Origin of the sequence: Nostoc sp. (assembly GCF_036918015.1) — a bacterium.
GTDB lineage: Bacteria > Cyanobacteriota > Cyanobacteriia > Cyanobacteriales > Nostocaceae > Nostoc.
The window spans coordinates 1-44,050 of record NZ_JBALEO010000090.1 but is presented as its reverse complement, the minus strand read 5'-3'; the positions used below and the strand labels follow the sequence as shown (position 1 = coordinate 44,050).

At 43.3% G+C, this 44,050-nt stretch carries 38 protein-coding genes and 1 pseudogene; 22 read left to right on the top strand and 17 right to left on the bottom strand.

The features are described 5' to 3' along the window. The 4 genes from V7K61_RS27710 to V7K61_RS27695 all read right to left on the bottom strand — a co-directional run. Positions 1-2,315, bottom strand: a 2,315-nt coding sequence (locus V7K61_RS27710) for a tetratricopeptide repeat protein (RefSeq protein WP_335058444.1), incomplete at its 3' end; no start/stop codon positions are given. A gap of 655 nt (positions 2,316-2,970) precedes the next feature. After that, positions 2,971-3,444, bottom strand: a complete 474-nt coding sequence (locus tag V7K61_RS27705) for a hypothetical protein (protein ID WP_335058442.1) — start codon at positions 3,442-3,444, stop codon at positions 2,971-2,973. A 396-nt stretch (positions 3,445-3,840) separates the two neighbouring features. Continuing rightward, positions 3,841-4,011: a type II toxin-antitoxin system RelE/ParE family toxin gene (locus tag V7K61_RS27700; protein WP_335058440.1), complete on the bottom strand. Its 171-nt coding sequence runs from the start codon at positions 4,009-4,011 to the stop codon at positions 3,841-3,843. Between the two features lie 2 nt (positions 4,012-4,013). After that, entirely contained in the window at positions 4,014-4,274 is a 261-nt protein-coding gene (locus V7K61_RS27695; protein ID WP_335058438.1) for a ribbon-helix-helix domain-containing protein, read from the bottom strand. A 113-nt stretch (positions 4,275-4,387) separates the two neighbouring features. Between V7K61_RS27695 and tumA the strand changes: the two genes are divergently transcribed. Further along, positions 4,388-4,618 carry an antitoxin TumA gene (gene tumA, locus V7K61_RS27690; protein WP_289796820.1) on the top strand — a complete coding sequence of 77 codons (231 nt, stop codon included), beginning with the start codon at positions 4,388-4,390 and terminating at the stop codon, positions 4,616-4,618. Then, a complete protein-coding gene (tumE, locus tag V7K61_RS27685; protein WP_335058435.1) occupies positions 4,608-4,991 on the top strand; it encodes a toxin TumE in 384 nt (127 codons plus the stop codon). The genes tumA and tumE overlap by 11 nt, the downstream gene beginning before the upstream one ends. A gap of 74 nt (positions 4,992-5,065) precedes the next feature. Here tumE and V7K61_RS27680 read toward each other — a convergent pair whose 3' ends face one another. Then, entirely contained in the window at positions 5,066-6,373 is a 1,308-nt protein-coding gene (locus V7K61_RS27680; RefSeq protein WP_335058432.1) for a Rid family detoxifying hydrolase, read from the bottom strand. Between the two features lie 110 nt (positions 6,374-6,483). Beyond that, positions 6,484-6,915, bottom strand: coding sequence for an NUDIX hydrolase (locus V7K61_RS27675; protein WP_335058430.1), 432 nt, complete (start codon positions 6,913-6,915; stop codon positions 6,484-6,486). Positions 6,916-7,128: 213 nt separating this feature from the next. Between V7K61_RS27675 and malQ the strand changes: the two genes are divergently transcribed. Further along, positions 7,129-8,637, top strand: a complete 1,509-nt coding sequence (malQ, locus tag V7K61_RS27670) for a 4-alpha-glucanotransferase (RefSeq protein WP_335058428.1) — start codon at positions 7,129-7,131, stop codon at positions 8,635-8,637. Positions 8,638-8,864: 227 nt separating this feature from the next. Here the strand turns inward: malQ and V7K61_RS27665 are convergent, their stop codons facing one another. After that, positions 8,865-9,677: a helix-turn-helix domain-containing protein gene (locus tag V7K61_RS27665; RefSeq protein WP_335058426.1), complete on the bottom strand. Its 813-nt coding sequence runs from the start codon at positions 9,675-9,677 to the stop codon at positions 8,865-8,867. Positions 9,678-9,706: 29 nt separating this feature from the next. Next, positions 9,707-10,465, bottom strand: coding sequence for a pseudouridine synthase (locus V7K61_RS27660; RefSeq protein ID WP_335058423.1), 759 nt, complete (start codon positions 10,463-10,465; stop codon positions 9,707-9,709). 134 nt (positions 10,466-10,599) lie between these two features. Between V7K61_RS27660 and V7K61_RS27655 the strand changes: the two genes are divergently transcribed. Next, entirely contained in the window at positions 10,600-11,313 is a 714-nt protein-coding gene (locus V7K61_RS27655) for an LmeA family phospholipid-binding protein (RefSeq protein WP_335058421.1), read from the top strand. 538 nt (positions 11,314-11,851) lie between these two features. Here V7K61_RS27655 and V7K61_RS27650 read toward each other — a convergent pair. After that, positions 11,852-12,733, bottom strand: coding sequence for a phosphatidate cytidylyltransferase (locus V7K61_RS27650; protein ID WP_335058419.1), 882 nt, complete (start codon positions 12,731-12,733; stop codon positions 11,852-11,854). A 173-nt stretch (positions 12,734-12,906) separates the two neighbouring features. After that, positions 12,907-13,509, bottom strand: coding sequence for a precorrin-6Y C5,15-methyltransferase subunit CbiT (gene cbiT / locus V7K61_RS27645; RefSeq protein ID WP_289796809.1), 603 nt, complete (start codon positions 13,507-13,509; stop codon positions 12,907-12,909). Between the two features lie 93 nt (positions 13,510-13,602). Between cbiT and V7K61_RS27640 the strand changes: the two genes are divergently transcribed. Together V7K61_RS27640 and tatA are read left to right on the top strand one after the other, a co-directional pair. Next, positions 13,603-15,003, top strand: a complete 1,401-nt coding sequence (locus V7K61_RS27640) for a serine/threonine protein kinase (protein ID WP_335058417.1) — start codon at positions 13,603-13,605, stop codon at positions 15,001-15,003. Between the two features lie 267 nt (positions 15,004-15,270). Beyond that, positions 15,271-15,444 carry a twin-arginine translocase TatA/TatE family subunit gene (gene tatA, locus V7K61_RS27635; RefSeq protein WP_335058448.1) on the top strand — a complete coding sequence of 58 codons (174 nt, stop codon included), beginning with the start codon at positions 15,271-15,273 and terminating at the stop codon, positions 15,442-15,444. A gap of 52 nt (positions 15,445-15,496) precedes the next feature. Here tatA and cphA read toward each other — a convergent pair whose 3' ends face one another. After that, the gene (cphA, locus tag V7K61_RS27630; protein ID WP_335058446.1) at positions 15,497-18,202 is read right to left on the bottom strand and encodes a cyanophycin synthetase; all 2,706 of its coding nucleotides are present in this window, start codon (positions 18,200-18,202) and stop codon (positions 15,497-15,499) included. A gap of 174 nt (positions 18,203-18,376) precedes the next feature. Next, on the bottom strand, positions 18,377-19,240 hold the full coding sequence (locus V7K61_RS27625; protein ID WP_094348499.1) for a cyanophycinase: 864 nt from the start codon (positions 19,238-19,240) through the stop codon (positions 18,377-18,379). A 538-nt stretch (positions 19,241-19,778) separates the two neighbouring features. Here V7K61_RS27625 and trmD point away from each other — a divergent pair. From trmD to V7K61_RS27585, 8 genes are all read left to right on the top strand, one after another. Beyond that, positions 19,779-20,513: a tRNA (guanosine(37)-N1)-methyltransferase TrmD gene (gene trmD, locus V7K61_RS27620; protein ID WP_335058415.1), complete on the top strand. Its 735-nt coding sequence runs from the start codon at positions 19,779-19,781 to the stop codon at positions 20,511-20,513. Between the two features lie 34 nt (positions 20,514-20,547). Next, entirely contained in the window at positions 20,548-21,033 is a 486-nt protein-coding gene (gene ispF / locus V7K61_RS27615) for a 2-C-methyl-D-erythritol 2,4-cyclodiphosphate synthase (protein ID WP_335058413.1), read from the top strand. A gap of 63 nt (positions 21,034-21,096) precedes the next feature. Beyond that, positions 21,097-22,881 (top strand): ABC transporter substrate-binding protein, encoded by a 1,785-nt coding sequence (locus V7K61_RS27610; protein WP_335058408.1) that lies wholly within the window; start codon positions 21,097-21,099, stop codon positions 22,879-22,881. Positions 22,882-23,053: 172 nt separating this feature from the next. Next, positions 23,054-23,842 carry a nickel pincer cofactor biosynthesis protein LarB gene (larB, locus tag V7K61_RS27605; protein ID WP_335058406.1) on the top strand — a complete coding sequence of 263 codons (789 nt, stop codon included), beginning with the start codon at positions 23,054-23,056 and terminating at the stop codon, positions 23,840-23,842. Positions 23,843-23,948: 106 nt separating this feature from the next. Then, complete coding sequence (locus tag V7K61_RS27600; protein WP_094348493.1) at positions 23,949-24,155, top strand: hypothetical protein; 207 nt, start codon at positions 23,949-23,951, stop codon at positions 24,153-24,155. A gap of 103 nt (positions 24,156-24,258) precedes the next feature. Continuing rightward, positions 24,259-25,644: an argininosuccinate lyase gene (argH, locus tag V7K61_RS27595; RefSeq protein WP_335058404.1), complete on the top strand. Its 1,386-nt coding sequence runs from the start codon at positions 24,259-24,261 to the stop codon at positions 25,642-25,644. A gap of 1,201 nt (positions 25,645-26,845) precedes the next feature. After that, positions 26,846-27,340, top strand: coding sequence for an NUDIX hydrolase (locus tag V7K61_RS27590; RefSeq protein ID WP_094348491.1), 495 nt, complete (start codon positions 26,846-26,848; stop codon positions 27,338-27,340). 185 nt (positions 27,341-27,525) lie between these two features. Further along, entirely contained in the window at positions 27,526-28,368 is an 843-nt protein-coding gene (locus V7K61_RS27585; protein ID WP_335058402.1) for an alpha/beta fold hydrolase, read from the top strand. Here the strand turns inward: V7K61_RS27585 and V7K61_RS27580 are convergent. From V7K61_RS27580 to V7K61_RS27570, 3 genes and pseudogenes are all read right to left on the bottom strand, one after another. Further along, positions 28,360-28,761 (bottom strand): annotated as a pseudogene (locus V7K61_RS27580) (type II toxin-antitoxin system VapC family toxin); the annotation flags it as partial. The gene V7K61_RS27585 and the pseudogene V7K61_RS27580 sit on opposite strands and share 9 nt — an antisense overlap. Positions 28,762-28,952: 191 nt before the next feature. Further along, positions 28,953-29,405: a hypothetical protein gene (locus V7K61_RS27575; RefSeq protein ID WP_335058400.1), complete on the bottom strand. Its 453-nt coding sequence runs from the start codon at positions 29,403-29,405 to the stop codon at positions 28,953-28,955. Between the two features lie 27 nt (positions 29,406-29,432). Next, positions 29,433-30,293 (bottom strand): pantothenate kinase, encoded by an 861-nt coding sequence (locus V7K61_RS27570; RefSeq protein WP_335058398.1) that lies wholly within the window; start codon positions 30,291-30,293, stop codon positions 29,433-29,435. 109 nt (positions 30,294-30,402) lie between these two features. Here V7K61_RS27570 and V7K61_RS27565 point away from each other — a divergent pair, with 109 nt between their 5' ends. The 5 genes from V7K61_RS27565 (at position 30,403) to V7K61_RS27545 (ending at position 35,217) form a co-directional block, all read left to right on the top strand. Next, positions 30,403-32,127, top strand: a complete 1,725-nt coding sequence (locus tag V7K61_RS27565) for a diflavin flavoprotein (protein ID WP_335058396.1) — start codon at positions 30,403-30,405, stop codon at positions 32,125-32,127. Positions 32,128-32,291: 164 nt separating this feature from the next. Next, complete coding sequence (locus V7K61_RS27560) at positions 32,292-34,004, top strand: diflavin flavoprotein (protein WP_335058394.1); 1,713 nt, start codon at positions 32,292-32,294, stop codon at positions 34,002-34,004. A 40-nt stretch (positions 34,005-34,044) separates the two neighbouring features. Continuing rightward, positions 34,045-34,770 (top strand): hypothetical protein, encoded by a 726-nt coding sequence (locus V7K61_RS27555; RefSeq protein WP_335058392.1) that lies wholly within the window; start codon positions 34,045-34,047, stop codon positions 34,768-34,770. A gap of 26 nt (positions 34,771-34,796) precedes the next feature. Continuing rightward, a complete protein-coding gene (locus V7K61_RS27550) occupies positions 34,797-34,994 on the top strand; it encodes a BrnT family toxin (RefSeq protein ID WP_335058390.1) in 198 nt (65 codons plus the stop codon). Further along, the gene (locus V7K61_RS27545; protein WP_335058388.1) at positions 34,975-35,217 is read left to right on the top strand and encodes a hypothetical protein; all 243 of its coding nucleotides are present in this window, start codon (positions 34,975-34,977) and stop codon (positions 35,215-35,217) included. The genes V7K61_RS27550 and V7K61_RS27545 overlap by 20 nt, the downstream gene beginning before the upstream one ends. A 111-nt stretch (positions 35,218-35,328) precedes the next feature. On the opposite strand, the gene ribBA is transcribed toward V7K61_RS27545, so the two are convergent. After that, the gene (gene ribBA, locus V7K61_RS27540; RefSeq protein WP_335058386.1) at positions 35,329-37,002 is read right to left on the bottom strand and encodes a bifunctional 3,4-dihydroxy-2-butanone-4-phosphate synthase/GTP cyclohydrolase II; all 1,674 of its coding nucleotides are present in this window, start codon (positions 37,000-37,002) and stop codon (positions 35,329-35,331) included. A 309-nt stretch (positions 37,003-37,311) separates the two neighbouring features. Here ribBA and argC point away from each other — a divergent pair, with 309 nt between their 5' ends. After that, positions 37,312-38,370, top strand: coding sequence for an N-acetyl-gamma-glutamyl-phosphate reductase (argC, locus tag V7K61_RS27535; protein WP_335058384.1), 1,059 nt, complete (start codon positions 37,312-37,314; stop codon positions 38,368-38,370). Positions 38,371-38,433: 63 nt separating this feature from the next. Here argC and eno read toward each other — a convergent pair whose 3' ends face one another. Further along, positions 38,434-39,723 (bottom strand): phosphopyruvate hydratase, encoded by a 1,290-nt coding sequence (eno, locus tag V7K61_RS27530; RefSeq protein WP_335058382.1) that lies wholly within the window; start codon positions 39,721-39,723, stop codon positions 38,434-38,436. A gap of 269 nt (positions 39,724-39,992) precedes the next feature. On the opposite strand from eno, the gene gloA reads away from it, so the two are divergent. Further along, positions 39,993-40,427, top strand: a complete 435-nt coding sequence (gene gloA / locus V7K61_RS27525) for a lactoylglutathione lyase (RefSeq protein ID WP_335058380.1) — start codon at positions 39,993-39,995, stop codon at positions 40,425-40,427. A 747-nt stretch (positions 40,428-41,174) separates the two neighbouring features. Continuing rightward, a complete protein-coding gene (clpB, locus tag V7K61_RS27520) occupies positions 41,175-43,817 on the top strand; it encodes an ATP-dependent chaperone ClpB (protein WP_335058378.1) in 2,643 nt (880 codons plus the stop codon). Positions 43,818-44,050 lie beyond the last annotated feature (233 nt).

Genomic DNA, 44,050 nt, shown 5'->3' with positions numbered 1-44,050 from the left:
TCAAAATCTTCTAGGGCTTCTGGGTAACGCTCCATTGATTGGTAAGTTTGACCGCGATTTGCGATCGCCCAGTCATATTTGGGGTTAAGTTCAATAGCGCGGTCAAAGTCTTCTAGGGCTTCTGGGTAACGCTTCATTGATTGGTAAGTTTGACCGCGACTTGCGATCGCCGAGTCATATTTGGGGTTAAGTTCAATGACACGGTTAAAATCTTCTAGTGCTTCTGAGTAACGCTTCATTGATTGGTAAGTTTGACCGCGAAGTGCTGTTAACGCCGAGTAATATTTGGGGTTAAGTTCAATGGCGCGGTCAAAATCTTTTAGGGCTTCTGGGTAAAGCTTCATTGAGAAGTAAGTTATACCGCGGCTTGCGATCGCCCAGTCAAGCTTGGGGTTAAGTTCAATAGCGCGATCAAAGTCTTCTAGGGCTTCTGGGTAACGCTCCATTGATTGGTAAGTTTGACCGCGACTTGTGATCGCCCAGTCATCTTTGGGGTCAAGTTCAATGGCACGGTCAAAGTCTTCTAGGGCTTCTGGGTAACGCTCCATTGAGCGGTAAGTTTCACCGCGACGTGCGATCGCCCAGTCATATTTGGGGTCAAGTTTAATAGCACAGTCAAAGTCTTGTAGTGCTTCTGGGTAACGCTCCATTAAGCGGTAAGTTTGACCGCGCCAACCTAAAGCAATTGGTTGCCATTTAAGCTCAATCCCAGAATTCTGTAAGACTGCGGTAAACATTTCCAACGTAATTTGATAAACGTCCTCTTCATAAGCTTTTAACCCATTTACTAGTTGCTCACCCCAACGCTGAACTTCAGAGGAATCGACATCTTTACCAGCCTGAAGCATGGTTTCTGCATATTGTTGGGCAAATTTGCGTTGATTTTTGAGAGCAGCAAGAAATTCATTGAGAGCTACAGATAAATTCCTTTGCGGTGACTGACATAAGTTGTGATACAACACGTTTAATGTGTGACTTTGCCAGCTAGGATCGCGCTGTTTATTCTCTTCCTCCAATTGCAGATCGTTCCGCAGGTTGCCATAATATTCTGCCAACTTACCATGTATGTCAGCCCAACCTTGCGGTGATGAAAGGCGCTTGTGGCGTAACATTTGGGTTTTGACAACATCATGATAGGCCCAGCCATCGGTACGCTCGTTAACAAAAGATGTTTCTTTCAGCCAAGTAAACAGTTCATCAGCTTCTTCTTCTCCTCTCAACTTAGCTATAACATCTCGATTCAAGCACCGAGGAATGGCAGCATCAAGCGCCACTTGTCGCCGTTTGGGATCGTCAATCCATTTTAAAAAGCGTTCTACAGCACTGCTGCTAGGCTCAATTACCTGGTTGGGGTCATTGGGATGAGTATCTGCTAGCATTCCTACTAGCAGGGGTAAGTTTCCAGAAAGGTGTAAAATCACTTCAACAACGCGACTGTCCGTAATGCCTTTCCGAGTTAGATATTGTTGGGCTTCTTCTTCTGTAAACTGTTCCAGAGGGAAACGAACTATTAACCCCTCATAAGGTGCCCAATGATTTTTATCTAATTCATCCCGACCGGCAATCGTTATCAATATATTGAGAGATACTTCACCGTGGCGACCCTCTAGAATTTCCCGTAGCCAGTTATCTAGAAATTCTCCGGTGCGTTCATAGGTATCAAAAAACAAAACAACAGCAATTTTCTCAGCAATTTTAAAAATATCTTGCAAAAATAGCGGAGTCAGCACTTCTTCAGGTTCTTGAACTAAACGCACCTCATCTTTATTTGTAATTTTTTTAGCAACATAAGATGCCCATTCTCCGGCTTGGGTAGCAAAAGCATCCTCATCTACAAAGTCAAATACAGCACCGCCAACGGGAACTCGACGCGCTAAACGCACACCAGTTTTTACCATAGTTTTCCCGACAAAAGCGGAAAAGCCTTGAGGAGCTTCTGGATCGGTTTCTAATTCTTGGCGCTTTTGACGGTAAACTTTGTAGCGTTCTGTAAACTGCGTTAGTTTATGACCTTGCCGTTCTAACTCATCAGCTAGACGACCCATAACTTCTGGTATAGTTTTTTCAGCTTCGTCGATGTAAGCCGAGATAATTTTTGCTTCATCAGCAATTTTACGAAACTGCCGTAACAGAGTACTTTTACCAACTCCGCCTTGACCCCAAACGTTATACAGAAAACGACGGCGATCGTCTGTTGGGGGTAATGTTAGATTTTGACGAAATTGGTTTACTTGGTCTTCACGACCCACAAAACCTGATTGTTGGCGCTGCTTAAGAATATCTTGTAGACTCTTGGGCTTGTTTTGCGGGTTCATTACAAGATTCAATTTAGAGATGCGAATGCTTACAGAATAACTACTAAATATACAAGGTGTATTTCGGAATTTACTAAACTTTTTCTGGGTAATTTTTATGCGTTGACCTTCTGAGGCTCGACGTTGACCTTCTGAGGCTCGACGTTGACCTTCTGAGGCTCGACGTTGACCTTCTGAGGCTCAACTTTGACCTTCTGAGGCTCGACGTTGACCTTCTGAGGCTCAACTTTGACCTTCTGAGGCTCGACTTTGACCTTCTGAGGCTCAACTTTGACCTTCTGAGGCTCGACGTTGACCTTCTGAGGCTCGACGTTGACCTTCTGAGGCTCGACGTTGACCCCACCCTAACCCTCCCCTTGTAAAGGGGAGGGAACTAGATTCCTGTTTCCCCCCTTTCCAAGGGGGGATTAAGGGGGGTAATTCGACTTGTGTATACACCCTAGCGTTGTAGGGGAGAGGTTTGGAGAGAGGTCAAAGTGTATTTTAGATAAACAAGATGCGCTATAAAAATCGTAACTATACAAACAAAACCTCCCTCCGCAAGTTTAAAAAATCTTTGGATATAAAACGCGAAAAGGGCATAACATTGTTATGCCCCGACAAATGACGTGTATTTTACCAAGTTGACAACTGGTATAATTGCCTATTACAAGCTTTAGCTAACTGGAACTTCAGATTGCTTTTTCTTAGAACGGCGGTTAAACCTGCGTCCCATCTCATCAATTACTGCATCTAAACCTGCGACATCACCGCTAGCTTTGGCATAGCTATAAACTGCCAATGCTGATGCATACGCTTCACTAGCAGCAGCTATACAGGTATCATCCACCAATTCTTGCAGTTGGGTTAGAGACAACAACACCGGATACAAGTCCTCATATATTTCCAAGTCCCGGCGCATTTCTTCTAAATCAAAGTAACGAGGCAAAAAGTTAGGGTTTTGTGTTGCCACTTGTAAGGCTTTACTGACAAAAGCCCGACTTTTATCTCCCATCTTCAGCATTGTTCGCCGATCTTCAGGGGTCAAATCAACCAAAAACGGTAACTTTTCTCTAATTGTAGCGATCGCCTGCATGACCGCTTCTTTGTCTGCTGGGGCTAAACTGGCACTGATACGATTTTCTGCCATTTTTAATACTCCTTTAGGGTACTTAATTTCAGTATTCCCAAAGTTGTAAAGGCGATCGCGTGTGTTAAGAGGTAATTAACAAAATTTTGTCTGCATTTTATAGCAAGCCAAAGAACATCTTTATATCTTTTTGTTCCAGTTAACAAAATTTATGGCTTTACTCTTCATCTGACTCTGCAAATAAAGATTCTAAATCTTGACGAGCGCTAACAACGCGCAAAATTTTAACCCCATCATCAATCACTTGGTACAGAATGACATATCCATCTAACGGTAAGCCACGTAATGAAGGTTTAATATGAGCATATAGCGGTTCTCGGTTAAGTGAGGTACAAGAACCCCACCCCCAACCCCCTCCCCGCAAGCGAGGAGGGGGCTAAGATGTACCTTGTATGATTAGGAAACGCTATAACTGCGTCCCATATTTGGAAACGCCGCTAAATTTTGACATTTATTGTTAAACTCTCTAAATAGTTTTTCTCCTGCTTCCAGGTTTCGGATTAAAAAGTAATCAGAAATTTCATTTAAGTCGCGACTAGCAGATAGTGAAATGACATAGCGGCTCATTATTAAGCCTCACGTGCCTTTTGGAATTTTTCTAGTATCTGCATCACTACAGTTTCGCCATCCAAAACTTCCCCTCGTTCAACTTCAGCAATTGCGACATCAACTTTTTGCCGGGTTTCTTCCACCCATTGGACATACTCAGAATTTAATTTTTCTAGCAGATGAAATGCTACATCAATTACTTCATCTGTATTTGTAAATTTGCCGCTAGCAATTTGGGCTTGGATAAATTGTTCATGTTCAGGTTTCAATTCAATGTTCATGATTTATCTCTTTGAAAGTTGACACGAATGGGCAGTGCCGTGCCCCTACGGTTGTACCTCACATAAATGATAACTGCTATAGTATAAACTAATGAAACTGAATCAAGAAATCAATGCGTAAACAAATTATCGAATATACATCTCCATTAGATGCACTGATTGCCCTTACTAAACAGTTAAATACTTATGAAATAAAGTACCAAATGAATTCAGAAGAATTTTTTGCCAAATATAACCAAGGCGAAACTTCTGACGAGGAAGTGTTTGTCGAATGGGCAGCAAACTACCAACATTATCTAGCTCTACACCAAGATATAAAGAGCAAACTCAGAGATGTCGCGTAAAGTTATTCAAGCCTATTTAGATGAAATTGAGCAACTTTTACTCAACTGCTCTAACACATACGTTGAGGAATATAGTGCAATAATTTTAACGACAGAGAGAGCTAATCTCCGCATTAGGATACGTTTCGCTCTTAAATATTTACTGGCAGTCAGTGAAGCCTTTGTTATTGTAGATAATCAAATTACATATATCGATTACCGCTATCACTTTCAAGATGAGCAAAATAGTCTGATTTTTCGTTATGACAGTACACCACACTTTCCTAACTTGCCTAGCTTCCCGCACCACAAACATCTTTTAAACGACGTAATTGCTTGCGAAAAACCACATATAGCCCATGTACTACAAGAAGTGATGGAGTTTTTAGAGTAAGAATATGAAATTTGCATTGCAAAACAGAACCATTAAATGGAACCGTTAAGATTTTGCTTATTGTTCTATTTCTCCTAACCGCTAATTACAGCGATCGCATCAATTTCTACCAACACATCTTTAGGTAAGCGCGATACCTGCACACAAGCCCGCGCTGGGGCTGTATCTTCCGGGAAATATTTAGCATATACGGCATTCACCGCCGCGAAATCGTTCATATCAGCTAGAAATACAGTGGTTTTTACCACATCCTGGAAAGTCGCCCCGGCTGCGGTGAGGATGGCTTCAAGGTTAGCTAATACCTGCTCAGTTTGTTTTTTGACATCATCAGTGTAGACGACATCACCAAGACGGGGATCAATGGCAATTTGTCCAGCGATGAATACAAATTGACCTGAAGCTGCGATCGCTTGATTATAAGCGCCCACTGGTGCGGGTGCGTTATCAGTATTAATTACTTTACGAGTCATAGATATTACTTTCTCTAACGATGTTTCCTGTTTACCGATTTCCGCTTCAGCTGCGATCGGTTTGTAGACTTCTCCATCTGGCATTATCGCACCAGTTAGGTCTGCATCTTTAAAGCTCATGCCGTAAGTTATTGCACCAGTCAAATCTGCTCTTTTCAAGTTTGCTCCATCCAAATTTGCCTTGGTTAAATTCGCCCGTCGCAAGTTGGCTCTTTCTAAATTTGCTCCTTCGAGTAATGCTTTCGTAAGGTTTGTACTTTGAAAAGATGCAGATGTAAAATCTACATCAGCCAAATTCATACCTGATAGATCAACTCCGTTAAGATTCGCTCTATGAAGTCTGGCTCCTTGAAGGTTGGCACTTTTCAATGTTGCCTCAGTTAAGTTTGCTAGAGTTAAGTCAGATCCAGTTAAGTACGCCTCACGCAAATCCGCTTTAGTTAGATTAACTTTACTGAGATTACTTTCAGCTAAAGAAGCCGCAGTCAGATCCACACTACTAAGATTTGCTCCACTTAAATTTGCTGTATCTAGGTTTGCATTGATTAATTTTGCAATACTTAGGTCTACAGCTGTTAGGTTTGCCTGTTCTAAGTTTGCATGATTGAAATTTGCACTATTCAGAGTTGATCGACTTAAGTCAGCGCGATTAAAGTCTGTCCAAGCAAAAATTGCTGAAGAAGCACTTACCGAATTTAACTTTGCATCTGCTAGAGATGCGTTAGTGAGATTTGTACTATTAAGCTTTGCTTTGGTTAGATTTGCCCCACTTAAATCAACTCCAGTCAAATTTGCACTAGTTAGGTCTATCTCACTGAGGTCTGCACCTTTGAGATTTTCTTGACTTAAATTTACTGAATGAAATTTCCGTTCTCCTGCGGCGTATCTTTCCAAAAGTTCTTCAGCATCCATAATGCACCTTTAAATACCACTGACACAGTATAATCACAAAAACTTTGTGTCACAGGTATTCCTCTCTTTTCTTCCTTCGTGCCCTTTGTGTCCTTTGCGGTTCGTCCCTCTTACCCCAACCTCGGACGTATCCCATAATGCCGATATCGCCAATAATCGCGCAAAATGCGATCGTGGTCAAAACATAAATTACCAGGCACACACCAATACTCAAAAATGCCTACACTCTTAGCATCATCACCAGCCTTTGGTTCACCCGTAGCTGTCGCCAAAAACACAATACTAATCGTATGCTGACGTGGATCGCGATTTGGGTCAGAATATACCAGTAATTGTTCAACCAACTCCACCTGTAAACCAGTCTCTTCCTCAGCTTCTCGCCGCGCCGCCACTTCCACCGCTTCGCCATAATCTACAAAACCACCAGGAATAGCCCAACCTAAAGGTAGATTATGTCTTTCAATTAACACTATTGGCCGATGAGGTCGATCTACTAGTTCAATGATGATATCAACTGTTGGTGTAGGATTTCGGTAAGTCATAGTTATTTAGTCATTGGTCATTAGTCATTGGTCATTGGTCATTAGTCATTGGTCATTGGTTATTCACAAAGGACAAATGACAAATGACAAATGACTTTACCCTGCAAATACTGTTCCGTGATAAATTCGATGCGTTGGCTTTGCCACTGCCCCTTGGGCGATCGCATCCTGTCTCTATCAGATAATTGCTCCCTCTCATAATTCAGGTTATTTATGCCTTTTCCTAGATCCAGTGGCATTTTGCTGCATCCTACCTCCTTTCCCAGTCGATTTGGCATTGGGGATTTAGGCTTAGAAGCCTATCGCTTCATTGATTTTCTTAAAGAGAGCCATCAACAATATTGGCAAGTGTTACCACTGGGCCCCACTGGATACGGGAATTCTCCGTATATGTGCTACTCGGCAATGGCAGGAAATCCTCTGTTAATTAGCCCAGAAAAACTCTTAGAAGAAGGTTTACTATCTGAAGAAGACTTTGCTAATTTACCAGGATTTCCGGTAGAAAAGGTAGATTTCGACCGGGTTGTGCCGATTAAGATTGGGCTACTCAAAAAAGCCTGTGACAACTTTAGAACCAATGCTACGCCTATCCAGCAAAAAGAGTTTGCAGGTTTTTGCGACAGTAAAGCCTATTGGCTGGATAATTACGCCTTATTTATGGCGCTGAAAGATGACAACGACAATGCAAACTGGCACGCATGGAAACCAGAATTTGTCAAGCGCGATCCCCAAGCATTGGAGCAAGTACAGCATCGGCTCAACGGAGAGATTTATTATTACAAGTTCGTCCAATTTGAGTTTTTCCGGCAATGGTCTGACCTCAAAAGCTACGCTAATATGCGCGGCATTGACATTATTGGCGATATCCCCATCTACGTAGCTCATGATAGTGCCGACGTGTGGGCGCATCCCGACATCTTTTGCTTAGATCCAGAAACGGGACAAGCAGCACAAATGGCAGGAGTTCCACCCGATTACTTCAGCGCCACCGGTCAATTGTGGGGAAACCCGGTTTATAACTGGGAGGAATTGCAAAAACAAGATTTTAAATGGTGGGTACAACGCTTTGAGGCAATGCTGGATTATGTAGATATAATTCGCATTGACCACTTCCGAGGCTTTGAGGCTTATTGGTCTGTGCCTCAAGGTGAAGAAACTGCCATGAATGGTAAATGGGTGGAAGCGCCTGGAGATGCTTTTTTTGCAGCGATTAGGGAGAAGTTGGGCAAGCTACCTGTCTTAGCAGAAGATTTGGGAGTAATTACACCAGAGGTAGAAGCGCTCCGAGACAAGTATGAATTTCCTGGGATGAAGGTTTTGCAGTTTGCCTTTGGTTCCGATCCCGCTAATCCATTCTTACCATTCAATTACCCGCGAAATGCTGTAGTTTATACCGGCACTCACGATAATGACACAACTGTAGGCTGGTTCAATTCAGCTAATGACAACGAAAAGCATAACTTATGGCTTTATTTAGGTTGTATTAGTCCTGAAGGCATCCAATGGGATTTAATTCGCCTAGCTTTGAGTTCTATAGCCAACCAAGCGATTATTCCCTTGCAAGATGTTTTGGGATTAGGAAATGAAGCGCGGATGAATTTTCCTAGTGTTGCTGAGGGGAACTGGGAGTGGCGCTATCAAGCAGGAGCGGTAACAGACGAATTGCGCGATCGCTTGAAAGTTCTTACCAGACTCAATGGACGCGCCCCGGAAGCACAATAAGGTAGTTCTTGAGCAGGGAAGCAGGGGGAGATGGGTAAAAGAAGGCAGACAAGGAAGACAAGGGAGAGGGAAGAGTAAATCCTTCCTTTTCCTCCTTTTCTCCTTGTCCCCCTTATCCTTCTCATCTCCCACAGTCTTTTTGTTCTCTATGAGACGCTGCGCCTAGCTTGCTTCTCTGTAAGAGTACAATTTTGAATTTTGAATTTTGAATTGATTTCTCCTTCATCTCAAAACTTAGGCTTGGCAGCAATCCTAACTTCTTCCTCTTTCCCTGGTTCTCCCATTTCCTTAGCTTTCTCTTGATTGACGCTCACCAACACACCGCCAGCATTATCAGTTTTCACTGTCAGTTGCTCTTGGGCTTTCCAAACTCGGTGAGTTCCCTCTGGCAGGATACCCTCAAACTCGGTTTTGCCATCGGCTACTATACGAATCCAAGATGAGGCTTTTAAAGTCACACCAACCTGGACAACCTGTCCCTTTTGGACACCGCTCAAGGTATCGCTGACAGGTTGTGCCTGTGTTGACTCTTTTAGTTGAGCTAGTTCTGGTTTAACAACAGACTTTTGTTTTGGATATTGCTGGTTTGGGCTATTACCTGCTTGTAGTAATGCGTTATTTAATAACTGAGATAACCCATTTACGGAGCATACTATTAGGAATATGTAAAGAAAGTAAAGATGAATCGGACGTAGTTGAGCCAGGGGTGAAGTATTCCCCCTACTTAGAGGGCTAACTTGTGCAGAACTAATCGGAAAAGTGCCAGAAAATTCTACTCCATTCAAGCCTAGTGCATCGGCAAATTGCCTGATCAACCCCTGAATATAGACTGGTTCTGGTAGATCGTTTAAATTACCTTCTTCGATCGCCTGCAATAATCTTCGGGGAATCCGAGTCAATGCAACCACTTGGTCTAGAGATAAACCCTGTTCCTGACGCAATGCCCAAAGTTGAGCGCCTAACTCTGCCAACTTTTCGGCTCGTTGTTCCTCTAATGAAAGTGATGGCTGGTGCTTATTCTTCTTTCTTAGCCATTTCATGCCTACTGACACTCCTTAACTCCACTGAATCAATAATTAGGTTGCGTTATCTGATCTTGCAAAAAGTGAATCTCACGATCTTTGAGGGAACGATATTTACCCTCTGACAAAAAGGGTTGGTTTGGAGTTTGTAATTGAATTGGGCCGATAGCAGTCCGATGCAGTTTGATTACTGGGTATCCCAACTGTTGAGCTATACGGCGAATTTGGCGATTTCTTCCCTCCTGCAATACTATTTCTAAAACGCTTTCCTCGGTACGACGTTCGATTAGGCGTACCTTAGCGGCCCTGGTTTTTCTACCCTCCAACATCACACCTTGACGCCACATCTGTAGTACTGTTTCTGGAGGATGTCCTTTGACCAAAACATGATATGTCTTGGAAATACTGTGACGTGGATGGGTTAGTCCAAATGTCAGTTCTCCGTCATTAGTCAGGATTAATGCTCCTGTAGAGTCTGCATCTAGACGGCCAACTGGGTGAATACCTGAACCCTCCCGTAATTCTTTCGGTAGTAGATCCAGGACTGTTGTTCTGCGATGAGGGTCGTAGCAAGTAGAAACCACTCCCGCTGGTTTGTGCAGCAATAGATATATTAAAGCCGGACGCTGCTTTTCGGATACAGGCTTACCATCAATTGCGATCGCATCTTTTTCGGGATCGACTTTTTGACCTAAATGTGCCAATACCCCATTAATCCGCACCCGTGAGTGCCTAATCATTTCTTCGGCTTCACGACGTGAGGCGATACCCCATTGAGCAAGAATTTTTTGTAACCGTACCTCCATGTGGAAATTGCTTATTTACTGTTATCAATTAAATGATATTTGCATTTTGTAGCGAGTAGGCATAAATGTTACATTTAAAGCTTATTTAATTTCGGTTCGGTTGTAGAGCAAATACTCCTAAATAGATTGGTTAAATGCCAGAGCAAAATCCCCAAACAACAAGTGGAAATAAAATCCGCATAATTACGCAGGTACTCACAACAGCAGTCAAGCTCTGGTTGAGATCGCAGGTCAGCCAAATATCGGAATTAGAAGTGGAGATTAAAGCTAGCGATCGCCAACTTTTCTCTGGACGCATTCCTTCGGTATCTGTTTTTGCTACTCATGCAGTTTATCAAGGTCTCCTAATTACACAAATTCAATTAATAGCAGAAAATATTCGGGTAAATATCGGTTCCGTACTCAAGGGTAAATCTCTGCGACTGTTAGAAACAGTACCAGTGGTTGGCGATTTGATCGTGGACGAGAAGGATCTGAATGCTTCTCTCTCATCAGACTTATTATCGACTGCTTTGAGCGATCTATTGGTTAAGGTTTTACCAAAAGATTATCCCCAGTCACAACCAATCAAGTGGCAAGAAATTCTCCTTGGGAACAACCAAATTATACTGCGAGGTTTGAAAGTAACCAATAGCGAAACAACGCCTTTAGAGATTTGTCTAGGCTTACAATTACTCAGTGGGCATGAGTTGCAACTGGTACATATCCCAATCAAACCAGACCAAGGAGATATATTAAAAGACAATTATGAGTACAATCTGGATCTTGGCTCAGATGTTGATATCGAAGCATTAACGCTGATCCCAGGCCAGCTAGTGTGTCGTGGTCGGATTAACGTTAACCCTTGATGATTATGAAATTAAAAAATGCTAATACATTATTTTAAAATACTCCAAGTAAAAAAATGCCCAATTGTCATTGCGAGTGAAGCGTTCGCGGAGCGTCTCGAAGAGAAGCAATCGCAATGACTGGGATTGCTTCGCTTCGTACCCAACTCTTGGAGAGGCTGCGCCAACGGGAACGCCAAGGGCGAACGCAATGACGGGTTTTGGATCATTTATTTTTTGGAACACTCTTAAATGATATTGCGGCTCTCAGGGGATGAGAGAGCAGGCGGACAATCCCCGGCTTCGTTGCGATCGCGCCTGGGAATAGAATTCCAAGTTATTGCTTCCAAGTTATTGCATTGAAGGAAGAATAAACAGAATTCTGCACTTCGTTGCTATCCCGCCTGGGAATAGAATTCCAAGGCTAATAGCTTAAGTCCTCTTCAGAGGACTTAACAAGAATTTTAGTCCACTTAAATGGACTTAAGCTATTAGCCCGGAACTTAAGTTCCGGGCGGGATATGCGTCAGTGCAATACTCTAACTGTTACTGAAAACCGCTATAGTAGCGGCAACAGCAATGTCACAAAATAATATACCAACGGAGCAGTGAAAATATAACTATCAGTACGGTCTAAAATACCACCGTGTCCAGGGATTAACTGCCCAGAATCTTTAACTCCAGCATCTCGCTTGAGCATAGACTCGGTAAGATCCCCCAAAAGGCTAGCAATGCCAATCAGCAAACCCAATGCCAAACCAGTGAAGGGGGATTCAGGCAAGTGAAGATAATAGGCTCCTGCTATGGCTACGGCAACACTTGAAGTAATGCCAAAGACAGCACCTTCGACAGTTTTTTTCGGGCTAATGTCAGACAAACGGGTTTTCCCAAAGAATTTGCCAATGGTGTAAGCACCGATATCGGCTGCCCAAATACATAAAAAAGTCAGTAGTGTGGCTGTAAAACCTTGTGCTAAAGAAGCGGAATTTGCTTTTTCCCAGAAATCTGTCCAGGTTGTGGGCCAGTAACCTCCAAAAGGGAGATTGCTAAAAGCGGCACTATCAATTGCTCGTAACCGCACCCAGTAGCTTGGTAAATAACCGACGTAAAATAGCCCCATAATAGAAGCAGAAACATCAGCGATCGTGGCAAATTTGGGTTGAAACAGCAAGTAAAAACAAATAAGTGTGCCAGCTATTGGCATCACAGCGTCAGCTAAACTGCCATCAATGGTACAAATCACCAGCAAGACTTGGCTGACACCCATAGTGGTTTTAGCGGCGGGAGCGATGCCTCTGGCTCGCACCAAATTAAAATATTCCTGTTGACCCAAAAAGATGATGACCGCAAAGATGATGGTAAAGTACCAACCCCCCAAAAGGGTTGCGGAAAGAGCAAGAGCGATCGCAACAATTCCACTTATAATCCGAGACCAAGGCATAGAAGTATTTTGGATTTTGGATTTTGGATTTTGGATTAGAGATTAGGTATTCGAGATTAGGGATTGGTAATTGTGGCTTGGTTTCTGATGACATATCACCTAAATCCCCAATCTAAAATCTAAAATCGTTCGACTGAGCGTAGCCGAAGTCTAAAATCTAAAATCTTTTTGATTTAGTCTAGTTTCTCACCACTGAGGATAAAAATGGGATCGACGGCGGTAAAGGTTTGAGAAAAGCCGCGTGTCTCTAGGCGGTTAACCGCAGATTGTACGACTTCGATATTTCTAGCCCTTAATAGGGAAAAGCTTTGGGAAATAGCATACAGACTTTCTAGATTAGCAGCTGTGGCTACAACCCGACCGGATGGCGGCAAATAATGCCAAGCTGCTTGCAGTATTTCTTGAATGGGGCGACCTCCCTCAATACAAACACGGTGAGGGGTAATCTTGAGGTCATGTAAACACTCTGGGGCGCTGCCTTCAACAACTTCGACATTTTTCACATCAAAGCGATCGCAGTTACGCTTGATCAAATTAGCGACTTCTTCATCCCTTTCGATAGCGATAATCTGTCCACCTGGACACAATAGCCCCACCTCTACCGGAATTGTACCCGTCCCTGCACCAATATCCCACAACACGGAATCTGATTTCAGCCGCAGTTGAGAAATCAATAGCAGTCGGACTTCTCGCTGGCTCAGGGGAATTCCTGGCAAATGCTCAAATAAGTCATCGGGAATACCTGGGGTAATATAAGGCCAAAGTTGGGAGGGCATAGAATTACGCAATTATACTAAAGATATCGATTTGCCAAATTGAAAAGCTATAAGCTATAAAACTTTTCAACCGTAGCATTACAAGAAAACATAATGATTGGTGAAATATTAAGCGATCGCTACGAAGTTCAGCAGCTATTAGGAAAAAAAGCAGGGCGGCGGACGCTATTGGCTCGTGATTTGCAAACTCAGGAATTAGTTGTCATTAAATTACTCTCTTTTAGTAGTGACTTTGAGTGGGATTCGCTCAAGTTGTTTGAGCGAGAAGCCGAAACTTTAAAAAACCTAGCACATCCCTCAATTCCTAGCTATTTAAACTATTTTGAGGTATACTCACCAACCATCCAAGGATTTGCTCTAGTACAAACTTATATCCCTGCACAAACTTTAGAGCAATACTTACAAACTGGGCGGACTTTTACCGAAGCTGAAGTCAAACAGATAGCCAAAGCACTTTTAGAGATTCTCGTTTACTTACATGAACTACATCCGCCTGTAATTCACCGTGATATTAAGCCTAGCAATATTTTATTGGGCGATCGCTCTGGTAATAGTATCGGTCAAGTTTATTTGGTGGATTTTGGCTCAGTGCAAACAGTCCTGGCTACCGAAACCGGGACAAGAACTGTGGTAGGAACTTATGGTTATATGCCACCAGAGCAATTTGGCGGACGCACTGTTGCAGCATCAGACCTTTATAGTTTAGGTGCAACCTTAATTTATTTAATGACGGGTACTCACCCAGCCGATTTACCCCAAAAGGATTTTCGGATTCAGTTTGAACAAGCGGCTAATCTCAGCCCCAGCTTTAGCAATTGGTTAAAGTGGATGACTGAACCTAATCTAGAACGGCGTTTGAGTTCTGCGATCGCTTCGGTAGCAGCTTTAGAAAAACCACAACCGACATTGCCTGCTTTGGTTGTTGGCAAACCAGATGGGAGTAAGATTCAACTAACTAAAAATGGGGATTCTCTAGAAATTATCGTTCCACCATCTGGTTTTGATCCATCAATAGTATTTACAGGTTTATTTGCGATCGTCTGGAATTCATTTATCCTATTTTGGACACTTGGCGCTCTCTCGGCCCCTTTTCCTGTCAACATCCCCTTTGCCTTGTTTTCACTTCCTTTTTGGGGTGCTGGCTTTATGATGGTGTATAAATTTATCTTTCATTTTTTTGGACGCATCTGCTTACGCCTGAATCCCGAACAAATAGCCATAACGCGGGAGTTGTTTGCTTGGAAATTTTATCGTCCCCGTGCAGCGCCAAGACAAAGTATTAATAAGTTAGTTTACATTCCCAAGCATTTTACAAAAGATTCTGAAGGCACGAGAATTGCCGTTCCCGCACAATTAGATATTTGGGTAGGAGTAAAAAAATATCAACTTGGTGGTAATGATGGTGCGATTAAGTCGGAAGCGGAACTGGAATGGCTAGCTCATGAATTAAGCGATTGGTTAGGTTTGCCAATTACCAATCCAATGAGAAGTTAGTTGCGTTGATCGTTATTCAGTTGTTTGTTGGAGCGATCGCACTCCCGCATAACTAGCAACTTGGGTTATTAGCGATTATCCCAAGCTGCTTTGCCAAAAGTTTTTGAGGACAAAAACACTTATTTATATTGCAATACGGTTCAGTTAAGCATTGATTTGATTTATACCCTGTTTCTACAAAAGGTTGAGCGCTGATCAGTGGCGAACTCATCAAATTTGAGCCATCCATGTCTATATTTAATTACAGATGCCTTAGAGGAAATTTATATGTTTGGACTGGGATGGCCAGAAATAGCTGTAATTAGCATAGTTGCTATTCTAATTTTCGGCCCAAAAAAAATTCCCGAACTGGGAACTGCACTAGGTAAAAGCCTACGAGGTTTTAAGGAGGAGATAAAAACCCCCAGCGAGGAAACCAATCAGGAAGAAGAAAAACAGTAATTAAAGGAGTCAGAAGACAGGAGTCAGCGCACTGCTTCCTCCTGATTCCTGACTACAGCAAGGTATTCACAACAGAAGAAGGCGCGATCCCATTTTGGGAATCGATGACAGTTGTGCCGGGATTTTGTTGGTGTGTCTCTTCCTTGGCTAAACCACGCAGCTTAATTAACTTAATTGCGCGAGTAACGCTTTCTGGTAGAATCACAACCAGACTGTTATCAGGAGCCATGTCTAAGCCTTTATTGATCGCTTGGGTTTCATCCAGAATTGATTCATAGCGGCTATCAGGCTTAACTTCCGTGATGCCTTGAATAATCAACTGGGCGGCTGATCCCCGTGCCCGTCCCCGTGTATCATCGTCTTCTTTGATGATGATGTAATCAAAAATTTGCGCTGCTAATTTACCCAAAGTAACAAAATCTTCGTCGCGGCGATCGCCTGGCCCACCAATTACGCCAATCCGTTGTCCCGTAGTCCAGTTCCGCACAAAGGAACCTACAGCTTCGTAACTGGCTGCGTTGTGGGCATAGTCCACCAAAGCGTGGTAGTTTCCTAAATTAAATAAATTCATCCGTCCCGGTGTTTGACTAACTGAAGCCCGGAAAGTCCTCAAACCAGCACGAATCTGCTCAATTGTGACGTTTTGCACAAACGCTGCCAAACTTGCTGCTAAAGCGTTGGCAATCATAAACGGCGCACGTCCGCCCATTGTTAAAGGTATATTTTCGGCTCTTTCTATGCGGTGTGTCCAATCACCTTTAACAATTGACAAATAGCCATTTTCATATACTGCCGCTACTCCACCCTTTTGGATGTGCTTCCGCACTAATTCCGAATCGGGGTTCATGGTGAAGTAAGCAATATTAGCTTTAGTTTTTTCTGACATGGCGGCGACGCGGCGATCGTCGGCGTTAAGTACCGCGTAGCCATCGGGGAATACAGCTTCCGCTACTACGCTTTTAAGGTTAGCTAACTGCTCAATGGTATCTATATCGCCGATTCCTAAGTGGTCAGAGGCTACATTCAATACCACCCCTACATTTGCGGCTTCAAAGCCCAATCCAGAGCGGAGAATGCCACCGCGAGCCGTTTCCAGTACTGCTACTTCTACTGTGGGATCTTGGAGGATGACGTGGGCACTTTGGGGGCCTGTATTATCGCCAGATTCTACTAAGTAATCACCGATGTATGTTCCATCGGTAGTAGTATAACCTACTACTTTTCCAGTCTGTTTATAAATATGTGCTAGTAGTCGAGTAGTGGTGGTTTTTCCATTAGTACCCGTGATGCTGAGGATGGGAATTTGGCTAGATTGCTCGTTGGGAAACAGCATATCCATCACTGCGCCAGCGACATTACGGGGAATACCCACGCTTGGAGCAACGTGCATTCGGAAGCCGGGGGCGGCGTTAACTTCGACAATCACGCCATCAACTTCCCGCAGAGGACGGCTAATATCCGTGGTGACAATATCGAGTCCAGCGATATCCAAACCGATAATCTTGACAACTCGTTGTGCCAACCAAAGATTTTCTGGGTGAATTTCATCGGTACGGTCAACGGCACTACCACCTGTACTCAAGTTGGCTGTTGCTCTGAGATAAGAAATAGTACCCTTGGGTGGCACGCTATTTAGGGTGTAACCTTGCCTTTCTAGCAACTGGTAGCTAGTGCGGTCTAGTTCAATTTTAGTCAGGACGTTATCATGTCCTTCACCGCGATTTGGGTCAAGGTTTGTTTCCTCAATCAGTTCGGCAATGGTGGATCTACCGTTGCCAATGACATGAGCCGGCACACGTTCGGCTACTGCTACTACTTTTCCATTTACCACTAGTACCCTGTGGTCACGCCCAACGTAATATCTTTCGACAATAATTGACCGAGAAACTTGTCTAGCAGCTTCATATCCAGCTTCAGCTTCTTCCCAAGTTCTAATATCAATGGTGATCCCACGTCCATGATTGCCATCTAGTGGCTTGATAACGATGGGATAGCCGCCAACGAATTCAATGGCTTGTTCTAAATCGTCTAAGAAGTTAATTACTGTACCTCTGGGTACTGGCGCACCAGCAGCCGCGAGGATGCGTTTAGTGGCTTCTTTATCGCAAGCTAGTTCTACACCCAGAATGCTGGTGTTGTCCGTCATTGTGGCTTGCATCCGCTTCTGGTTGACGCCATAGCCTAGCTGAATCAAAAAGCGGGCTTCCAGCGACATCCAGGGAATGCCCCTTTTTTCTGCTTCTTTGACGATCGCTTCGGTGGAAGGGCCTAAAGAAGCATCACGCGTGAAGTCTTTCAGGTCTTGGATATCTTGCTCTAGTTCTGCCTTGGGATAACGGCCTCGATCAACGATACTCTGGCACAGCCGTACTGCGGCTCGTCCAGCGTAGCGTCCCGCTTCCTCATTCAGGTACTCGATTACTACTTGGTAAATTCCGGGTGTGGCAGTTTCGCGGGTGCGACCAAAGCCGACGTGCATACCAGCTAATTCTTGGAGTTCTAAGGCTACGTGTTCCACTATGTGGCCAATCATAGTGCCTTCTTTGACTCGCATTAGAAAACCACCACGACAGCCAGGCGAACAATAGTGGCCCTCCAGACTTGGCAGCGCCTCAACTAATCCTTCATAAAAGCCAGGGATTTCATTCGAGGGCGTCTCGCCAAGGGTTTCTAAATCGAGGCGCATGACGATCAGCTTGTGGCGTCGAATGCTCCAATAGTTTGGGCCGCGTAATGTCTGGATCTTGAGGATTCTCATGGGAATAGGTAGATGGAGATTCGGAACCAAAATTCTAGTTTCTTACTGGAATTGACCGCTAAACTGTTCGTTATAAACAGTTTTTTCTTTTTACATGGTATTCTTATCATTTTTCTACGGTAAGAAATAATAAATGTGCGGTCAACTCAGTGTAACCTCAGATACTCTATCCCGTCAGCTGGAGATTCGGTGTACAGCAGGCAATACAGTCCGCTGGTACAAGTGGAAGCGATCGCCGTAGCTGAGGATATGGAGACGTAAATTATGTACGGTTAAGGGTTCATTAGCGCCGACATGAGGTTCGTTGGTGTGGGTTAGCTCAGTGGGATCGACAATAGTGACACTGCCTTTGCCCATGACTTGTAACCAACCATCACGTTCAAACACAGCACAAGTATCTTCGTCAATGCCAATACCTAAGCGATCGGGATGAGCTGCGATCGCACTAATCAGTCGCCCCATCCGATTACGGTTGTGAAAGTGTTGGTCAACGATTACTTCAGGAATAAATCCCAAACCCGTTGCCATATCCACTAGGGAACGATTTGGCGTCTCTCCACTACCGCCGCCTGCAATCATGTGATGCCCCATCACCGCCGCTCCTGCACTGGTGCCTGCTAACGTAAGTTGCCCCGCCCTCACCCGCTGGCGAATAATTTCCATTGCTGGCGTATCTGCCAATACACCACAAAGACGCAGCTGATCTCCTCCTGTCAAAAATACCCCGCTACAGGCTTCTAAGGATGCTTTGATCTGGGAGGCTTCACACTGTTCTCGTTCGCGGATGTCTAAAATCTCTACCTTCTGGGCACCCATTTCTTCAAAAATGCGAATATACCGACCACCAATGATGGCAGGTTCGCGAGAGGCAGATGGAATAATTGTAATATAAGCCTTACTAGCACCGGCACGTCCAAAAAAAGTTCGTAGGATTTCGCGCCCATGAACTTTATCTTCTGCACCTCCGATAACCAGAACGGCGGTTTTAGTTGCTTGGGGTGTCCTCATTTCTAGCGATTTAGCTTGTAATTGCGGCATTTTGGTTCTCCTGTCAACAACTTCAGGTGAATTTAACAAGGTTCAGTTGCCTGATGATTTTTGCGCTTTGCTTCTTCGAGAGGACACTTTTTGGAAGTTTGGAACTGGGGAAAGCCACTCTCCAAATTCTCGCTTAACGCTCGCGTTGCCTCAGTCTAAACGTGTTTGTTCCCATTCCTCAAAGCCAGCGCCTTGTTTTTCACCTGTCCACTTGTAGCAGGGCAAAATAGTCTTTAAGTGGCTATATTCCCCCTTTAGGGTTGGGGAAGAGCAGTTAAGACTACGCTTTTTTCTGAGGCTGGATCGATGCATCCTGGAAGTTGTTAACTTGATATGATTATTAATTTAAATGTAGTTGTGACAACATTTAAACATAAATTAAGTAATTAGAAAAACTTTTGATCCCATCTAAAATCCAGGAGGTCTGGTAGTTTTAGATACTATTGATAAAGTTTAACTGGAGTTTAACCCGACCTTGGCTTGCTGGTGTTTGCTAGACATTCAAATTTAAGATTAGTGTCCTCGAATACGAATAACTGTGCGCTTTGATATAGTTACGCTTTTTCCTGACTGTTTTAACTCTGTTCTCAATTCTGGGCTGCTAGGTAAAGCCTTAGCCAAACAGATTGCCGAAGTGCATCTGATTAATCCACGGGACTTTACCACTGACAAGCACCGAAAGGTCGATGATGAACCCTACGGCGGTGGTGTTGGAATGCTAATGAAGCCAGAACCTATTTTTAACGCTGTGGAGTCGCTGCCGATTCTACCCCGAAGAGAAGTAATTTTGATGAGTCCCCAGGGTCAAACAATTAATCAACCTCTTTTGAAAGAATTGGTGACAAATTATGACCAGTTAGTAGTTATTTGTGGGCATTACGAAGGAGTTGATGAGAGGGTGCTACATTTGGTAACTCGTGAAGTATCTTTGGGCGATTTTATTCTGACTGGTGGGGAAATTCCAGCAATGGCTTTGATTAATGGCGTTGTGCGGCTGCTCCCAGGAACCGTGGCCAAAACTGAGTCCCTCATAGCAGAAAGTTTTGAGGAAGGGTTATTGGACTATCCCCAATATACTCGCCCTGCGAATTTTCGCGGCTTGAAAGTGCCTGATGTCTTGCTCAGTGGGAATCATGCCGCGATCGCTAGGTGGCGTTACGAACAACAAATTCAAAGAACCCGCGATCGCCGCCCCGATCTTTTGGAGAAATTGCAGCAGGGGGAGCAGGGGAAGCAGGGGAAGCAGGGGAGCAGGGGAGCAGGGAGAGAATAATAATTTCTAACTCTTGACTAATAACTAATGACAAATGACTAAAATTCGTATTGGTAACGGCTACGATATTCATCAACTGGTGAGCGATCGCGCTTTGATTTTAGGTGGAATTAAAATTACCCATGAACTTGGTTTATTGGGGCACAGTGACGCTGATGTGTTAACACACGCGATTATGGATGCCATGCTTGGGGCATTATCTTTGGGGGATATTGGTCATTATTTTCCGCCTAGCGATCCTCAATGGGCAGGAGCAGATAGTTTAATACTATTAACTCAAGTAAATCAACTGATTCGGGATCGAGGCTGGCAGGTGGGAAATATTGACTCGGTGATAGTAGCAGAACGTCCCAAATTAAAACCGCATATTCACAATATGCGTGACAAACTAGCAGCGGTTTTAGAATTAGAACCAAATCAAATTGGCATCAAAGCTACCACTAACGAAAAATTAGGCCCCGTTGGACGTGAAGAAGGTATATGTGCTTATGCTGTTGTCTTACTAGTTGCTTCAGAGTAACTTTTGTTTTAACCTCTGATCGAGATATTGAAGACTGATTAGGATGGAAATAAATTTGGAATTATGAAATTTTTTAGACAAATTTTTCTGGCAATTAAATATTTTTGGTTGCCAATAATTTTGACTTCAGCAACAGCACTTACACTTACCGCCTGCAACCCTGCTAACTTTAAAAGTGCAGCGGCTCAAGTGCCGCAATTGGTAAGTGCTATTCTCAGCGATCCCAAAACCTTTAACTACCCTCTGAGTCAAGAATTCCCTAATGTTTTTCCTCTAATTTACGAGGGGTTAATCACCCAAAATCCAATAACTGCAAAAGTTGAGCCTGCATTAGCGGAATCCTGGCAAATTTCCGATGATAAATTAAAGATTGTTTTTACCCTACGCCAAGGCTTGAAATGGTCTGATGGTCAGCCACTAACAGTAGATGATGTGGTGTTTACCTACAATGATATTTACTTAAACGAAGCAATTCCTACAGACGTAAGAGACAGCTTGAGGATTGGTGAAAGTCGGAAACTGCCCACTGTGCGCAAAGTCGATGAACGCCGGGTTGAGTTTAGCGTACCGGAACCCTTTAGACCTTTCTTACTAAGTACAGGTTCGCCAATTTTGCCCGCACACATATTGCAACAATCGGTAAAAACGAAAGACCAAAATGGGAGTCCGACCTTTCTGAGAAAATGGGGCGTTGATACTCCTCCGAACGAAATTATTGTTAACGGCCCTTACAAAATAGAGCGCTACGACACTAGCCAGCGTGTGGTCTTCCGGCGCAACCCCTACTACTGGCGCAAGGATGCCCAAGGCAATTCTCAGCCTTATATTGAACGAGTAATTTGGCAAATTGTGGAATCAACAGATACCTCCTTGTTGCAATTTCGTTCTGGGGGATTAGATACTGTGGGAGTGTCACCAGATTATTTTTCTTTGCTAAAGGTGCAAGAAAAGCAGGGTAATTTCACCATTTATAATGGTGGACCAGCATCGAGTACATCGTTTGTTTGGTTCAATCTCAACAAAGGTAAAAGGGACGGAAAACCACTAGTAGATCCAGTTAAATCTCGGTGGTTCAATAATGTGCAATTTCGGCAAGCTATAGCTTATGCAATTGACCGCCAAACGATGATTAATAACACTTTTCGCGGCTTGGGAGTGTCACAAGATTCACCGATTTCTGTGCAAAGCCCCTATTATCTTTCCCCTAAAGAAGGGTTAAAAGTTTACGATTACAATCAGCAAAAAGCGAAGGAATTACTGCTAAAAGCAGGATTTAAGTACAACAACAATCAGTTAGTAGACGATCGCGGAAATCGTGTCCGTTTCTCTTTGCTTACCAATGCTGGAAATAAAATCCGTGAGGCAATGGGATCGCAGATTAAACAAGACTTGAGCAAAATCGGCATTCAAGTTGATTTTACGCCGTTGGCATGGAATACTTTTACTGACAAAGTTTCTAATTCCTTGGATTGGGAAGCTTCTTTGATGGGTCTGACGGGCGGATTAGAACCGAATGACGGTGCTAATGTCTGGGCACCTGAAGGCGGATTACACATGTTTAATCAGAAACCCCAAGCAGGACAAAAGCCGATTCAGGGTTGGGAAGTTGCTCCTTGGGAAGCGGAAATAGGAAATCTTTACATTCAAGCTGCACGAGAATTAGACGAAGCTAAAGTTAAAGCGATTTATACCGAAACACAGCGGATTACTCAGGAAAATTTACCTTTTATTTACTTAGTTAATCCTTATTCAATGTCAGCTGTACGTAATCGTTTTGAAGGAATTAAATTCTCTGCCCTTGGCGGCGCATTTTGGAATATTGAACAAATTAAAGTAACAGAAGATTAGGCATTGGACATTGGGCAAAACAGTTCGGTTAGCGGATAGCTAAGGTTTAGCCCGTTCCGAGTTCTAAGTAAAGAAGTGAAATTCGTTACTCAGCACTCCTGAAGGGCATAGAAAATTAGTTATTAGACGACTGATAAATCACAAAGGGCAAAAGACAAAGGGCTAATTACCGATGACCAATGAAAAAACCTTGCGATCGCTCCTCGAAGCGGTTGCCAATGGTAAAGTTACCCCAGACACGGCTTTAGACTCACTCAAAAACTTAACTTATGAATCTGTAGGTGAATTTGCCAAAATTGACCACCATCGCCAGCTAAGAACTGGTTTCCCAGAGGTGATTTGGGGGCCTGGTAAAACTCCCGATCAAATTGCTCAAATTATGGAGGTGATGCGCCTCCGTAACCCGGTGGTGATGGCAACCCGCATTGAACCAGCAGTTTATGAAGTACTGCAATCAAAAGTTAGCGATTTGCGATATTACGAATCGGCGCGAATTTGTGCGATCGCTCCCCCTACCATCGAACCACAATTCCAGGGTGAAATTGGCATTCTTTCTGCTGGTACCGCTGATTTACCCGTTGCTGAAGAAGCATCTGTCACTGCTGAACTTTCTGGTTTTCGAGTACAGCGTCTCTGGGATGTTGGCGTTGCTGGGATTCACCGTTTATTAAGTAACCGCCACCTGATTGAGTCAGCATCGGTGTTGATTGTCGTAGCGGGGATGGAAGGCGCTTTACCCAGCGTTGTTGCAGGTTTAGCAAGTTGTCCCGTGATTGCCGTACCCACTAGCATCGGTTATGGCGCAAGTTTTGGTGGTTTAGCACCTTTATTGACAATGCTTAACTCTTGTGCTGCGGGAGTAGGTGTAGTAAATATCGATAATGGTTTTGGTGCAGCAGTTTTGGCGGGACAGATTTTGCGGACTGCCGAGAAATTGCGGTTGGCATCAGCTACATCTTGAGTTAAGACATTGAAGTTACATCCAATATTTCAGTAAATATCAGTAATTAATGTAAATAATAAACTGATGCTGAAATTTGCCACCCCTAACTTCTTAATCAGCAAAGATGAGCAATTACAGCGATTTGACATCTCAGTTACTTTGGCATTTGCCTGTAAATTTGACAGCATTAGCACAAACAATCACCGATCCAAACGTTATGGGTCAGATGCAAAAAGCTTGGAGCCACTTTATACAAACAGGTCAAGTGTGGGCATTGTTGATTGGTTTAGTCATTGGCTATATGATTCGGAATCTAACTAGCTACGGCTAAATTTAAAAGTTAGGAGTTGAAAGTGAGGAGTGAGAAGTTAAGAGTCAAAACTCATAACTCCTCACTCTTAACTCTTAACTCTCACCCACTCTTTTCATAATTTATGACCGAAAAACAAACTTGGAGCCAGCGGTTTGAATCAGCGTTGCATCCAGCGATCGCTCGTTTTAATGCCAGTATAAGTTTTGATATTGAATTAATCGAATACGATCTCACTGGTTCTCAAGCTCATGCCAAAATGCTTGCTCACACGGGCATTATCTCCCCAGAAGAAGGAGAACAACTGGTTGTTGGTTTAGAACAAATCCGCCAAGAGTACCGCCAGGGAAAATTTCAGCCCGGTGTCGATGCTGAAGATGTACATTTTGCAGTTGAAGGCCGACTGACAGAAATTGTTGGCGACGTGGGTAAAAAGCTGCATACAGCGCGATCGCGTAATGACCAAGTTGGCACCGATACCAGACTCTACCTCCGCGACCAAATCCAACAAATCAAAAGCGAATTGCGAGAATTTCAAGGTGTTTTACTAGATATAGCCGAAAAGCACGTTGAAACTCTGATTCCTGGTTATACCCACCTCCAACGCGCCCAACCCGTGAGTTTAGCTCATCACCTCTTGGCATACTTTCAAATGGCGCAACGTGACTGGGAACGCTTAGGAGATGTTTCTCGCCGCGTGAATATCTCACCTTTGGGGTGTGGTGCTTTAGCGGGAACTACTTTCCCTATCGATCGCCACTACACAGCCAAACTCTTGAATTTTGACGATATTTATGCTAATAGCCTCGATGGAGTGAGCGATCGCGATTTTGCGATCGAATTTTTGTGTGCTGCTAGCTTGATTATGGTTCACCTCAGCCGCCTTGCAGAAGAAGTCATTCTTTGGTCATCTGAAGAATTTCGCTTTGTCACCCTCAAAGATAGCTGTGCCACAGGTTCCAGTATCATGCCCCAAAAGAAAAATCCCGATGTCCCAGAATTGGTGCGGGGGAAAACAGGACGTGTATTTGGTCATCTCCAGGCGATGTTAGTGATTATGAAGGGGCTACCTCTGGCATATAACAAAGACTTACAAGAAGATAAAGAAGGTCTATTTGATAGCGTTAATACAGTCAAAGCGTCTCTAGAAGCGATGACGATTTTGCTCAGGGAAGGCTTAGAATTTCGTACCCAACGGTTAGCATCAGCTGTGGCAGAAGATTTTTCTAATGCTACCGATGTAGCAGATTATCTGGCAGCACGGGGCGTTCCTTTTCGGGAAGCTTACAACCTTGTGGGTAAGGTGGTAAAAACTAGTATTGCCGCAGGTAAACTCCTAAAAGATTTGAAATTGGAAGAGTGGCAACAACTACATCCGGCATTTGCAGCAGATATTTATGAGGCGATTTCTCCCCGTCAAGTTGTTGCTGCGCGTAACAGTTACGGAGGCACTGGCTTTGCACAGGTAAACAAAGCACTCATAGCTGCCCGCACCCAAATTTCTCAATAGAGGGAGTGGGGATTAACAATTCAAAATTCAAAATTCAAAATTCAAGACATTTTGCCTACGGCACGCTGTTTGCGTTCAGACGGGGATTTAAACCCCGACTGAAACTGGCGCTACCTGTATTGTTGGGGTCTTAAACCCTTTGATTTACGATAAGAATTTTAGATTTTGGATTTTAGATTGAAATTGAATCCAAAATCCTCAATCCAAAATTGAATTGTCCAATCCCCAAAAATAAATAAGGGCGTACAAATAAATGTGCGCCCCAAAAGGTAAATAACCCAAACAATAAGGATTTAGGCAAGCAGCTTAGTCAGTGTCAGCTGCTGTTGCTGCGCCTTCTTCTTCTTCACTCTTTGGTGGTCTTTGTTGGAACCTTCTCTGCATTCTTCCTGTCGTAGTCCGTTTACGAAACTTTCTGGCATACGCCTGGTTACGTAGCGCCTTTTCTTTTTTCGGGTTACGGCGCTTGGCCATGTTCACCTCTATTAATAAACAACAAAAAAGTAGTAACTAGGCATCACGTAGGCAATATTAGCTACCAATGTTATTGATATACTTTTAGCCTAGTGCAGCAATAAATACGCTTTAAACAGTGTACTAGTCTATCGCATTATACATAATTTTGTCAATAAAAATCCTGAATTTTCCCTGTTAGCAAGACGAAGAATATTTTTTCTGAGATTCCAATCTATTAATATAGATTGGAAATTAGGATTGGAAATTAGCTTATTAGTTGTTGTTCTTGAAACAAACCAATATTATCAAGAAATAATTCAGAAGGCATAGGTGGGTTTAAGCATAAAGTCTAATATTTGATTTAGTGGTCTTGAATTAATTGTCGGTTTTCAACCCTACTTAATTGCCTCTGATAAATTCAGAATTCAGAATTTTGGATTTTGACTTATTATTCATATTATTTTTTTAATGTGTTCTAAAAATCTATTAGTAACAGCTAGTTTCAGCAGCACTAATGCTAGCTATAAACTGAAAATTTACTTGGTTAAAGAAATACAAGGTATATATAAATACAGTGCTTCTCATGAAACTTGATGTTAGAATTGATAATATTCTACGTAAATCGTGAGAATAAAATCTCAACCCACAAACATTTTTGTATAAAACAAAACTCAGCAAAAATTTTATTAGTTGAGCTTATGTAAGTGGTAGGGAACTATAGAATACAACACATAAATTTTGAAGATTGAACGTTATTGCTTTTTTTCCGGCAGCTGTCGAGTCCACACGTAGCTTATGGCGTATTGGACAAACAGTACTGGGTATAATATTTCGTCATCCCATTACTGGCACTAGTATCATCCCAATTTTACCCGATGGTCGGATTGTACTGATCCGGCGGCGCGACAATGGTCTTTGGTCATTGCCTGGAGGGATTGTGGATTGGGGAGAAGATATTCCCAATACAGTTCGCCGGGAATTGATGGAGGAAACCGGGCTAGAATTAGTGAAAATTAACCGTTTGGTAGGAGTTTACTCTGCACCAGACCGCGATCCCAGAATCCATTCGATTTGTATTGTGGTTGAAGCCGAAGTGTATGGGACAATGGAGATTCAAGACACTTTAGAAGTCATGGAAATCCAAGCTTTCTCTCCCAGTTTACTACCTTCAGAAAAGATGTCTCACGACCATACTCGGCAGTTGCAAGACTACTTGAATGGCTTGACAACACTGGCATAATAATATTTTGTCATTTGTCATTGGTCATTTGCCACCAAAGTTATGATTTAAGGAATCTTCTCTACGAGAGGCTCCCCCAAAGAAACGCTAAACGAATCGCACCACATCTTTGTGTTTGTAATTTGACTAATGACTAATGACTAATGACTATTTATTATGGTGCTAAAAGTTAACTACTAAATAAAATGGATACACTATTCCGTAACTCCCGGAGAAAGCTCTCTCAAGGGCTACTTTTCTGGCGTGAAGTCGGTGAAAAAACTCCTATAATTTTTTTACATGGTGCTTGGAATGAGAGCAGTCAATGGTTATCTGTGATGGAATCCCTTGCACAAGATTTTCATTGTTTTGCACCTGATTTATTAGGATTTGGTGAATCAGAAAATCCCAATATCCACCATTCGATAGATTTACAAGTTGAATGTCTAGCTGAATTTTTGCAAGCTGTGAAGCTAGAAAAAGTATATTTAGTGGGGCATTCTCTTGGGGGTTGGATTGCTGCTAGCTATGCTTTAAAGTATCCAGAGAAAGTTGATGGTGTGGTACTGCTAGCACCAGAGGGCGTGGAGATAGCAGGACAAGAAGAGTATTGCCGAAAGATGCGGCGATTATTGAATTATCCACCACTAATAGTTAAATTGTTGCGATCGCTAACTCCCTTGACTAAAATCCTGGGTTGGCATGAAAAAATTGCGCAAGACTTGCAGTTGCGTCAATCGCTATTGCCGTATCCCATAGGTTGCCAGTTACTTTTCAAACGGCGACAAGTAGAAATTGAGGCGGAATTACTGCACAAGCAGCTTTATATGATAGATGTCCCAGTTTTTATTTTACAAGGTGGCCAAGATACCCCAGATGCTTTAGCCAGAAGCCGTGTTTATGCTCAACTAATACCAAAAGTCGAGTTGAAAATGATTGCCCATGCCGGAAACGATTTACCAGAATCTTGTGCTGAGGTTGTGGCGACCGAAATTCAGGAGTTTATTCAAGGTATTTTAAAAATCCATAATTTCAACGAGTTAAACTAGCTCATTCAGGGTTTGTTGCCAATCCACTACACATATTCCTTCGCTCTCAAACCGTGATATGTGTTTCAAGTTTGTTGTCACAACTATGACTCGATCAAAACTCTTCAATTGGAGAATTGCTTAAGCAGCAAGAATTACATCACCATCCAAACTTTCATTGCTTGCTGTAGGTTTCCCCTGATTTCTTACCCATGCCCATAATTCGGCTGCTTTTCGCATCGTTTCGGGAGTCAGAGGTATGAGACAAATTTGACTAAGTTTGTTGAGGCGATCTATACTTTTTTGTTTTCCTTGTCTTAATAGTTCACGCCGAAGCTCATAATCGGCTATTTCTGGCACACGTATAACAGTTTCGGTTTTCCCTAACGATTGCAACCACTGTTGTACTAGTGGTCTGTCCCATTAAACATAATGGGTGAACTCATTCTTAACTTTTCTTCCTTTGCGCTCTTTGCGTCCTTTGCGGTTCGTTCTTTTATCCCTCAAAATTAATGGGACAGACCCCACTAGTGGATTTACTTTTGGATGTGTTACTTGACTCAAAGGATGAGTGTCTAGCAATATGGCTCTACCCATCTAAGTTTTTATAGTGATAACTGATTTTGGTTCAAAGCTATCTCAATCTGTGGGTATGTTTGCTCATCGTATCCTGATTCATCAGCCATCCATTCGTCAACCAGTTCTATTACCTTTTCTAAAGAGTCATCCCTTTTTGCTTCTGATTTAGAAAATTGGACAACTTGATATTCATCTAAATTAATGTGTTCTAAGTTTTCTGAGATAATAGCGGATCTGATCTGACCTCTCATACTCGATCCCGGAATCATAGGGGGGGATAAAGTCGCAATATCAATGTCTCTCGTTTCACTAGAAACAGATATTGCTCTTTGATAGCTTCCAATACTCAAAATATTGGACAGTGGAGAAGATTTTTCCTCAATCAAGGCATCGATTATTGCCCTGACTTTGAAAAGATCCACTAAAGAAAGGGCAGCGAGTTGTTGCATAATTACATAAAGCGATGATGCTTTGCGCATAACTTCACTATGGGTAAACTTCTCTCTTCATTTTATTCTATCTGCCCTATCACCTATTACTATTTCGCGAATTCCCAAAAATATTAAATTTGGTTCTACAATTAAGTGTTCTGCAATTTCAGGATATAAGGCTTGCAAATAGTTAATTAATAAAGTGCGATCGCCTCCTTTAATCGCAATCTTACCATTAGGATATAATTGCAACCACGCTTCAATAAAATCTTTGATTCCAGCTATTAAAGTGTAAATTACCCCGCTTTGAATTGCTTCTGTAGTATTGAGAGCAAAACGTGGTGGTAGAGATGGAAAGTTTTGCATTTCCACTAATGGTAATTGTCCTGTTTGTTGACCGAGAGTTGCAAATTGCAAACCTAATCCTGGCACAATTGCACCTCCAACTAGAGACTCATTAGCATCCGCAGCTGTAAAAGTCAGCGCTGTCCCAGCATCAATTACCATCATAGGAAAACCCCAAGTTTTCCCTGCACCCCACAAAGCTAAAGCGCGGTCAATTCCTAGTGTGGGATACACTCCTTTTAGTGATACTTGGTCTAAGGTAATAACGTGAGTATTTGGGTAAGTTTGCCAAATAGCAGTTTGGCTGGGAACTACCGAGGCGAGGAGAAGAGGGCACGGGGGCAGAGAGACAAAAGTGCAAAGGGGTGAAGTATTTGTGAGAAAATTACTTTGTTGATGGGGTGGAGAAATTGCCAGCAATAAATCATCTAGGGTTTGACATTCAGCTAGATGTTGTATGACAGACTCAGAAAAATAGTCTGTATCCCAAGTTGAGTAAAGTGTTTCGCCAATAAACAATGCCCAATGCAGCCGAGAATTACCAATTTCCAAGGCTAGCCAAATTTCCTCTCTGTGCCTCTGCGATTTCACACTTTTAACTTTTTTAAGTCAACTATAGGTTTTTTAATAAAAATTAACATTCAAGCCGTGTCACAATAAAAGAAGAGGAACAAATACTCATTGTGTCAAGGAGGGAGTTATGGTAGCGCTCACCGAGAAAACTGAAAAACGGCTCACCATACAGACTGTAGAGATTGCTCAAGAGACGACGGCTATTCGCTCTTTGGATTGGGATCGCGATCGCTTCGATATTGAGTTTGGTCTGCAAAACGGTACTACTTATAACTCGTTTCTCATCCGTGGGGAGCAGACTGCCTTAGTTGATACCTCCCACGAAAAGTTTCGTCAACTATATTTTGATACGCTTACTGGACTAATCAATCCAACAGAGATTGATTATTTAATTATCAGCCACACTGAGCCAGACCATAGCGGTTTAGTTAAAGATTTGCTGCAAATGGCTCCAGAAATAACCGTTGTCGGTTCTAAAGTGGCAATTCAGTTTCTTGAGGATTTGGTACATCAGCCATTTAAACGGCGGATTGTGAAAAATGGTGATCGCTTAGATTTGGGCAATGGGCATGAATTTGAATTCGTGATTGCTCCAAATTTACATTGGCCGGATACCATTTTCAGCTTTGACCACAAAACAAAAGTTCTCTACACCTGCGATGCTTTTGGGTTGCACTATTGCTCAGATAGCACCTTTGATGAAAACTTAGCAGCGATCGAAGAAGACTTTCATTACTACTACGATTGCTTGATGGGGCCGAATGCCCGCTCGGTTCTATCTGCCCTGAAGCGGATGGCAGAACTGAAAACCATCGACATGATTGCCACAGGACACGGGCCGTTATTATCTCACAATGTTGAAGAACTAGTTGGACGTTATCGCACTTGGAGCCAAAGCCAAACCAAGGCAGAAACAACAATTGGGATATTTTACGTTTCTGAATACGGATATAGCGATCACCTCGCCCAAGCAATTACCAACGGTATCGGTAAAACCGGTGTCGCAGTGGAAATTGTCGATTTGGGATCTGAAGTCGATTTACAAGAACTGCGGGAACTAGTAAGCCGCTGTGCTGGACTAATCGTTGGATTACCTCCAGCTTCTGGGGCTGCTAGTATCCAAGCGGCACTCAGCACAGTGTTAGGATCTGCCAAAGAAAAGCAAGCCATCGGTGTATTTGAAACCGGTGGTGGCGATGATGAACCGATAGATCCTTTGGTGAGTAAATTCCGCAATTTGGGTTTGACAACAGTTTTTCCAGCGATTCGGATTAAACAAACGCCTACAGAAAATACCTACAAACTGTGTGAAGAAGCGGGTACAGATTTAGCTCAATGGGTAACACGCGATCGCACCATCAAAGCTATGAAATCTCTTGGCGCTGACTTAGATAAAGCATTAGGTAGAATTAGCGGCGGATTATATATTATTACTGCCAAAAAAGGCGATGTATCCAGTGCCATGTTAGCCTCCTGGGTTGCTCAAGCCAGCTTTAAACCCTTGGGATTTTCCATTGCAGTCGCCAAAGATCGGGCAATTGAATCACTCATGCAGGTAGGCGATCGCTTTGTTCTCAACGTTTTAGAAGAAGGTAATTTCCAACCATTAATGAAACACTTTTTGAAACGGTTCGCCCCTGGTGCCGATCGCTTTGAAGGTGTGAGAACTCAGCCAGCCGAAAATGGTGCGCCCATCCTCAACGATGCCCTTGCCTATATGGAGTGCGAAGTCATGAGTAGAATGGATTGCGGCGACCATTGGGCAGTATATAGCACAGTCTACGCTGGACGGGTTTCTAAGCCAGAAAGTTTGACTGCTGTGCATCACCGTAAAGTCGGCAACCACTACTAAAAAGTTAGGAGTTAGGAGTTAGGAGTTAGAAGTTAAAAATTAGGAGTTGTAGGGACGAGTTTAAGAAAACATATCGTCTGCACAACGCAAATTACAAGATTTAGATTAACAACTTTCTTCAACTCATAACTCATAACTCATAACTCATAACTCTTGTTTTAGCCATGTCAAAAAATAAAGCCCGTGACGTTCAAGTTTTCCCCATTGCTACAAATACGAGAATACTGCGATCGCGCAGTTGGTCAAGGCTGAGATTCGAAATTGAATATGCTCTTGCTAAGGGTACAACTGCTAATTCTTATTTAATCGAAAGCGAGAAAACTGCCATAATCGATCCTCCAGGGGAAACGTTTACGCAAATTTATTTAGAAGCTTTACAGCAACGTTTCCATTTTGAAGATTTAGATTATGTAATTTTGGGACACGTAAATCCTAACCGGGCTGCAACTTTAAAAGCCTTGTTAGAAATTGCCCCGCAAATCACCTTTGTGTGTTCTAATCCAGGGGCAATAAATTTGCGTGCAGCGCTGGAAAATCCAGATTTGCAAATTCTTGTCATGCGGGGCGAAGAAACTCTAGATTTGGGTAATGGGCATAATTTACAATTTATTCCCACTCCCAATCCCCGCTATGCAGATCAACTTTGTACCTACGATCCACAAACAGAAATTCTGTACACAGATAAGTTATTTGGGGCGCACGTTTGTGGAGATCAGGTATTTGATGAAGGTTGGGAAGTATATAACGAAGATCGGCGCTATTATTTTGATTGCCTCATGGCTCCCCACGCGCGTCAAGTTGAGACAGCGCTGGATAAACTTGCAGATTTTCCTGTGCGAATGTATGCCAATGGACACGGCCCTTTGGTACGCTATGGCTTAATCGATCTAACCAAAGCTTATCGGGAATGGAGTCAACAGCAAACTTCTGCTGACTTGACAGTAGCGTTAATTTATGCATCAGCTTATGGAAATACAGCCACATTAGCCCAAGCGATCGCTCGTGGCATTACAAAAGCTGGCGTCGCCGTAGAATCGATTAATTGCGAGTTTACTGAACCAGAAGAAATCCGGGCGGCTGTAGAAAAAGCTGGTGGTTTCATCATCGGTTCTCCTACTCTCGGCGGTCATGCACCAACACCTGTACAAACAGCTTTAGGAATTGTGTTATCCACCGCTACTAACAATAAACTCGCTGGTGCTTTTGGTTCTTTTGGCTGGAGTGGGGAAGCGGTTGATTTAATTGAGGGTAAATTAAAAGATGCTGGTTATCGGTTTGGTTTTGATACCATCCGCGTCAAATTCAAACCCGACGATGCCACTTTACAATTGTGTGAAGAAGCTGGAACCGACTTTGCTCAAGCACTGAAGAAAGCAAGAAAAGTGCGATCGCCAAGCCAACCTGCAACAACTGTAGAACAAGCAGTTGGTCGGATTGTCGGTTCTCTTTGCGTGCTTACAGCCAAGGAAGGCGATCGCTCCAGTGCCATGTTAGCTTCTTGGGTATCTCAAGCCAGCTTTAATCCACCTGGTTTAACCATCGCCGTTGCCAAAGACCGCGCAGTAGAAACACTGACCCATACAGGAAACAAATTTGTCCTCAACATCCTTAAAGAAGGGAATCACTTGGGGTTGATGAAGCACTTCCTCAAACCTTTTGGCCCAGGACAAGACCGATTTGCTGATGTCGCATCCCAAGAAACTGAAAGTGGTTCTCCCATACTTACCGATGCCCTAGCATATCTTGAATGCTCCGTACAAAACCGGATGGAATCTGGCGACCACTGGCTGGTTTATGCAACTATCGAGAGCGGCAAATTGTTAGATAACGATGGCGTTACTGCTGTGCATCATCGCAAGTCGGCAACTCATTATTAATTTTAGGGCATTCTTCCATCGAATTAGAAGGATTTAAATAATGAAATGGGTGTTGCGAATATTGGGATGGCTCTTTTTCTTAGCAGCATTTGGGAGTCTTATTCTTTACTTTCAACATAAGCTCACTAATGTAATTCCGGCAGCAACTTTCTCTGCTCTTTTCGGTGTATTCCTAAATGAGTCATCGAAGGTGGCAGACAAGCAAACACAGCGTTCTAAATTTTTTCTTGAGCAGTCACTTGCAGGCTTTGAACATACCATTAATCTTGTGAGTGACAGAAACAACAATCGACGTAAGTGGATTTCGGCAGCCCGAATACTTCAGCAATCCCTAGAGCTTTCTAAGAGGATCACGGAGAACGAACACAAAAGTATTTTGCAAATGGAAATGGATCGATATCGTCATCAATTATGGGAGATTTTAAACCCATATAATGAACGAATTACCCCTGCGTTCTTTTATGGAGCTAGCGATTCCAGTTTAGATATTAACGAAGCAGCAAAACAATCCAGTCTCCCCACTGTTGGAGAGCCACAGGATAGATTATCTTCAGTACATAACTTGTCAGATAAATCGCTGTTTCTAATCTGGAGTTTTATGGAGTTTCCAGAAAATTATGCAGATCCACTTCATAAAACTTTTTCACAGGAGCAGATTAAGAAATTGGAGTTACAGCACCAACCTTTGTACGAATACTTAGAACACAAGCATACGTATCACTCAGTAGCTGGTAAACTTCACAAATTATCAGAGAAAGATGAATAGAGTGAGTGAGCTAACAAGTCGATGGAGTGGAAGAGCGAGAGATATCTCTGATAATTCATAAAGCGCACTCTATATATGAGCAGCGAGAAATCATTATTGGTCACTCTCAGCAAAATCTCTTGCTGTTGATTTCCTTCACTGAGCGTTCCAATACTATCCATATAATCAGCGCCCGTCTAGCTACTCGAAAGGAACGTGAAGATTATGAACGAAACACCTTTTGAAAAATCGCAAAATTCTGACGACGAGCTTCAAGCTGAGTATCGCTTCGATTATCAAAAAGCAAAACCCAATCGCTTTGCCGTCCGTAGTGGAACGCAACAATTAACAGTTGTAGTCTTAGATAAAGATGTGGCTCAGGTTTTTACCACACCAGAGTCAGTCAATAAAGTGTTAAGGGCGTTGATTGAGTCAATGCCACAAGCAGCAAAAGGCGAGACAGCATAATAACCCGTTGCATCGGGCGATAGATCGGAAGTGGCGCATCTGTTTGATGTAGTTATTCACGAAAAACATGACATGAGCGCCTAATGCACCGCTAAATAATATAGTCTGTGGCTATTTGCTAAAGCTGTAAATTTGCTGCGTCTCCAAGCGATCGCTAATTGATGAAGGCAGTGTACCATCAGTGAATATCTGCCGATCTAGTTGGACTTGTAAATTACTCAAAGGATCGCAACCAGAGGAAATTAGAAATTCTAATTTCTGGATGTATGGCAAAGTTGCGAGGTTGTCCAGAATTTGGAAGATTGCCTGAATATAAGGATGGCCACTCTGCTGATACCAATCACAGCTCGCAACTTTTGCCTGATCGAAACCCAAGTGTACTGTTAAAGATGGCTCGTCAAATATAGCGATCGCTAAGGGACGCGCTTCTTCTTGCAACAATAAATCGTTACTTCTCCCTAAATGTCGCAGTTTCTCTAAGCGTTCATAGCGTTCCGTCACAGCTTCCGGGTCATCTTGCCAGTGGATTGCTACTGTCACCAGATAAGTCTGTAACAGCATATGACCCAGCTTTTTCGCCTTTGTCGCTAGATAATAGGAATTGTACTCGGTTGCCTCAATCAACAATGGCACGCGATCGACTACTTCCAATCCATAACCCTTGACTCCAGCAATTTTGCGGGGATTATTGGTAATCAGGCGAATCTTTTTGATACCCAAATCCATGAGCATTTGTGCCCCCATCCCGTAGTCTCGTAAATCGGCGGGAAATCCCAAACGCTCATTTGCTTCTACTGTATCTAGTCCCATATCTTGCAACGAGTAGGCTTTCAGCTTGTTAATCAAGCCGATTCCCCGCCCTTCTTGGCGTAGGTATACAACTACACCTTGACCAGCAGCCTCAATCATTTTCAGTGCAGCTTGTAACTGCATCCGACAGTCGCAGCGCAAAGAACCTAAAGCATCACCAGTTAAGCATTCTGAGTGCATCCGCACCATCACAGGCTCATCTTTGAAGTTAGCTGGATCGCCCTTGACAATTGCAACGTGTTCTGTATTATCCAGAGTATGGCGATAGGCGTAAATTTCAAACTGGCCGAATTGACTAGGCAGCTTGGTAATCACCTCACGATACACTAAGCGATCGTGCTTTAGGCGATAGCTGATTAAATCCGCAATACTAATAATTTTTAAATTGTGACGTTTCGCGTATTCAACTAACTGCTGCAACCGCGCCATTGAACCATCGGGGTTTTGAATTTCACAAATTACCCCAGCTGGGTATAGCCCTGCTAATCTAGCTAAGTCCACAGCAGCTTCCGTATGCCCTGCACGTTTGAGTACGCCTCCAGCCTTAGCCCGAATGGGAAAAATATGACCAGGACGACGTAAATCGGTAGGTTTTGTGGCTGGGTTGAGAGTAACCTGGATAGTTCGGGCGCGGTCTTCTGCTGAAATGCCTGTAGTGACACCTAATTCTGGCCCAGCATCAATACTGACAGTGAAGGCAGTTTGGTTAGTATCTGTAATATTGCTTACCATCAAGGGTAAGTCTAGCTCGTCTAGGCGATCGCCTGTCATTGCCAAACAAATTAGTCCTCTTGCTTCCACCGCCATGAAATTAACCATGTCGGGTGTGGCAAATTGGGCAGCACAAATTAAGTCGCCTTCATTTTCTCTATTTTCATCATCTACCACTACAATGACGCGACCAGCTTTTAGGTCTGCTAAAGCGGCATCAATCGAATCAAATTTAAAAGCTTGGGTAGGATTAGTCTGTGACACAGAAAGATTTCCAGCTATAAACGTAAATTTTTTTAACAATTTCTTCTTTTAGATTGTAGCTCCTTTATAAGGCAGAGAAGTAGACTAGCAATGATTTGATAACAGGGCAAAAATTTTTGCCATAAAAAGTGGAGCGACAGTAAAAGATGAAGGGGATGAGGAAGAATAATAATCGTTTCTTTGCTCGCGCATCTTCCCAGAACAAAGTAGAGGAGTTTAAGACGACCTTTTGTGCGCTGTGCGTCTGGTCGCTGATATTGTTGATAGCTGAGAACGAATTAACTATTCATGGGATAAGGATTTCAGATCATGGGCAAATTTAGACGCGTACCCGTTGGGATTGTTGGCGCGTCGGGCTATGGCGGAGTACAGTTAGTGCGATTACTGATGGATCATCCAGAGGTTGAACTGGTTTATTTAGGCGGTGAAAGCAGTATCGGAAAATCCTTCGGGGATCTCTACCCGCACCTGGCTCATGCAACTAACCTGCTAATAGAGGCGGTAGAACCAGAAATAATTGCTCACCGCTGTGAAGTAGTTTTCCTGTCTTTACCAAATGGTCTGGCTTGCCAAATCGCGCCCAAACTGTTGGAAAAAGGATGTAAAGTACTAGATTTGAGTGCAGACTATCGGTTTAGTGATTTGACAACTTATACAAATTGGTATGGTACAGAGAGAAGCGATCGCACAATTGCAGCTACAGCAGTTTATGGATTACCAGAACTTTACCGCGATCGCATTGCCGAAGCTCAACTCATTGGCTGTCCTGGTTCCTATCCTACTGCCAGTCTCCTTGCACTTTCGCCACTTTTAAAGCAAGGCTTAATCATACCAGAAACAGCTATTATCGATGCCAAGTCTGGTACATCTAGCAGTGGACGACAGCCTCAAACCAACTTATTACTAGCTGAAGCAGACAATTCCATAGCCGCTTTCAACGTTGGTCGTCACCGTCATACCCCAGAAATTGAGCAAATTTGCAGTGACTTAGCTGGTCACGAACTCATGATCCAATTTACGCCACACCTGATCCCAATGGTACGCGGTATTTTGGCAACGGTATATGCCAAAATGAGCGATCCCGGTCTAGTGCGAGATGACTTAATCACAATTTTCTCAGCCTTCTACCGCAACTCTCCTTGGGTAAGAGTCTGCGGTAGCGGCGTTTACCCCCAAACCAAGTGGGCTAATGGCAGCAATCTTTGTTATATCGGTGTAGAAGTTGACCCACGGACAGGTCGCGTAATTGTCATGTCAGCAATTGACAATCTAATTAAAGGACAGGCGGGCCAAGCTATTCAGTGTCTAAACCTGATGATGGGCTGGGATGAAACCTTGGGGTTGCCCAAATTGGGGTTTTATCCGTAAATCAGTTAGGAGTTAAAAGTGATGAATTATGAATTAAAAACTCCTAACTCCTAACTCCTAACTCTACTTAGGCCCTAAACCCACAGCCCCAGCATAAACGGCGCGATCGCCTAGTTGATCTTCAATTCGCAGCAAGCGATTATATTTTGCTACGCGTTCGCTGCGACACAGAGAACCTGTTTTGATTTGACCGGCACGGGTTGCTACAGCTAAATCAGCGATCGTTGTGTCTTCGGTTTCACCAGAACGATGGCTAATTACTGAACGGATACTGTTGCGAGTTGCCAAATCAATCGTTTCCAAGGTTTCGGTAAGCGAACCGATTTGATTGAGTTTAATCAAAATGGCATTGGCGGCTTTTTCTTGGATGCCTCTTTGCAAGCGGGTAGCATTAGTCACAAATAAGTCATCTCCTACCAACTGCACCCGCGAACCTAACTTCTGGGTCAGCAATTGCCAACTTTGCCAATCTTCTTCGTGCAAGCCATCCTCAATTGACACAATCGGATATTGGTCAACTAGTTGTCCTAAATAATCAATAAATTCAGCCGGAGCGTGAGGTTTACCATCGTAAACATACTGACCATTCTTGTAAAATTCGCTAGCCGCCACATCTAACGCCAAAGCTACTTGTTCTCCTGGTTTGTAACCAGCTTTCTTAATGGCAGCAACCAGCAATTCTAAAGCTACTTGATTAGATTCTAGGTTAGGAGCAAAGCCGCCTTCATCGCCCACGCCAGTAAGCAAACCCTTTTCATCTAATACTTGACTGAGGGTAGCAAACACTTCTGCACCCCAGCGCAATGCTTCCCGGAAGGAAGTTGCGCCAATTGGGACAATCATAAACTCTTGAAAGTCCACGTTGTTTGATGCGTGTGCGCCACCGTTAATCACATTCATCAACGGCACTGGGAGCAAATTCGCTAAAGGTCCACCCAAATAGCGATATAGAGGAATATCTAGAGATTCAGCACCTGCTTTGGCTGCTGCTAAGGAAACCCCCAAAATCGCATTCGCGCCCAAATTGGATTTGTTAGCAGAACCATCTATCGCAATCATTGTGCGGTCTAGCAGTTCTTGGTTGAGGGCATCCAAGCCTAGTAATTTTGGTGCAAGTGCTTCTTTGACGTTTTGTACTGCCTTGAGTACGCCTTTGCCCCCATAACGGCTTTTATCACCATCACGCAGTTCGTGAGCTTCAAAAGTGCCTGTGGAAGCACCACTGGGAACCTGCGCCAGTCCGACAACACCATTGGCTAAATGCACTTCGGCTTCAATTGTCGGTCTACCGCGTGAATCAAGAATTTCACGGGCTGCGATCGCCTCAATGGCAGTATCTAGAAATTTACTCATCTGTACTTTATCCTTTATTCGAGTGTGTTACGCATCCAGTCCAGTTGCCTAACCCAATCGCTAGCATAGGCGGTTAAGAGACTTTCTCGGCTGAGATTAAAGAAGATTTCCATTATAGGGATCGGGAGCAATGCCCAGAATGGGTAATTGTTTATCCTGCCCTTTCGGCTTTTAATTCTTTCTGTGACAGCATTTTTACCTTAAGACTTTGAGCTAGGTAAAATGTTTGCAGAGAATAACACTAAATCAATTACAGAGAAAAGGTCAATATGCGATTACTACACACAATGCTGCGGGTGGGCAACCTGGAAGAATCCTTAAAGTTCTACTGTGAAATTCTCGGAATGAAACTGCTGCGCCAAAAAGATTATCCAGGCGGAGAATTTACCCTGGCTTTTGTTGGCTATGGCGACGAAAGCGATAACTCGGTAATCGAACTAACCTACAACTGGGGTGTGGAAAAGTACGAATTAGGTAATGCTTACGGTCATATTGCTCTTGGTGTTGATGATATTTACGCTACGTGTAAAGAAATTCGCAATCAGGGCGGTAAAGTCGTGCGCGAACCAGGGGCGATGAAACATGGTTCGACGGTAATTGCTTTTGTGGAAGATCCAGATGGGTATAAAATTGAACTGATTCAACTGGGAACTCAAGGTTCAGGAGTCAAACAGGAATCACAAGAGCAACTTGTGAGTCAGTAATTTTTATCAGGGATTTCCAAAAAATTAATTATCCACTAGGTGGAATGTCATTGATTTAAGCTGGATTCAGATCCTCGACTTCTTGAAGAAGTAGGGAATCTGGACAGCAACTTTTGCTTAAGAGGCATAGGAAAATCCACACCCATGTTTTGAAAAGTTGAGCTAGAGAGAGATTGATTCTTTCCGTGTGGTCTCGTGTCAGTAAACCCAGACGCGCGAGACTTTTCCCTTTTTAGGCGGGTTAGGGTATCTCCTCTACGTAAATCCTATTAGTATTAGCGCTCTTCCAAGAAATAAATTATCCAATCTTGTGGGGTGGGCAGCGTTCGACTGAGCGCTCACGCCGAAGTCTTGCCCGCCTTTGACTATGGTCTCTCGTGTCGCCCACCCCACAATAAATAGTTGTATATTTTTTTATTTGGGAGTCCCTTACCCCAATACTGCCCTTGATGAGCAACATTAATAGTGAAGTCGGATAGCCCGTCGTAAACATTTCTCCAATAACACTATCGGGGAAAGTCTGCTCATAACAGTGTTTTCGTTTTAAATTAGGAAATAGGCAATGGATGAAACTATCATCAATTGCCAATCCCAAATTGCCACCGGAGATACACGCGGATATACGCTGAGAATGTTTGGATAATTATCTGGGTATTAAGGAGTAGGGTTATAACTACTCCCCACTCCCTACTCCCTTTAATAATCCCCAATCCTTAAACTAAAAATCCAAATTCCAAAATTATAAAGATGCAACCTACAGATCCAAATAAATTTACTGATAAAGCCTGGGAAGCAATTGTTAAATCTCAGGATATAGTCCGTGCTTATCAACAACAGCAACTAGATGTTGAACATTTAATTATTGCCCTGTTAGAAGAACCCACTAGTCTAGCAATACGTATCCTGGCTCGATCTGAGGTCGATCCAATCCGCTTGCAACAGCAACTAGAAGCCTTTACCCAACGCCAGCCCAAAATTGGTAAAAGCGATCAGCTTTACCTAAGCCGCAATTTAGATATTTTACTAGACCGAGCCGAGGAAGCTAGAGTTAGGATGAAAGACTCCTACATTTCCGTGGAACACATACTTTTGGCCTTTGCTGAAGACGATCGCATTGGACGAAAGATACTCAAAGGCTTTAATGCGGATGCACCTAAACTCGAAGCTACTATCAAAACGGTTCGCGGTAGTCAAAAGGTGACAGATCAAACCCCAGAATCCCGCTATGAAGCCTTACAAAAATTTGGTAGAGATTTGACAGAACAGGCAAAAGCTGGAAAACTCGACCCGGTGATTGGGCGGGATGATGAAATTCGGCGGGTAATTCAAGTATTGTCTCGTCGGAGCAAAAATAACCCCGTACTAATTGGTGAACCTGGGGTAGGTAAGACTGCGATCGCAGAAGCATTAGCACAGAGGATGGTAAACGGTGATGTTCCTGAATCTCTGAAAAACCGCAAGTTGATTTCGTTAGATATCGGCAGTTTAATTGCTGGAGCAAAATTACGAGGAGAATTTGAAGAACGCCTAAAAGCGGTTCTCAAGGAAGTTACTGAATCTAACGGTGACATTGTTCTGTTTATTGACGAACTGCATACCGTAGTCGGTACTGGTTCCAACCAACAAGGGGCAATGGATGCCGGAAATCTGCTCAAACCAATGCTGGCGCGGGGAGAATTGCGTTGTATTGGCGCGACTACCCTTGACGAATTTCGCAAACACATTGAAAAAGATGCCGCCCTAGAACGTCGCTTTCAGCAAGTATTTGTGGATCAGCCAAGTGTGGAAAATACTATTTCCATTCTGCGGGGATTGAAAGAACGCTACGAAGTGCATCACAACGTCAAAATTTCTGATTCGGCTTTGGTAGCAGCAGCCACTTTGTCAGCACGTTATATTAGCGATCGCTTCTTACCAGATAAAGCTATTGACTTAGTAGATGAAGCAGCAGCACAGTTGAAAATGGAGATTACCTCCAAACCAGCCGAATTGGAAACCATCGATCGCCGCCTCATGCAGTTAGAAATGGAAAAGCTGTCATTAGCTGGCGAAGAAAAGGGTACTCCCCAAACGAAAGAACGTTTAGAGCGCATTGAACAAGAAATCGCCAATTTAACGGTAAAGCAGCAAATATTTAATGAGCAATGGCAAGGTGAAAAGCAGATATTGGAGGCTATAAGCGCCTTAAAGAAAGAAGAAGATGCGCTGCGAGTGCAAATTGAACAGGCGGAACGCGCCTACGATCTAAATAAAGCTGCCCAACTAAAGTACGGCAAATTGGAGGGAGTACAGCACGAGCGCGAAGCCAAAGAAGCGAGCCTTTTAGAAATTCAAAACCAAGGTTCCACGTTGCTGCGAGAACAAGTTACTGAATCCGACATTGCCGAAATCGTCGCTAAATGGACAGGAATCCCCGTCAATCGTCTGTTGGAATCGGAACGACAAAAATTACTGCAATTAGAAAGTCATTTGCATCAACGAGTCATTGGGCAAGAAGAGGCTGTAGAAGCAGTAGCAGCCGCAATTCGCCGCGCCCGTGCAGGGATGAAAGATCCCTCTCGTCCCATTGGTTCATTTCTGTTCATGGGCCCCACAGGCGTAGGCAAAACTGAACTTGCCCGTGCCTTAGCTCAGTTTCTCTTTGATTCTGATGATGCCATCATCCGACTTGATATGTCGGAATATATGGAAAAGAATTCTGTTATGCGAATAGTTGGTTCTCCTCCAGGCTATGTAGACTCTGAAAGGGGAGGGCAACTGACTGAAGCTGTTCGTCGTAAGCCTTACTCCGTAGTGTTGTTAGATGAAGTTGAGAAAGCTCACCCAGATGTATTTAACATATTTCTGCAAATGTTGGATGATGGTCGCATTACTGATGGATTAGGGCGTACAGCAGACTTTCGCAACACTGTGATTGTCATGACCAGTAACATAGGTAGCGAACATATCCTAGATGTATCTGGTGATGATTCTGAGTATGAAACGATGCGGAAACGGGTAATGGAAAACTTGCGATCGCATTTCCGCCCCGAATTTCTCAACCGCGTCGATGATATTATTCTCTTCCATACCCTAAATCGCACAGAAATGCGGCAGATCATCCGCATTCAACTCAAACGGGTAGAAAATCTCCTGCGCGAGCAAAAAATCTTCTTTGAGATATCCCAATCTGCTTGTGATTATCTTGTCGAATCAGGCTATGACCCAGTTTATGGTGCGCGTCCACTGAAACGGGCAATTCAGCGAGAAGTAGAAAACCCCCTCGCCACCAAATTATTGGAAAATACTTTTATCTCTGGAGACACAATTATCATAGACAAAAATGAAAACGGTTTGTCTTTTAGCAAAAAAGTGCTGGTGAAGGTGTCAGTACCACAGATTGCTACATAGCAGCTGGCGTCTCCCCTTGACTCAACGGGAGAAGCGCTAGCACCTGCTGTTCCCGAAGGGCTGTAGGAAAAATTGGATACACCAACAAAGTCTAAGAATAATTGAGGGTTTGAAACCCACGGAGGTAGGTAAACCCCGTATATAGGAATCCGGTTTGATTTCTGAAAAAAATTAAGTATTTGTAGGGTGCGTTATGACTTTAGTCTAACGCACCAAACCCTTGAAAATGGTGC

Coding starts and splice junctions, on each gene's coding strand:
- V7K61_RS27650 (WP_335058419.1), bottom strand. CDS start 12,733: ATGCCTTGGTCTCGGATTATAAGTGGAATTGTTGCGATCGCTCTTGCT.
- V7K61_RS27560 (WP_335058394.1), top strand. CDS start 32,292: ATGTCAAAAAATAAAGCCCGTGACGTTCAAGTTTTCCCCATTGCTACA.
- V7K61_RS27655 (WP_335058421.1), top strand. CDS start 10,600: ATGCCAGAGCAAAATCCCCAAACAACAAGTGGAAATAAAATCCGCATA.
- V7K61_RS27585 (WP_335058402.1), top strand. CDS start 27,526: ATGGATACACTATTCCGTAACTCCCGGAGAAAGCTCTCTCAAGGGCTA.
- V7K61_RS27680 (WP_335058432.1), bottom strand. CDS start 6,373: ATGGATGCTGAAGAACTTTTGGAAAGATACGCCGCAGGAGAACGGAAA.
- V7K61_RS27545 (WP_335058388.1), top strand. CDS start 34,975: ATGAACGAAACACCTTTTGAAAAATCGCAAAATTCTGACGACGAGCTT.
- ispF (WP_335058413.1), top strand. CDS start 20,548: ATGACTAAAATTCGTATTGGTAACGGCTACGATATTCATCAACTGGTG.
- V7K61_RS27640 (WP_335058417.1), top strand. CDS start 13,603: ATGATTGGTGAAATATTAAGCGATCGCTACGAAGTTCAGCAGCTATTA.
- V7K61_RS27705 (WP_335058442.1), bottom strand. CDS start 3,444: ATGGCAGAAAATCGTATCAGTGCCAGTTTAGCCCCAGCAGACAAAGAA.
- argH (WP_335058404.1), top strand. CDS start 24,259: ATGACCGAAAAACAAACTTGGAGCCAGCGGTTTGAATCAGCGTTGCAT.
- V7K61_RS27695 (WP_335058438.1), bottom strand. CDS start 4,274: ATGAACATTGAATTGAAACCTGAACATGAACAATTTATCCAAGCCCAA.
- V7K61_RS27565 (WP_335058396.1), top strand. CDS start 30,403: ATGGTAGCGCTCACCGAGAAAACTGAAAAACGGCTCACCATACAGACT.
- V7K61_RS27610 (WP_335058408.1), top strand. CDS start 21,097: ATGAAATTTTTTAGACAAATTTTTCTGGCAATTAAATATTTTTGGTTG.
- V7K61_RS27675 (WP_335058430.1), bottom strand. CDS start 6,915: ATGACTTACCGAAATCCTACACCAACAGTTGATATCATCATTGAACTA.
- larB (WP_335058406.1), top strand. CDS start 23,054: ATGACCAATGAAAAAACCTTGCGATCGCTCCTCGAAGCGGTTGCCAAT.
- V7K61_RS27700 (WP_335058440.1), bottom strand. CDS start 4,011: ATGAGCCGCTATGTCATTTCACTATCTGCTAGTCGCGACTTAAATGAA.
- tumA (WP_289796820.1), top strand. CDS start 4,388: ATGCGTAAACAAATTATCGAATATACATCTCCATTAGATGCACTGATT.
- clpB (WP_335058378.1), top strand. CDS start 41,175: ATGCAACCTACAGATCCAAATAAATTTACTGATAAAGCCTGGGAAGCA.
- V7K61_RS27660 (WP_335058423.1), bottom strand. CDS start 10,465: ATGGAGGTACGGTTACAAAAAATTCTTGCTCAATGGGGTATCGCCTCA.
- cphA (WP_335058446.1), bottom strand. CDS start 18,202: ATGAGAATCCTCAAGATCCAGACATTACGCGGCCCAAACTATTGGAGC.
- tatA (WP_335058448.1), top strand. CDS start 15,271: ATGTTTGGACTGGGATGGCCAGAAATAGCTGTAATTAGCATAGTTGCT.
- V7K61_RS27555 (WP_335058392.1), top strand. CDS start 34,045: ATGAAATGGGTGTTGCGAATATTGGGATGGCTCTTTTTCTTAGCAGCA.
- eno (WP_335058382.1), bottom strand. CDS start 39,723: ATGAGTAAATTTCTAGATACTGCCATTGAGGCGATCGCAGCCCGTGAA.
- tumE (WP_335058435.1), top strand. CDS start 4,608: ATGTCGCGTAAAGTTATTCAAGCCTATTTAGATGAAATTGAGCAACTT.
- malQ (WP_335058428.1), top strand. CDS start 7,129: ATGCCTTTTCCTAGATCCAGTGGCATTTTGCTGCATCCTACCTCCTTT.
- gloA (WP_335058380.1), top strand. CDS start 39,993: ATGCGATTACTACACACAATGCTGCGGGTGGGCAACCTGGAAGAATCC.
- V7K61_RS27625 (WP_094348499.1), bottom strand. CDS start 19,240: ATGCCGCAATTACAAGCTAAATCGCTAGAAATGAGGACACCCCAAGCA.
- V7K61_RS27575 (WP_335058400.1), bottom strand. CDS start 29,405: ATGCGCAAAGCATCATCGCTTTATGTAATTATGCAACAACTCGCTGCC.
- argC (WP_335058384.1), top strand. CDS start 37,312: ATGGGCAAATTTAGACGCGTACCCGTTGGGATTGTTGGCGCGTCGGGC.
- V7K61_RS27665 (WP_335058426.1), bottom strand. CDS start 9,677: ATGAAATGGCTAAGAAAGAAGAATAAGCACCAGCCATCACTTTCATTA.
- cbiT (WP_289796809.1), bottom strand. CDS start 13,509: ATGCCCTCCCAACTTTGGCCTTATATTACCCCAGGTATTCCCGATGAC.
- V7K61_RS27600 (WP_094348493.1), top strand. CDS start 23,949: ATGAGCAATTACAGCGATTTGACATCTCAGTTACTTTGGCATTTGCCT.